Source organism: Rhodococcus sp. IEGM 1318, assembly GCF_033142465.1.
Taxonomy (GTDB): domain Bacteria; phylum Actinomycetota; class Actinomycetes; order Mycobacteriales; family Mycobacteriaceae; genus Rhodococcus_F; species Rhodococcus_F qingshengii_B.
Genome location: NZ_JAWLSC010000019.1, coordinates 1 through 57,671, shown reverse-complemented (window position 1 = coordinate 57,671; position 57,671 = coordinate 1). Strand labels below are relative to the sequence as shown.

At 62.9% G+C, this 57,671-nt stretch carries 52 protein-coding genes and 4 tRNA genes (1 of these 56 running past the window's edge); 22 read left to right on the top strand and 34 right to left on the bottom strand.

Annotated features, from left to right (window positions below):
• The 3 genes in view from R4P65_RS30090 to R4P65_RS30080 are tightly spaced (at most 9 nt apart) and all read right to left on the bottom strand, a layout consistent with a single transcriptional unit that may run on beyond the window.
• A protein-coding gene (locus R4P65_RS30090; RefSeq protein ID WP_230814084.1) for an ATP-dependent DNA helicase crosses the window boundary here: on the bottom strand, positions 1–675 show its 5' end (the start). The gene continues 1,374 nt to the left of window position 1, outside the view; the window shows 675 of its 2,049 coding nt (coding positions 1–675); it begins with the start codon at positions 673–675; its stop codon lies off the left edge, out of view.
• 9 nt (positions 676–684) lie between these two features.
• A complete protein-coding gene (locus tag R4P65_RS30085; protein WP_317829210.1) occupies positions 685–1,332 on the bottom strand; it encodes an isochorismatase family protein in 648 nt (215 codons plus the stop codon).
• A complete protein-coding gene (locus tag R4P65_RS30080; protein ID WP_317829215.1) occupies positions 1,329–2,663 on the bottom strand; it encodes a nicotinate phosphoribosyltransferase in 1,335 nt (444 codons plus the stop codon). The genes R4P65_RS30085 and R4P65_RS30080 overlap by 4 nt, the downstream gene beginning before the upstream one ends.
• Positions 2,664–2,790: 127 nt before the next feature.
• On the opposite strand from R4P65_RS30080, the gene clpS reads away from it, so the two are divergent.
• The 7 genes from clpS (at position 2,791) to rdgB (ending at position 7,868) form a co-directional block, all read left to right on the top strand.
• A complete protein-coding gene (gene clpS, locus R4P65_RS30075; RefSeq protein WP_029255695.1) occupies positions 2,791–3,102 on the top strand; it encodes an ATP-dependent Clp protease adapter ClpS in 312 nt (103 codons plus the stop codon).
• 54 nt (positions 3,103–3,156) lie between these two features.
• Positions 3,157–3,747 (top strand): DUF2017 domain-containing protein, encoded by a 591-nt coding sequence (locus tag R4P65_RS30070; RefSeq protein WP_317829209.1) that lies wholly within the window; start codon positions 3,157–3,159, stop codon positions 3,745–3,747.
• Positions 3,744–4,811 (top strand): P1 family peptidase, encoded by a 1,068-nt coding sequence (locus tag R4P65_RS30065; protein ID WP_317829208.1) that lies wholly within the window; start codon positions 3,744–3,746, stop codon positions 4,809–4,811. Before R4P65_RS30070 ends, R4P65_RS30065 begins: the two co-directional genes overlap by 4 nt.
• A 91-nt stretch (positions 4,812–4,902) precedes the next feature.
• Positions 4,903–5,562 (top strand): rhomboid family intramembrane serine protease, encoded by a 660-nt coding sequence (locus R4P65_RS30060; RefSeq protein WP_317829207.1) that lies wholly within the window; start codon positions 4,903–4,905, stop codon positions 5,560–5,562.
• A gap of 97 nt (positions 5,563–5,659) precedes the next feature.
• Positions 5,660–6,418, top strand: coding sequence for a cyclic nucleotide-degrading phosphodiesterase (locus tag R4P65_RS30055; RefSeq protein ID WP_007733274.1), 759 nt, complete (start codon positions 5,660–5,662; stop codon positions 6,416–6,418).
• A 52-nt stretch (positions 6,419–6,470) separates the two neighbouring features.
• Complete coding sequence (gene rph / locus R4P65_RS30050; RefSeq protein WP_003945332.1) at positions 6,471–7,256, top strand: ribonuclease PH; 786 nt, start codon at positions 6,471–6,473, stop codon at positions 7,254–7,256.
• Between the two features lie 3 nt (positions 7,257–7,259).
• A complete protein-coding gene (gene rdgB / locus R4P65_RS30045; protein ID WP_317829206.1) occupies positions 7,260–7,868 on the top strand; it encodes an RdgB/HAM1 family non-canonical purine NTP pyrophosphatase in 609 nt (202 codons plus the stop codon).
• Between the two features lie 62 nt (positions 7,869–7,930).
• On the opposite strand, the gene R4P65_RS30040 is transcribed toward rdgB, so the two are convergent.
• Complete coding sequence (locus tag R4P65_RS30040; protein ID WP_003945334.1) at positions 7,931–8,311, bottom strand: DUF3817 domain-containing protein; 381 nt, start codon at positions 8,309–8,311, stop codon at positions 7,931–7,933.
• A complete protein-coding gene (locus R4P65_RS30035) occupies positions 8,308–8,715 on the bottom strand; it encodes a hypothetical protein (protein WP_021333455.1) in 408 nt (135 codons plus the stop codon). Before R4P65_RS30035 ends, R4P65_RS30040 begins: the two co-directional genes overlap by 4 nt.
• A 207-nt stretch (positions 8,716–8,922) precedes the next feature.
• On the opposite strand from R4P65_RS30035, the gene R4P65_RS30030 reads away from it, so the two are divergent.
• Positions 8,923–9,642: an aspartate/glutamate racemase family protein gene (locus R4P65_RS30030; protein ID WP_317829205.1), complete on the top strand. Its 720-nt coding sequence runs from the start codon at positions 8,923–8,925 to the stop codon at positions 9,640–9,642.
• Between the two features lie 57 nt (positions 9,643–9,699).
• Here the strand turns inward: R4P65_RS30030 and R4P65_RS30025 are convergent.
• Together R4P65_RS30025 and R4P65_RS30020 are read right to left on the bottom strand one after the other, a co-directional pair.
• Positions 9,700–9,781 (bottom strand) — tRNA-Leu (locus R4P65_RS30025).
• A 73-nt stretch (positions 9,782–9,854) separates the two neighbouring features.
• Positions 9,855–10,571: a hypothetical protein gene (locus R4P65_RS30020; protein ID WP_317829204.1), complete on the bottom strand. Its 717-nt coding sequence runs from the start codon at positions 10,569–10,571 to the stop codon at positions 9,855–9,857.
• 419 nt (positions 10,572–10,990) lie between these two features.
• On the opposite strand from R4P65_RS30020, the gene R4P65_RS30015 reads away from it, so the two are divergent.
• On the top strand, positions 10,991–20,299 hold the full coding sequence (locus tag R4P65_RS30015) for a polyketide synthase (RefSeq protein WP_317829203.1): 9,309 nt from the start codon (positions 10,991–10,993) through the stop codon (positions 20,297–20,299).
• Between the two features lie 10 nt (positions 20,300–20,309).
• Positions 20,310–20,708: a holo-ACP synthase gene (locus R4P65_RS30010; protein ID WP_230814074.1), complete on the top strand. Its 399-nt coding sequence runs from the start codon at positions 20,310–20,312 to the stop codon at positions 20,706–20,708.
• A 58-nt stretch (positions 20,709–20,766) separates the two neighbouring features.
• Here the strand turns inward: R4P65_RS30010 and R4P65_RS30005 are convergent, their stop codons facing one another.
• Positions 20,767–21,468, bottom strand: coding sequence for a TetR family transcriptional regulator (locus R4P65_RS30005; RefSeq protein ID WP_230814073.1), 702 nt, complete (start codon positions 21,466–21,468; stop codon positions 20,767–20,769).
• Positions 21,469–21,758: 290 nt separating this feature from the next.
• Here R4P65_RS30005 and R4P65_RS30000 point away from each other — a divergent pair, with 290 nt between their 5' ends.
• Positions 21,759–23,108, top strand: coding sequence for a dipeptidase (locus R4P65_RS30000; RefSeq protein ID WP_317829202.1), 1,350 nt, complete (start codon positions 21,759–21,761; stop codon positions 23,106–23,108).
• On the opposite strand, the gene bcp is transcribed toward R4P65_RS30000, so the two are convergent.
• The gene (bcp, locus tag R4P65_RS29995; protein ID WP_007733290.1) at positions 23,105–23,578 is read right to left on the bottom strand and encodes a thioredoxin-dependent thiol peroxidase; all 474 of its coding nucleotides are present in this window, start codon (positions 23,576–23,578) and stop codon (positions 23,105–23,107) included. The genes R4P65_RS30000 and bcp overlap by 4 nt on opposite strands.
• Before the next feature lie 144 nt (positions 23,579–23,722).
• Here bcp and R4P65_RS29990 point away from each other — a divergent pair, with 144 nt between their 5' ends.
• Positions 23,723–23,944, top strand: coding sequence for a DUF3618 domain-containing protein (locus tag R4P65_RS29990; protein ID WP_003945299.1), 222 nt, complete (start codon positions 23,723–23,725; stop codon positions 23,942–23,944).
• Positions 23,945–24,010: 66 nt separating this feature from the next.
• Here R4P65_RS29990 and R4P65_RS29985 read toward each other — a convergent pair.
• The 3 genes from R4P65_RS29985 to R4P65_RS29975 all read right to left on the bottom strand — a co-directional run bounded on the left by R4P65_RS29985 (position 24,011) and on the right by R4P65_RS29975 (position 25,791).
• Positions 24,011–24,083 (bottom strand) — tRNA-Lys (locus R4P65_RS29985).
• Between the two features lie 93 nt (positions 24,084–24,176).
• Positions 24,177–25,607, bottom strand: coding sequence for an amidase (locus R4P65_RS29980; protein ID WP_317829201.1), 1,431 nt, complete (start codon positions 25,605–25,607; stop codon positions 24,177–24,179).
• 111 nt (positions 25,608–25,718) lie between these two features.
• Positions 25,719–25,791, bottom strand: a tRNA-Lys gene (locus tag R4P65_RS29975).
• A 368-nt stretch (positions 25,792–26,159) separates the two neighbouring features.
• Here R4P65_RS29975 and R4P65_RS29970 point away from each other — a divergent pair.
• The gene (locus tag R4P65_RS29970; protein WP_411742602.1) at positions 26,160–27,329 is read left to right on the top strand and encodes a L,D-transpeptidase; all 1,170 of its coding nucleotides are present in this window, start codon (positions 26,160–26,162) and stop codon (positions 27,327–27,329) included.
• A gap of 133 nt (positions 27,330–27,462) precedes the next feature.
• On the opposite strand, the gene R4P65_RS29965 is transcribed toward R4P65_RS29970, so the two are convergent.
• Complete coding sequence (locus tag R4P65_RS29965; protein WP_317829199.1) at positions 27,463–28,425, bottom strand: oxidoreductase; 963 nt, start codon at positions 28,423–28,425, stop codon at positions 27,463–27,465.
• 55 nt (positions 28,426–28,480) lie between these two features.
• Between R4P65_RS29965 and R4P65_RS29960 the strand changes: the two genes are divergently transcribed.
• Positions 28,481–28,891 carry a MerR family transcriptional regulator gene (locus tag R4P65_RS29960; RefSeq protein ID WP_317829198.1) on the top strand — a complete coding sequence of 137 codons (411 nt, stop codon included), beginning with the start codon at positions 28,481–28,483 and terminating at the stop codon, positions 28,889–28,891.
• A gap of 340 nt (positions 28,892–29,231) precedes the next feature.
• Here the strand turns inward: R4P65_RS29960 and R4P65_RS29955 are convergent.
• Positions 29,232–29,304, bottom strand: a tRNA-His gene (locus R4P65_RS29955).
• 84 nt (positions 29,305–29,388) lie between these two features.
• Entirely contained in the window at positions 29,389–29,988 is a 600-nt protein-coding gene (gene orn, locus R4P65_RS29950; RefSeq protein WP_024487359.1) for an oligoribonuclease, read from the bottom strand.
• Positions 29,989–30,109: 121 nt separating this feature from the next.
• Between orn and R4P65_RS29945 the strand changes: the two genes are divergently transcribed.
• The gene (locus R4P65_RS29945; RefSeq protein ID WP_317829197.1) at positions 30,110–31,849 is read left to right on the top strand and encodes a helicase HerA-like domain-containing protein; all 1,740 of its coding nucleotides are present in this window, start codon (positions 30,110–30,112) and stop codon (positions 31,847–31,849) included.
• A gap of 19 nt (positions 31,850–31,868) precedes the next feature.
• Here the strand turns inward: R4P65_RS29945 and lysA are convergent, their stop codons facing one another.
• The 5 genes from lysA to R4P65_RS29920 form a co-directional block, all read right to left on the bottom strand.
• Positions 31,869–33,212 (bottom strand): diaminopimelate decarboxylase, encoded by a 1,344-nt coding sequence (gene lysA / locus R4P65_RS29940; RefSeq protein WP_317829196.1) that lies wholly within the window; start codon positions 33,210–33,212, stop codon positions 31,869–31,871.
• 135 nt (positions 33,213–33,347) lie between these two features.
• Positions 33,348–33,785 carry a hypothetical protein gene (locus tag R4P65_RS29935; RefSeq protein WP_317829195.1) on the bottom strand — a complete coding sequence of 146 codons (438 nt, stop codon included), beginning with the start codon at positions 33,783–33,785 and terminating at the stop codon, positions 33,348–33,350.
• Between the two features lie 172 nt (positions 33,786–33,957).
• Positions 33,958–34,761 (bottom strand): mycolate reductase, encoded by an 804-nt coding sequence (cmrA, locus tag R4P65_RS29930; RefSeq protein WP_317829194.1) that lies wholly within the window; start codon positions 34,759–34,761, stop codon positions 33,958–33,960.
• Positions 34,762–34,780: 19 nt separating this feature from the next.
• Complete coding sequence (locus R4P65_RS29925) at positions 34,781–36,811, bottom strand: NADPH-dependent 2,4-dienoyl-CoA reductase (protein WP_317829193.1); 2,031 nt, start codon at positions 36,809–36,811, stop codon at positions 34,781–34,783.
• Positions 36,808–37,422 (bottom strand): PadR family transcriptional regulator, encoded by a 615-nt coding sequence (locus tag R4P65_RS29920; RefSeq protein WP_317829192.1) that lies wholly within the window; start codon positions 37,420–37,422, stop codon positions 36,808–36,810. The genes R4P65_RS29925 and R4P65_RS29920 overlap by 4 nt, the downstream gene beginning before the upstream one ends.
• A gap of 128 nt (positions 37,423–37,550) precedes the next feature.
• Here R4P65_RS29920 and R4P65_RS29915 point away from each other — a divergent pair, with 128 nt between their 5' ends.
• On the top strand, positions 37,551–38,912 hold the full coding sequence (locus R4P65_RS29915; RefSeq protein ID WP_230814062.1) for an MFS transporter: 1,362 nt from the start codon (positions 37,551–37,553) through the stop codon (positions 38,910–38,912).
• On the opposite strand, the gene R4P65_RS29910 is transcribed toward R4P65_RS29915, so the two are convergent.
• The 3 genes from R4P65_RS29910 to R4P65_RS29900 all read right to left on the bottom strand — a co-directional run bounded on the left by R4P65_RS29910 (position 38,902) and on the right by R4P65_RS29900 (position 41,369).
• Positions 38,902–39,723 carry a thioesterase family protein gene (locus R4P65_RS29910; protein WP_317829191.1) on the bottom strand — a complete coding sequence of 274 codons (822 nt, stop codon included), beginning with the start codon at positions 39,721–39,723 and terminating at the stop codon, positions 38,902–38,904. The two genes, R4P65_RS29915 and R4P65_RS29910, sit on opposite strands and share 11 nt — an antisense overlap.
• A gap of 75 nt (positions 39,724–39,798) precedes the next feature.
• Positions 39,799–40,638 (bottom strand): alpha/beta hydrolase, encoded by an 840-nt coding sequence (locus tag R4P65_RS29905; RefSeq protein ID WP_317829190.1) that lies wholly within the window; start codon positions 40,636–40,638, stop codon positions 39,799–39,801.
• 35 nt (positions 40,639–40,673) lie between these two features.
• Entirely contained in the window at positions 40,674–41,369 is a 696-nt protein-coding gene (locus tag R4P65_RS29900; protein ID WP_230814058.1) for a TetR family transcriptional regulator, read from the bottom strand.
• Positions 41,370–41,536: 167 nt separating this feature from the next.
• On the opposite strand from R4P65_RS29900, the gene R4P65_RS29895 reads away from it, so the two are divergent.
• The 3 genes from R4P65_RS29895 to R4P65_RS29885 are packed head-to-tail and all read left to right on the top strand — an operon-like array spanning position 41,537 to position 44,137.
• A complete protein-coding gene (locus tag R4P65_RS29895) occupies positions 41,537–42,670 on the top strand; it encodes a ferredoxin reductase (protein WP_317829189.1) in 1,134 nt (377 codons plus the stop codon).
• 35 nt (positions 42,671–42,705) lie between these two features.
• Entirely contained in the window at positions 42,706–43,878 is a 1,173-nt protein-coding gene (locus R4P65_RS29890; protein ID WP_317829188.1) for an acyl-CoA desaturase, read from the top strand.
• Between the two features lie 13 nt (positions 43,879–43,891).
• Entirely contained in the window at positions 43,892–44,137 is a 246-nt protein-coding gene (locus R4P65_RS29885; RefSeq protein WP_317829187.1) for a hypothetical protein, read from the top strand.
• A gap of 132 nt (positions 44,138–44,269) precedes the next feature.
• Here R4P65_RS29885 and R4P65_RS29880 read toward each other — a convergent pair whose 3' ends face one another.
• From R4P65_RS29880 to gdhA, 4 genes are all read right to left on the bottom strand, one after another.
• On the bottom strand, positions 44,270–44,437 hold the full coding sequence (locus R4P65_RS29880; RefSeq protein WP_003945367.1) for a hypothetical protein: 168 nt from the start codon (positions 44,435–44,437) through the stop codon (positions 44,270–44,272).
• 244 nt (positions 44,438–44,681) lie between these two features.
• Positions 44,682–44,822 carry a hypothetical protein gene (locus R4P65_RS29875; RefSeq protein ID WP_296555644.1) on the bottom strand — a complete coding sequence of 47 codons (141 nt, stop codon included), beginning with the start codon at positions 44,820–44,822 and terminating at the stop codon, positions 44,682–44,684.
• A 362-nt stretch (positions 44,823–45,184) separates the two neighbouring features.
• Entirely contained in the window at positions 45,185–46,444 is a 1,260-nt protein-coding gene (locus R4P65_RS29870; RefSeq protein WP_317829186.1) for a helix-turn-helix domain-containing protein, read from the bottom strand.
• A gap of 494 nt (positions 46,445–46,938) precedes the next feature.
• Positions 46,939–48,282, bottom strand: coding sequence for an NADP-specific glutamate dehydrogenase (gene gdhA, locus R4P65_RS29865; RefSeq protein ID WP_317556274.1), 1,344 nt, complete (start codon positions 48,280–48,282; stop codon positions 46,939–46,941).
• A gap of 270 nt (positions 48,283–48,552) precedes the next feature.
• On the opposite strand from gdhA, the gene R4P65_RS29860 reads away from it, so the two are divergent.
• Complete coding sequence (locus R4P65_RS29860; protein WP_007733338.1) at positions 48,553–49,887, top strand: DUF4185 domain-containing protein; 1,335 nt, start codon at positions 48,553–48,555, stop codon at positions 49,885–49,887.
• Positions 49,888–49,971: 84 nt separating this feature from the next.
• On the opposite strand, the gene R4P65_RS29855 is transcribed toward R4P65_RS29860, so the two are convergent.
• A complete protein-coding gene (locus tag R4P65_RS29855; protein ID WP_317829185.1) occupies positions 49,972–52,149 on the bottom strand; it encodes a glutamine synthetase III in 2,178 nt (725 codons plus the stop codon).
• Between the two features lie 225 nt (positions 52,150–52,374).
• On the opposite strand from R4P65_RS29855, the gene R4P65_RS29850 reads away from it, so the two are divergent.
• Positions 52,375–52,644: a putative quinol monooxygenase gene (locus tag R4P65_RS29850; protein ID WP_317829184.1), complete on the top strand. Its 270-nt coding sequence runs from the start codon at positions 52,375–52,377 to the stop codon at positions 52,642–52,644.
• Positions 52,645–52,670: 26 nt separating this feature from the next.
• On the opposite strand, the gene R4P65_RS29845 is transcribed toward R4P65_RS29850, so the two are convergent.
• Positions 52,671–53,402, bottom strand: coding sequence for a DUF6226 family protein (locus tag R4P65_RS29845; RefSeq protein WP_317829183.1), 732 nt, complete (start codon positions 53,400–53,402; stop codon positions 52,671–52,673).
• Positions 53,403–53,463: 61 nt separating this feature from the next.
• On the opposite strand from R4P65_RS29845, the gene R4P65_RS29840 reads away from it, so the two are divergent.
• A complete protein-coding gene (locus tag R4P65_RS29840) occupies positions 53,464–53,613 on the top strand; it encodes a hypothetical protein (protein WP_317829182.1) in 150 nt (49 codons plus the stop codon).
• Positions 53,614–53,688: 75 nt separating this feature from the next.
• On the opposite strand, the gene R4P65_RS29835 is transcribed toward R4P65_RS29840, so the two are convergent.
• The 5 genes from R4P65_RS29835 to R4P65_RS29815 all read right to left on the bottom strand — a co-directional run bounded on the left by R4P65_RS29835 (position 53,689) and on the right by R4P65_RS29815 (position 57,009).
• Complete coding sequence (locus R4P65_RS29835) at positions 53,689–53,925, bottom strand: hypothetical protein (RefSeq protein WP_317829181.1); 237 nt, start codon at positions 53,923–53,925, stop codon at positions 53,689–53,691.
• Positions 53,912–54,088 carry a hypothetical protein gene (locus tag R4P65_RS29830; RefSeq protein WP_317829180.1) on the bottom strand — a complete coding sequence of 59 codons (177 nt, stop codon included), beginning with the start codon at positions 54,086–54,088 and terminating at the stop codon, positions 53,912–53,914. Before R4P65_RS29830 ends, R4P65_RS29835 begins: the two co-directional genes overlap by 14 nt.
• 642 nt (positions 54,089–54,730) lie before the next feature.
• Entirely contained in the window at positions 54,731–55,081 is a 351-nt protein-coding gene (locus R4P65_RS29825; protein ID WP_317829179.1) for an excalibur calcium-binding domain-containing protein, read from the bottom strand.
• Positions 55,069–55,791, bottom strand: coding sequence for a hypothetical protein (locus R4P65_RS29820; protein WP_317829178.1), 723 nt, complete (start codon positions 55,789–55,791; stop codon positions 55,069–55,071). The genes R4P65_RS29825 and R4P65_RS29820 overlap by 13 nt, the downstream gene beginning before the upstream one ends.
• Positions 55,792–56,178: 387 nt before the next feature.
• Positions 56,179–57,009: a DUF3037 domain-containing protein gene (locus R4P65_RS29815; RefSeq protein WP_317829177.1), complete on the bottom strand. Its 831-nt coding sequence runs from the start codon at positions 57,007–57,009 to the stop codon at positions 56,179–56,181.
• Between the last annotated feature and the right edge of the window lie 662 nt (positions 57,010–57,671).

Below are 57,671 nucleotides of genomic sequence, written 5' to 3'. Positions count from 1 at the left end.
GATGGCGTCGATGGCGAGCAGTGCGTGGTTGGTGACGACTACGTCGGCCTTCGACGCCTCGACGCGGGCGCGCTCGGCGAAGCAGTCCTCACCGACCGGGCACTGGTTCTTGCCGATGCATTCGCGGGAGGTGACGCTGACCTGCCGCCACGCCTGATCGGACACGCCTGGCACCAATTCGTCACGATCACCGGTTTCGGTGTCGGAGGACCATTCGGTGAGACGGACAACTTCCCGGCCGAGACGCGAGACCGTGAACGGATCGAACAGCTCGTCCTCGGGTGGCTGCTCGGACGCACCCGTGTGAATCTTGTTCATGCACAGGTAGTTGTTGCGGCCCTTGAGGATTGCGAACTCTGCGCGTCGGCCGAGCGGCTTTTTCAGGGCGTCGGCGAGCCGTGGCAGGTCTCGATCGACGAGCTGACGCTGAAGCGCGATGGTGGCGGTGGACACGACGACGGTGCGCCCCGATTCGACCGCGTGGCGCAGGCTCGGAACGAGGTAGGCGAGTGACTTACCGGTACCGGTGCCGGCCTGAACGGCCAGATGCTCGCCCGTGTCGATCGAGTGCGCCACGGCCGATGCCATCGTCAGCTGGCTGGTTCGTTCGGCACCGCCGAGCGACCGCACCGCTGTCTGGAGCAGTTCGGGAACGTTCGGGAGTTGATCGGCCACCCACGAAGGTTAATGGATCCCTACGTCAGAAACGCCCACGGCTTGTGACCGGGACCCTTCGTTGGCGTCCACGCCTTCTTCCGACGAAGCTTCGTCGCGCCCGACCAGCAGTACACCCGCTTCACGCATCTGCACCAACGCTGTCTCGATCGTGGCGGTCGACACGCCGGCAGTGAAGGGGAGAAGGACTGTCGTGCCGAATCCTGCGCGCGCCGCATCGATGGCCGTGGCCTTGACGCAGTGATCGGTGGCAATGCCGATCACGTCGACGTCGGTGATCTCGTGGGCGCGGAGCCAGTCCTCGAGCGTCGTACCGTCCTCGGCTGCCCCTTCGAAACCGGAGTAGGCCGCGCTGTAGGCGCCCTTGGAAAAGATCGCCGAACCGGCGACGGAGGCGTCGAATGCCGGATGGAACTCGGCACCGGCCGTCCCGACGACGCAGTGAACCGGCCAACTGTCGACGAAGTCGGGAGTCTCGGAGAAATGCGCCCCAGGGTCGATGTGGAAATCGCGAGTCGCGACAACAGCGTCGTACTCATGCGAGTTCACGAAATCGTTGACGGCCGCCGCAACCGCAGCGCCGCCGTCGACTGCGAGAGCGCCACCTTCACAGAAATCGTTCTGAACGTCGACGACGATCAGTGCTTTAGCACTCACCGGTGCTCACCTCCGGAGAATCGAACGGGCACAGCCGAGTCTCCGCGTGAAAGCTTGAGCCCTTCCCACGGCAGGCTCACGAGCCCTGCTTTCAGAACTGCACGGCTCTCTTCGAGCGTCGGTGCACTCTCGACGACCTTGCCTTCACGAACCAACGGGATCAACAGCTCGGTCGCGCCGTCCGCCTCGGAAATCGGGGAAGGTGATCCGGCGGGGTAGATGACTTCTTCGACGATCGTTCCGGTCGGGCGCACTACGCGCAGTGCTTTCTTGGCGCCGCCGCGAGATGCCTTGTTGGTACTTCTCTTCTCGACCGCAATCCCGTCGACCTCGACAAGTTTGTAGACCATGCCTGCCGTGGGCGCGCCTGATCCGGTGACCAGTGAAGTACCGACCCCGTACGAGTCGACGGGTTCGGCGCGCAGAGCCGCGATGGCGTACTCGTCCAGGTCGCCGGAGACGACGATGCGCGTCTTGGTTGCCCCGAGGTCGTCGAGTTGTTGGCGTACCTGGCGAGCAAGGACGCCGAGGTCGCCGGAATCGATGCGCACTCCGCCCAGTTCGGGACCGGCAACGGCGACAGCCGTTTTCACACCCTCGGTGATGTCGTAGGTGTCGACCAACAACGTGGTGGACACGCCGAGAGCGGCGACCTGACCGCGGAATGCCGCCGCCTCGTCCGGACCGTCTTCGGTGGTGTGCAGCAGGGTGAAAGCGTGTGCACTCGTTCCCGCGCTGGGCACGTCGTGACGCCGCGCGGCTTCGAGGTTGGAGGTGGCGTCGAAACCGGCAATATACGCGGCACGTGAAGCGGCAACCGCTGCCTGTTCGTGTGTACGACGCGAGCCCATCTCGATCATTCGTCGACCGCCCGCTGCGCTGACCATGCGGGCTGCGGCCGAAGCGATCGCGCTGTCGTGGTTGAGGATCGAGAGAATCAAGGTTTCGAGGATGACGCACTCGGCGAACGTTCCGCGGACCGAGAGGATCGGTGATCCGGGGAAGTAGAAGTCGCCCTCACGGTAGCCGTCGATGTCGCCGGAGAATCGGTAGTTGCGCAGCCACTCGACGGTCGTGTCGTCGAGGAATTTCGCAACGATCGCCAGTTCCGGTTCACCGAATCGGAACTGCTCGAGCGCGTCGAGTAGGCGCTCGGTACCGGCAACGACGCCGTAGCGGCGGCCGTCGGGCAGTCGCCGTGCGAAGACCTCGAAACTGCAGTTGCGGAAGGCAGATCCGTCGGCGAGAGCCGCCGAGAGCATGGTGAGTTCGTACTGATCGGTGAGCAGTGCGGTGCTGGCACCGGCGTCGCGGATGTCGGAAATTTGCATAGGCACGCACACAACTCTAGGCGCGAGACGACGTGGGTGGGTGTTGTCGCCTCTCGCCGCGCCGTACCCTGGATACATGGTTTTCGGCGGCGCGACTGTGTCCGACACTTACTCGGCGAACGTAACGATGAGAGGCGCTACGGCTTCCTCTCCTCAAGCCACGCCCGAGCAGTCGGAGGCCGTGGCGACCATCGAAGCCGCCGACCGGCCCTGGGTGACCATCGTCTGGGACGACCCGGTCAATCTCATGCACTACGTGACTTACGTGTTCCAGAAGCTGTTCGGCTACAGCAAAGCCAAGGCCACCGATCTGATGATGCAAGTCCATTCGGAGGGCAAGGCCGTGGTCTCGAGCGGTTCGCGAGACAAGATGGAGGCCGATGTGCGTCGCCTCCATGCGGCCGGTCTCTGGGCCACCATGCAACGCGACGACACCTGAGAACCATTATTTCGATCGAATTGTTCGCCCAACTCGTAGACGGGAGTCCGACGCGTGCGGACGTGGAGTAGGAAGAGTTCACTCGGCGGAGTGAAGTTCAAGTCCGAGATGGACGGTCACGAAGCGGCGGTTCTACGCTCCCTCGTGGAGTCGGTGACCGGGCTTCTCGACGAGCGTGCGTCTTCGGCGCCGCAAGACGAACTCGCCGCGCTGACCGGCCTTCGGACCGGTAATTCCGAGACACCCGACAATCCGGTGTTGGCGCGGCTGCTTCCCGACTTCCAGCGCAACGACCCGGACAAGGTCACCCCGAACAGTGACGATCTCGACGACGCGGGTGCCAATGTCAATGGTGCCCTGCGCAGTTTGCACGAGCCCGAGATCATCGACGCCAAACGCGAGTCCGCCCGTACGTTATTGGCTTCGCTTCCCGAGGCCGGCGGCAAGGTCGTTCTCACGCAGGAACAGGCCGATGCCTGGTTGTCCTCGCTCAACGACGTCCGTCTCGCGCTCGGAACCAATCTCGGCATCGACGCCGACACCCCGGAGAGCCTCGAACCCGACGACCCGCGCGCCCCGCATCTCGACGTCTATCACTGGTTGACGTGGATGCAGGACTCCCTCGTCCAGGCGCTCATGCCATGACTACGACGCGGACCGGGCCCACTGATTCACTGACAGATGTCGCCGGCCTCGCAGTCGGTCATCACCACAAACTCGACGAGGGCGTCACCCTCGGAAGCGGCGCAGCCACCGGCTGCACAGTCGTGCTCGCATCGGCCGGTGTGGTTGCCGGAGTCGATGTCCGCGGCGGCGGGCCTGGTACCCGCGAGACCGACCTTCTCGACCCGAGCCATTCGGTTCAGCAGGTCAACGCGGTGCTGTTGACCGGCGGCAGTGCATACGGATTGGCCGCGGCCGACGGCGTGATGCGCTGGCTCGAGGAACACGATCACGGGATCGCGATGGGGGCTCCCGGTCAGGTCGTACCGATCGTCCCCGGCGCCGTGATCTTCGATCTGCCCGTGGGGGACTGGACCGTTCGTCCGACCGGAGACTTCGGATTCCTCGCTGCCGACACCGCTTCGTGCGAATTCGCCACGGGCACGGTCGGTGCCGGAGTAGGCGCGAGAGCCGGAGCGCTCAAGGGTGGGGTGGGAACGGCGAGCGTCGTGATAGCCGACGGCCCCGCCGAGGGTACGACGGTCTCCGCTTTGATCGTGGCGAACCCGGTGGGTTCGGTCTTCGACCCTCGAACAGGTTTGCCGTGGGGCGTCGGCTCGGACGGGGCGGAGTCGTTCGGCCTCAGGCTTCCCGACGCGTCCGAACTTGCGGCGGCCAATGCCGTCGCTGCCAAGGGCACCGTCCTCAACACCACGATCGGCGTCGTCGCCACCGACGCCGCCCTGACCAAAGCCGGGTGTCGACGCGTCGCCGTCGCGGGTCACGACGGTCTGGCTCGAGCGATTCGGCCCGCACATTCGCCGCTCGACGGCGACACGATCTTCGCGCTCGCTACCGGTGATCACACCCCGAATTCGGAGATCGCGGTTCCGGCCGCTTTCTCGAACGATCTGCCGCTACTTGACGCGGTGTGCGCGGCTTCGGCACAGGTGGTCGAACGGGCGATCGTGAAGGCCATTCTGGACGCCACGTCGGTAGCCGGAATCCCGAGCTACCGCGAACTCTTCCCGTCTGCATTTCTCTAGGCAGCGCTCCTGGAATCGGCGGTAACCTCGAATTGAGACTGGTTGCAAGCGACCGATCAGAAAACCGGATCGACGGTGGAGGACGCACACGATGACGATGGATTTCAACAATCCGGATTTCGGCACACGAACGCCGGCACCGAAATCCGGTCCGCCTTCGGTGTGGAAGCAGTCGGCCGTGTTGGTGGGCGGCTTCGCGATCATGCTCTACGTGATCGAGATCGTGGATGTCATTTCCGGTCAGAACGTCCAGAACGCCGGCGTCACCCCGCGCACGCTCGACGGCCTGTGGGGAATCCTGTTCGCCCCGGTGCTGCACGACGACTGGGGTCATCTGATCGCCAACACCATTCCGGTGCTGATCCTCGGATACCTGGTGCTGGTGTCGGGAATCGCGCGCGGACTCGCGGCTACCGGCATCATCTGGGTGATCGGCGGTGTCGGAACTTGGTTATTCGCCGGTTCGAACTCGAATCACGTCGGTGCGTCCGTGCTGATCTTCGGCTGGGTGACCTACCTGTTGGTGCGCGGATTCTTCACGCGAAGTTTCACGCAAATCCTGATCGGTGTTGCTGTCTTCGTCGTGTACGGCGGAGTGCTGTGGGGCATTCTGCCGAGCGATCCACGGGTTTCCTGGCAGGGACACCTGTTCGGAGCGATCGGCGGCGTGGTGGCCGCGTGGGCACTGACGTCGGGGGAGAGGGCCAAGCGCGCAGGGTCGGCACCGGCCGTTCGACCACCCAGTTTCTGAACGGACGTGGGTCACACCCACACTGCGGTGTGACTTCGACGCGCCAAAACGACCAAGAGCTTTTTCCCAGACGGGTAGACGTGGCAGCATGACCGGTATGCGCATGACCGTCCTGGGGTGTTCCGGCAGCGTCACGGGTCCGGATTCACCGGCTTCGGGATACCTGCTCACGGCACCGGGAACTCCGCCGCTCGTGATCGACTTCGGCCCGGGCGTTCTGGGGGCGTTGCAGCGATACGCCGATCCGGGCGAGGTGACGATTCTTCTTTCGCACCTTCATGCGGACCACTGTCTCGACATGCCCGGCCTGCTCGTCTGGCGTCGCTATCACCCCAACCCGCCGGTTGGCCGCGCTCTGGTCTACGGTCCCACCGACACCGCTTGCCGCATCGGAGTGTCCTCCGCCGAGTGCGCCGGCGAGATGGACGACATCTCCGACACCATCGACGTCCGGCTCTGGGCCGAGAACGAGCCGGTGACGTTCGGAGAACTGAGCGTCGTCGCGCGCCGGATGAATCATCCTCCCGAGGCTTACGGTTTCCGGATCACCGGCGCCGACGGCCGCGTGCTCGTCTACACCGGAGACACTGGTATGTGCGACAACGTCGTCGAACTCGCCCGTGGAGCGGACGTGTTGCTCTCCGAAGCTTCCTGGACCGACAGTCCAGATCGCCCCGAGGGAGTTCACCTCTCCGGTAAGGAAGCCGGCCGTGTGGCCGCCCTCGCCGGCGTCAAGGAACTTCTCCTCACGCACATCCCGCCGTGGACCTCCCGTGAAGACGTGATCGCCGAAGCGAAATCCGAATTCTCCGGACCGGTCCATGCCGTCTCCGCAGGAAGCGTCTACGACATCTGATTCCCCTCACATTCGATGCAGTGCCGACCGGGCGACCGCTAGGCTCACGAAGGTGACTACACGAGAAGACGGTAGGGCGGACGACGAGCTCCGCACGGTCAAGATCACCCGCGGGTTCACCAGTCATCCGGCCGGATCCGTTCTGGTCGAGTTCGGGAACACACGCGTCATGTGCACGGCCAGCGTCGAAGAGGGTGTACCCCGCTGGCGCAAGGGCTCCGGCTTGGGTTGGCTGACAGCCGAATACGCGATGCTTCCCGCCGCCACGCACACACGCAGTGGCCGCGAATCGGTCAAGGGCAAGGTCGGCGGCCGTACACAAGAGATCAGTCGACTCATCGGCCGATCACTTCGGGCCTGCATCGATCTCGCTGCGATCGGCGAGAACACCATCGCCCTCGACTGTGATGTCCTCCAAGCCGACGGCGGCACCCGCACCGCGGCAGTGACGGGGGCGTACGTGGCCCTGGTCGACGCGGTGACGTACCTGCGCGCAGCCGACCTGCTCTCCGACCCTCAGCCCATCTCGTGTGGCATAGCGGCCGTCAGCGTTGGCGTCGTGGACGGACGAGTGCGTCTCGATCTTCCGTACGAAGAGGATTCGCGCGCTGAGGTCGACATGAATGTCGTGGCCACCGATACCGGCACGCTGGTGGAAATTCAAGGAACCGGTGAGGGAGCCACCTTCCCACGCTCGACGCTGGACAAGCTGCTCGACTCCGCTCTGGCGGGTTGTGAGCAACTTTTCGAGATACAGCGTCAGGCGTTGGCCGAGCCGTATCCCGGGGTGCTCCCCGAACCGAAGAATCCGGAACCCAAGAAGAAGTTCGGTGCCTGAGCTGTGAGCGTACGAGTATTGGTTGCCAGCCGAAATGCCAAGAAACTGAAGGAACTTCATCGAGTTCTCGACGCCGCCGGAGTGAACGGAATCGAACTGGTCGGGCTCGACGAGGTGCCGCCGTTCCCCGAAGCTCCCGAGACCGGGGCGACGTTCGAGGAGAATGCGCTCGCCAAGGCGCGTGACGGCGCGGCGGCAACCGGAATGGCTTGCATCGCAGATGATTCCGGTGTAGAGATCGATGCACTCAACGGTATGCCCGGCGTGCTGTCCGCGCGTTGGTCGGGCACTCACGGAAACGACGGCGCCAACACGGCTCTTGTCCTGGCTCAGCTGGGAGACGTGCCAGACGAGCGGCGCGGCGCGGCGTTCGTCTCCGCTTGTGCACTGGTGATCCCTGGCGGCGACGAGACTGTCGTGCGCGGCGAATGGCGCGGCGTGATCGGCCGAGAACCGGCCGGCGACGGAGGATTCGGATACGACCCCATCTTCCGTCCGGACGGCGACACCCGCTCGGCCGCAGAACTCACCCCGGCCGAAAAGGACGCGGCGTCACATCGAGGGAGAGCGCTCGTGCAGCTCGTTCCGGCATTGTCCGCACTGGCCGGCTGAACCGAATCCGAAAAGTAGAGCCCTGAACGCGTCTGCGTTCAGGGCTCTACTTTTCGAAACTCTCAGAGCTGATAAGCCTGCTTCACCTGGGCGGTTCGCTTGTGCTCGAACACGAACGACAGGAACGGGATCGTGCCGGCGAGCGCGGTGGCAACCGTTGTACCGGGCTTCCACCGGGCCTTGATCGCCAAGTCGATCGTGAACACGAGATAGAGCATGTAGAACAGGCCGTGGATCTGGCCGATGTAGAACAACCACGACGGTGCGTCCGCCGAATTGTCGAGAATCAGGTACTTGTAGACCATCTCACCGGTCAGGAACAGCAGCCAGAGGCCGGTGATCCAGGCGAGAACGCGGTATCGGACCAGCGCCGACGCAACCTTCTTCTGTTTTTCTGCGTTGACTGCGGGGGTAGCGATGCTCGCTTCCGAACCGGTACTCACGTCGTGCTCCTATCGGACTCGCGAGCGGCGAGCTGCGCAAGGTAGTCGTTGTATTCCAGCATTTGGCGGGCTTCAGGGTCGTCGACGTCGAGGTTCACATCGTCGAACTCGGCCTGCGGGCGTTGCGGCAAGAGGTCGGCGGGAATCTCACGCGGCTCCGCGGCGGCTTCCTCGGCTTCGGCCTCTTCGGGGTCCACGTCTTCGAGCTGAACGAACTTGCGATACGCGTACACCACGAACGCCGCGAACAGCGGCCACTGGAACGCGTAACCGAGATTCTGTCCGGACCCTCCGACGGCTTCGAAGCGCTCCCACTGCCACCAGCCGAGCGCGAGGCAGCCGGCGGCTGACACGATGACCAGCAGAATCAGCGCAGGTCGGCGTTTCGTAGCGTTCTTGGACACACTAAGACGGTACCTGAGAGCTATAGTGCCTCGCCCTGCGATCTCCGACACTGCGTCGTAGAGGCCGTGCCACGGCGTGTCGTAGAGGCCGTGCCACACCGCCTGTGCGCTGTGTCCATCCTCAACCGCAACACTAGGCATTGAACACATTCTCCCGGCTGAACTGCATCGATAACCTCGGGCGTATCCGACAACAGGGGAGCGTTCATGCACATCAGAGTGATTCGTCCGGTCATCGACACCACACTCACGCCTGCTGTGACCGCCGAGGTGGAGCACTGGGCAGCGCCCGGAACGAGGGTCGACGTCGTTTCGCTGCGTTCCGGAACGGCGAGCATCGAGAGTGAGTACGACGAGGCACTGGCCGGCCCCGGGATCGTGCAGAGGGTAGAAGAGGCGGCCGCTGACGGCGTCGACTGCGTGTTCATCACGTGCTTCGCCGATCCCGGAGTGCATGCCGCCCGAGAGATCATCGACGCACCGGTGGTCGGCGGCTTCGAGCCGTCATTTCTGACAGCGATGAGTCTGGGCGATCGCGTCGGTGTCGTGACCATCCTGCCGAATGTCGTGCCGATGCTCCGATCGCTGACTCGGCGGTATGGGCTCGATAGTCGGCTGGGCAGTATTAGAGTCGTGGACATGCCGGTGCTGGGCCTCACCGATCGGGAGGAACTGATCGATCGACTGGCCGCTCAGGGGTCTACGGCAGTGGAGAACGGTGAGGCCGATTCCGTCGTTCTCGGTTGCACCGGGATGCTCGGTGTAACCAGTGCGGTCCGAGATGGACTGCATGGCAAAGGGATTCATGTTCCGGTTGTGGATCCGACGGCGTCGGCGATCACGTGGTTGGAGAGCTCGGTCCGTCTGGGGCTGACGCCGAGCCGGACGACGTACATGACCCCGCCGGTCAAGGCTCGAAAGCGCTGAGCCTGATCGAGAACTGAAAAAGCCCCGCCGGATCTGATCCGGCGGGGCTCTTCGTTGTGCGCGAGGGGGGACTTGAACCCCCACGTCCTGAGACACTGGAACCTAAATCCAGCGCGTCTGCCAATTCCGCCACTCGCGCGCGGAATTCAAAGGATACGCGAGTGGAATCGCTCGCGGGCACACCACCCTGGTCGGGATGTGCCCGGGCGCTCTCACGCCGTTGCGGCAAGTGGATCCGCTGCCGGCGGCGTAGCGGATTTCTTCGATCGGCGCGGTTGCTCAGCCGTGCGTTGATACCGCCACGCAGCGTGAGTGAGCGTTTGAACATCGACATCGAGATGTTCGGCAACCGCAACGAGCAACTCGGCTGCGTCGGTGCTCGACAACAATTTCTCGCTACTGCTTGCTTCGGTGGCGAACCGTGCAAGCAGGTCGATCGAAGTTGCCGTCAACTTCCCGGACAGGAACACCAGTGTCTCGAAGGTCCTTGGGCCCAGGCCCGGAACGGAGACGACTGCCGAGCGGAGGCTTTCGGTGTCTTCGACGTCGGCACTGGACCGGCAACCGGATTCGACGAGCGCCTTGGCTGCGTGAGCTACACCTTCGGCCTTGGTGGAGTAGTTGCCCGGCACGCGCTGGCGATTGCCGAGAATCGTTGCGAGCTCGTCGCCACGGTCGGTGAAGGCGGCGAGAGCGGACAAGCTGTCGAGGCGATCGTCGGCGGCTACCGAGCGGTGTGTGCGCCAACGGTCGACGACGGCGCGGACTCCGGTCTTCGGTGTTCCGTAGGCGGCGCGCGACGAGAAGATCGCGTCGAGCAGAGCGGCTTCGGACTCGCGCGGCCATCCCTGATTCCAATGCGGCCACGCCTCGCGCGGAAGCTCGGCGCCGATGAATTCGACGGCCCTGACTACGTCTGTGTCTTTCATGATTTCTCCCCCCGAGAAGTTGTCCGGTGTGGACGCGCTGAACGTAGCGAGGGGGTCCGACAGATTGCGGCCCGGAACGCACGGGATCGACCGTCCGTCAAGGAGGTCACGAATTGGTAACAATAAATATGAGGGGTTCCTCAGGTTTCTGAAAATCCCGGTAACAGTCCCAGGCAGGGCGTTCGCGACCTACTCGCGAGTCACTTTCTCGAAGTCTGGTGAGGAAGATCACGGCCCCGAAAGTCGAGATTTCCGGGCCGCCGACAAACGTGAGGAAATCCTCATGATTCTGTGTAAACCTTGTCTTGCACGAACGCCCTGACTCCGTCGAATCTCTCGACGAATTCGCGAGCACTTCAGCCGGGCAGCACACCGCAAATCCCACCTCGCCGCAGAGGTGACCAGGAGAGGACGTACGCGTGACGATCGATGACACGACACCTACAGGAAACGGACGCGACTCGAAGGGTGGACGCCGTTTCGGCGTCGATGGGGGACAGTCCCGCACGACCAGCCAAGGTGCCCTCGTCGATTCGCTGAACAACGGCGTTTCCTACGCAATCGCTTTCGGTGGACAGGGCGCTCCCTGGCTCACCTCGCTCGAGGAGCTCAGCCGTGACAACGGCCTGGAGCCCGTTCTGACCGATCTGGTCAATGATGCAGCCGCACGCCTCGCACCCGTCGCACAGGATCTCCTCGTGGTTCGCCCGGTCGGATTCGATCCGATCGCATGGATGCTCGAAGCCGAGATCGTCGACGAAGAAGAAGGTGAGAAGTCGGCGGGACCTTCCGCTGCAGCGCTCACCGCAGCTCCGGTGTCGCTTCCCGGTGTCTTCCTCACGCAGCTTGCGGCGTTGCGTGCCCTCTCCGCTCAGGGTCTGGATGTGGCCGGCAACCCGCCTGCTGCCGTCATCGGCCACTCGCAGGGCCTTCTGGCCACGGCTGCCGTAGCCGCACAGGGCAACGACGACGGTGAGCTCCTCGCCGTCGCACAGCTCGTCGGTGCTGCTGCCAGCCTGGTCGGCCGTCGCCGCGGCGTCATCGCCGGCGCCTCCGCGAAGCCGATGGTTGCGGTCTCGGGCGTCGATCCCGAGCGCCTTGCTGCCATCGTCGCCGAGCTTGCCGAGGGTATTGCTCCCGAGCGTGCAGCTGTCCTCGCCATCCGCAACGGCCGTCGCCGTGTCGTCCTTGCCGGGCCGCCCGCTCAGTTGGCACGCGTGCAAGAGCGCTGTGAGCAGATCGAAGCCGAAGAGGCCCGCGAGCGTGAGGGTAAAAAGCGTGGCGGTTCCGTCTTCGCGCCGTCCTTCGATCCGCTCGACACCGAAATCGGCTTCCATCACCCCGCATTGGCCGAGGCCGTCGAACTCGTCGGCAGCTGGGCGACCCGTTGCGGTCTCGACGCGGACCGTGCGCGCGAACTTGCGCAGGGTGTCCTCGTTGATCCGGTCGACTGGGTCGAGGCTGTCGACGGCGCAATCTCCGCCGGCGCCAAGTGGATTCTCGATCTCGGACCCAGCGATCAGCTGACCCGTATGACGTCCTCTTCGCTGCGTGGACAGGGCATCGGCATCATTGCCGCAGCCACCCGCGGCGGACACCGCAATCTGCTCACTCCCGGTGCTGCGCCTGAGGTCTCACGTTCGTGGACCGAGTTCGCGCCGAAGCCCGTTGCGCTTCCCGGCGGCCGCATCGGCGTCGAGACCGCGTTCACGAAGCTGACCGGTCGTTCGCCCATCCTGCTCGCAGGCATGACGCCGACGACGGTCGACGCCAAGATCGTCGCCGCGGCAGCCAATGCCGGTCACTGGGCCGAGCTTGCCGGTGGTGGACAGGTCACCGAAGAGATCTTCGAAGACCGTGTCGCAGAGCTGAAGATGCTGCTCGAGCCGGGCCGCGCGGTCCAGTTCAACTCCCTGTTCCTCGACCCGTACCTGTGGAAGCTGCAGCTCGGTGGCAAGCGCCTCGTGCAGCATGCCCGTACTGCCGGTGCTCCCATCGACGGCGTCATAGTCACCGCCGGTATCCCGGAACTCGAAGAGGCCGTTGCCCTCATCGACGAGCTGTCCGAGATCGGCATCACCAACATTGCGTTCAAGCCCGGCACCGTGGCGCAGATCCGCTCCGTGATCCGTATCGCCAACGAGGTTCCGAACTTCCCGGTCATCGTCCACATCGAAGGCGGCCGCGCCGGCGGACACCACTCGTGGGAAGACCTCGACGATCTGCTCCTCGACACGTACGCCGAGCTGCGTACACGTCCGAACCTGGTCATCTGCGTCGGCGGCGGCATCGGAACACCCGAGCGCGCAGCTGATTACCTGACCGGCCGTTGGTCTGCCGCAGCCGGTTTCCCGGCCATGCCCGTCGACGGCATCCTGGTCGGCACTGCAGCCATGGCGACTCTCGAGGCCACCACCTCTCCCGAGGTCAAGCAGCTTCTCGTCGACACACCCGGTACGCCGGACTGGGTCGGTGCCGGTACTGCTGAAGGCGGAATGGCCTCGGGCCGTAGCCAGCTCGGTGCCGACATCCACGAGATCGACAACGCGGCTTCGCGCACCGGACGCCTCCTCGACGAGGTTGCCGGCGATTCCGAGGCAGTGGCCGAGCGCCGCGACGAGATCATCGCCGCCCTCGACGTCACCGCCAAGCCGTACTTCGGCGACGTCGAGACCATGACGTACGCACAGTGGCTGCGTCGCTACCTCGAGCTGACCGTCGGCATCGACGCCGCGAAGGAATTCGACTGCGGCGCAGATCTTCAGGATGCCATCGTCGAGGCGACCTCGAGCCCGTGGCTCGACATCACCTGGCGTGCTCGCTTCGGTGAGATGCTCCAGCGCACCGAGGCGCGTCTGCACCCGGTCGACCGCGGTCCCATCCCCACACTGTTCGGCGATGCCGAGACCCTCGAGCGTCCCGAGGCTGCGATCTGCGCACTGCAGGCGTCGTACCCGGACTACTCGACGACCGTTTTGCATCCCGCAGACGTCTCGTTCTTCATCTCGCTCTGCAAGACACCGGGCAAGCCGGTCAACTTCGTTCCCGTCGTCGACGGTGACGTGCGCCGTTGGTGGCGCAGCGACTCCCTGTGGCAGGCACACGATCCCCGCTACACCGCAGATCAGGTCTGTGTCATCCCCGGCACCGTTGCCGTCGCCGGCATCACCCGTGTCGACGAGCCGGTCGGTGACCTGCTCGATCGTTTCGAGAAGGCCACCTACGACGAATTGGTTGCTGCCGGAACCACTCCGGTTGCACTTGCGAGCCGTCGCCACCAGGATTCCGCACCCGGACTTCTCGACGCCGTCCTCTCGGCTCCTGACCTCCAGTGGGCCGGCCGCCTGACCCAGAACCCCGTCCGTCGTCTCGGCGACCTCGAGGAGTGGAGTGCAGAGTCTGCCGACAAGGCAGTACACGGCACCACCGGGTCCAGCCTGACCGTCGTCGATTCCTCGCACGTGCTGCTCTCGGTTCCGTTGGTGGCAGACAAGTCCGTCGACATCATGATCACCATCCCCGAGTCCGTCATCGACGGCGGCGCTCCGGTTGTCACCGAGGACGACGCCGAAGGTGCGATGTCCGCACTCCTGGCCGTTGCTGCCGGGCAGGAATTGCCGGCAGTCAAGAACGGCAAGGCTCGCCTCAGCGTCGCGTGGGTTCCCGATCGCATCGCCGATCATGCCGGTGTCACCGGTTCCGGTCTGCCCACCACACTCAGTGTCAGCGGCAAGGCTGTTCCGGACGTCGTCGTCGGAGCATGCTGGCCCGCGGTCTTCGCGGTCCTCGGCGCAGCCAAGCTCGACAGTCTTTCCGTCATCGAAGGCATGCTCGACCTGGTCCACCTCGACCACACCGTCGACTTCGTCGGTGAGCTGCCCTCCGAGACAAGCATTCTCGTCGTCAATGCCGAGGTCGCCTCGGTTCTCGACACCGACCTCGGTCGCGTCGTCGAGGTCAAGGTCGAGGTCGGTGCCATGCTCGGCGAGGGCCTCGACGCCCCCGCAGTCGTCACCATGACCGAGCGTTTCGCCATCCGCGGACGCACGGGCGCAGGCGAACTCGTCGACCCGGCTCGCGCCGGTGGATCGATCAGCGACGCGGCTGTCGACACCTCGCGTCGTCGTCGCCGTGACGCGAAGATCCTCGCGCCGGTCAGCATGGGCGCATTCGCTCAGGTCTCCGGTGACCACAACCCGATTCACACGTCCGACAATGCCGCGCTGCTGGCCGGCCTCGGAACCCCGATCGTGCACGGCATGTGGCTCTCCGCCGCAGCGCAGCAGGTTGTCACCGCAGTCGACCCGGCCGAAACCCGCGTTCCGCCGCGCCGCCTGACCGCCTGGACCGCCCGCTTCCTCGGGATGGTTCGCCCCGGCGCCGAGATCGACGTCCGCGTCGACCGTGTCGGCATCGACCAGGGCGCAGAAATCGTCGAGGTCGGCTGCCGCATCGACGGTGAACTGGTCATGGTCGCCACCGGCCGCACCGCCGCGCCGAAGACCGTCTACGCCTTCCCCGGCCAGGGCATCCAGCGCCCGGGCATGGGCCTCGACGCCCGCGCCCGGTCCAAGGCTGCGCGCGACGTCTGGGAGCGCGCCGACAAGCACACCCGCAAGGCGCTCGGATTCTCGATCCTCGCTGTCGTGCGCGACAACCCGGTGACCGTCAAGGCCCGTGGTGTCGAGCACAAGCATCCCGACGGTGTCCTGCACCTGACACAGTTCACCCAGGTGGCCATGGCCGTTCTCGGTGTTGCTCAGGTTGCCGAGCTGCGCGAGTCCGGAACCTTCATCGAGGATTCGCTTCTGGCCGGTCACTCGGTCGGTGAGTACAACGCACTCGCCGCTGTTGCCGAGGTCTTCCCGCTCGAAGCACTTCTCGAGGTCGTCTTCCAGCGTGGCTCCGCGATGCACCAGCTCGTTCCCCGTGACGAAGCCGGACGCTCCGACTACCGCATGGCCGCGATTCGCCCGTCGCAGATCGGTGTCTCCGACGACGACGTGCAGGGCTTCGTTGCCGGTGTCGCCGAGGCTTCCGGTGAGTTCCTCGAAATCGTCAACCTGAACCTGCGTGGCAGCCAGTACGCCATTGCCGGTTCGGTAGCCGGTCTCGACGCACTCGAGATCGAAATCGACCGTCGCCGCGCAGAATTCGGTGGCAAGCGGGCATACATCCAGGTCCCCGGCATCGACGTGCCGTTCCACTCCACCGTCCTTCGCGGCGGCGTGGCGGACTTCCGCGTATGCCTGCAGGACTTGCTCCCGCACGACATCGACCCGGACATCCTGATCGGCCGCTACATCCCGAACCTGGTTCCGAAGCCGTTCTCGCTGCGTCGTGACTTCGTTCAGGAAATCGCCGACTTGGTGCCGTCCGAGCCGCTGCAGGAGGTCCTCGCAGACTTCGACAGCTACGCAACGCGCACTCACGAGTTGTCCCGCATCATCCTGATCGAGCTGCTGGCTTGGCAGTTCGCCAGCCCGGTTCGCTGGATCGAGACGCAGGACCTGCTGTTCGGCGACGAGTCCGAAGGTGGACTCGGGGTCGAGCGCTTCGTCGAGATCGGTCTCGGCGCTGCCCCGACCGTCGCGAACCTGGCGTCGCAGACCCTCAAGCTACCGGGCCGCTTCGGCTACCCGGTCGAGGTTCTCAACGTCGAGCGTGAAGCTGCGATCGTCTACGGCACCGACGTCGATCCGGCCGTCGATGACGACGACGAGATCGAAGCCCCTGCCGCGCAGGCTGCTCCGGTCGCCGCAGCCGCCGCTCCGGTCGCTGCTGCTCCCGCTGCACCTTCGGGCGGACCGCGTCCGGACGACCTCACCTTCAAGGCGCCCGACGCCACGAAGGTCCTGATCAGCCTGTGGACCAAGCTCCGTCCCGATCAGGTCGGCCCCGCCGACACGATCGAGGCACTGTGCGACGGCGTCTCCTCGCGTCGTAACCAGCTCTTGGTCGACCTGGGCTCCGAGCTGTCTCTCGGCGCCATCGACGGTGCCGCAGACGCCGACATGGGCTCCTTGGGAGCAACCGTCGACAAGCTCGCCCGTACGTACAAGCCGTTCGGACCGGTGCTCTCCGATTCGATCAACGATCACCTGCGTAAGGTCTTCGGCCCCTCAGGCAAGCGTCCCGGCTACATCGCCGACCGCGTCAAGAAGGTCTGGGAACTGGGCGACGGCTGGGCACACCACGTCACCGCAGCAGTGGCTCTCGGTACCCGTGACGGCGCCAGCATCCGCGGCGGCGACCTCGGTGGCCTGAGCTCCGGCGCACTGGCCGACGCGGCAGCAGTGGACGCAGTCATCGACAGTGCAGTTGCCTCGGTCGGGTCTGCTCGCGGAGTCAGCGTCTCGTTGCCGGCTACCGGCGGCGGAAGCGGCGGAACCGTCGACGCAGCCGCACTGGGTGAGTTCACCGAGAACATCACCGGTCGCAACGGCGTTCTGGCCTCGGCCGCACGCCTGGTGCTCGAGCAGCTCGGACTTCACGAAGAAACAGCAGTCGCGACGGTCGAGGACACCGAACTGGTCGACCTGGTCTCTGCTGAACTCGGCTCCGACTGGCCGCGTTTGGTTGCTCCGGCTTTCGACGCGCAGAAGGCAGTGCTGCTCGACGACCGCTGGGCAAGTGCGCGTGAGGATCTTGCGCGTATCTGGCTGGGCAGTGAGATCCTCTCGGTCGAGAACTTCATCGGAGCCGGTTCCACCGTTGCCGCCCAGGCGAAGTGGTGGGCAACCCGTGCGACCGACGAAGGCCGCACGGCGCTCGCCGAGGTCTATACCCGCATCGCTGATGCGGCTGTGACGGCAGAGTCCGACGCACCCGAGTGGGCAGGCGAGGTCGCAGTCGTGACCGGCGCCAGCAAGGGCTCCATCGCGGCAGCGGTCACAGGCAAGCTCCTTGCTGGTGGCGCAACGGTATTCGTGACCACCTCGCGACTCGACGGTCAGCGTCTCGGCTTCTACCGCGACCTGTACCGTGAGAACGCTCGCGCCGGTGCCGCCCTCTGGGTGGTTCCCGCGAACATGGCGTCGTACACCGACGTCGACGCACTGATCGACTGGATCGGGAACGAGGCCACCGAGAACGCAGGCGGCGCAAAGAAGCTCATCAAGCCGGCCATGACGCCGACGATGCTCTTCCCGTTCGCAGCTCCCCGTGTCGGCGGCGAACTTTCCGACGCCGGCGCTCGCGCCGAAATGGAAATGCGCGTGTTGCTCTGGTCGGTGGAGCGCCTCATCGGCGGTCTGTCGAAGATCGGTTACGACAGCGACGTCGACACGCACCTGCACGTAGTGCTGCCCGGTTCGCCGAACCGCGGAACATTTGGCGGCGACGGTGCTTACGGCGAGGCCAAGGCTTCGTTGATCGCCGTGGTCAACCGTTGGAAGGCCGAGCGCAACTGGGCCGAGCGGGTCACATTGGCACACGCGGTCATCGGTTGGGTTCGCGGAACCGGACTCATGGGTCACAACGATCCGATCGTCGACGCGGTCGAAGCTGCGGGCGTCCGCACCTGGTCCACCCAGGAGATGGCGACCCAACTGCTGAAGACGGCAACGCGTGAGTCGCGTCGCGCTGCTGCAGAGGCTCCGCTCGAAGTCGACCTGACCGGCGGACTGTCCGAGGCCAACCTGGATCTGGGTGCTTTGGCGAAGGAAGCTGCCGAGGTGGCCGAGATCGCCGAAGCTGTCGACGAGGCAGTGGACGAGTCCAGCATCCTGGCACTGCCCGCGCCGGCTCGGATCGACGACTCGGTCAAGGCTCCGAGCTGGCCCGAACTGGACGTCACCCCCGCGGACCTCGTGGTCATCGTGGGCGCCGGAGAGCTCGGACCCTACGGTTCCTCGCGTACCCGCTTCGAGATGGAGGTCGACGAGCAGCTCTCTGCCGCAGGCGTTCTCGAATTGGCGTGGAACACCGGACTCATCGTCTGGGAGAACGACCCCAAGCCGGGTTGGTACGACGTCGAATCCGGTGACCTGGTACCCGAGGCGGAAATCGCCGACAAGTACCACGACGCAGTTGTCGAGCGTTGCGGCATCCGTCGCTACGTCGACGAGGGCGCGATGATCGACAACACGGCTCCGCTGCTCACCTCCGTGTTCCTGGACAAGGATCTGAGCTTCGTGGTCGGCAGTGAGGCCGAGGCTCTGGCCTTCGTCGAATCCGATCCGGAGAACACGACGGCGACGGTTTCCGCCGAGTCCGGCGACTGGACGGTCACTCGCCGCGCAGGCACCGAGATCCGCGTCCCGCGCAAGATGAAACTGACTCGTAGTGTCGGCGGCCAGATCCCGACCAACTTCGACGTCACCAAGTGGGGCATCCCCGCGGACATGGCAGATTCGGTCGACCGCGTCGGTCTCTGGAACATCGTCGCGACGGTGGACGCCTTCCTCACGGGCGGCTTCACTCCGAGCGAACTGCTCCGCTGGGTACACCCGAGCCTGGTCGCCAACACGCAGGGCACCGGCATGGGCGGTATGACCTCCATGAGGAGCCTGTACATCGACACGCTGCTCGGCGAGAACCGCCCGAACGACATCCTGCAGGAAGCGCTGCCGAACGTCATTGCAGCGCACGTCGTTCAGTCGTACGTCGGCGGTTACGGCGCGATGGTTCACCCCGTCGCCGCCTGCGCCACGGCGGCGGTATCCGTCGAAGAAGGCGTCGACAAGATCCGACTCGGCAAGGCGCAGTTGGTTGTTGCCGGTGGGTTCGACGATCTGAGCACGGAAGGCATCATCGGCTTCGGTGACATGTCGGCCACTGCCAAGACCGAGGACATGCACGCCAAGGGCATCGAAGATCGCCGCTTCTCGCGGGCAAACGATCGTCGCCGCGGCGGATTCGTCGAGTCGGCCGGTGGCGGAACGATTCTGCTCGCTCGCGGTGACCTGGCACTCGAGATGGGTCTGCCCGTCCTCGGTGTGGTCGCCTGGGCGGGATCGTTCGCCGACGGTGTCCACACCTCGATCCCGGCACCGGGACTCGGAGCACTGGGTGCCGGACGTGGGGGAGCCGATTCACAGCTCGCACTCTCGCTCAACGCTCTCGGAGTGAGCGCCGACGACATCGCCGTGATCTCCAAGCACGACACCTCCACTGCCGCCAACGATCCCAACGAGGCAGAGCTGCACGAGCGCCTCGCCGGGGCATTGGGACGCAGTGAAGGCGCGCCGATGTTCGTGGTCTCGCAGAAGAGCCTGACCGGTCACGCCAAGGGTGGTGCCGCAGCCTTCCAGCTGATCGGACTCTGCCAGGTACTGAGCCAGGGCATCGTCCCGCCGAACCGCAGCCTCGACTGCGTCGACGACAAGATGGCCGAGTTCGAGCACCTCGTGTGGGCACGTCAGCCGCTCAAGTTCGGTGAGCAGCTTCCGCTGCGCGCCGGCCTGTTGACCAGCCTCGGCTTCGGTCACGTTTCCGGACTGATCGCAGTCGTGCACCCGCAGGCATTCGTCGAGTCGGTTCCGGCCGACAAGCGCGCGGATTATGTTGCGACGGCGCAGCAGCGGACGATCGACGGACAGCGTCGCCTCACCAAGGCGATGTGCGGCGGCGACAGCCTCTACGAGCGTCCGGCGGATCGTCGCCTCGGCGCCGACGGAACGCCGGCCAAGGCGTCGCGTCAGCTCGAAGCGGACATGCTGCTGAGCGAGGACGCACGACTCGGCGCAGATCAGGTGTACCGCTCGAATCTGCCCGGCTGCAAGTAATAATCACGGTATGGGAGTTCTGGGTATCGGCTTCGACCTCGTGACGGTGTCGGAGTTCGCCGAGCAATTGAACAGGCCGGGAACGGCAATGCTCGACAACTTCACACCGGGCGAGCGTCGAGACGCCGCTACCCGGAGCTCCGAACCGGCACGACACTTCGCTGCGCGGTGGGCAGCGAAGGAAGCAGTGATCAAGGCTTGGTCGACTGCTCTCTTCGCGAGCCCGCCGGTGCTGGGGGAGATGATCCACAATCAGATCGAAGTCGTCTCGGACGCCTGGGGTCGCCCCGGCATCCGGCTTCGCGGTGACGTGGCCAAACACCTCACCGGAGTGAAGATTCATATTTCACTCACTCACGACGGGGACATGGCCGGAGCTTTCGCGGTGATCGAATCCGAACCGGAGTAACACCGCCGGACACGAAAGAGCCGGTCTCCCAAAGGGAGACCGGCTCTTTGCCGTTCGACTAGTCCTTCGTGCGCGATTCCTTCTCGGCAACAAGGAGATACGCGATCATCAGCCTCTTCAGTTCGGTGACGGCGTCGGCATGCGACTGACCGTCCTGAACCGAGAAATTGAGCATCGAATACACCACGTGGACAAGGACTTCCGCCATCATCAGGCGACGATCTCGCCGCGTACGCGGCGTCAACGGACCCAGCATTTTCGCGACAGTCTCGGCGAACTGCTTCTCGTGAATGACGCCGGTGGCCCGCGTGGACGGTGTCGACTGCATCGCCAGCCAGACTTCGCGGCGCGACGGATCAGACGTCCACAGCCCGGCCATGTGATCGACGAAACTGTTCAAGAACCGCAGCCAGTCGAGCGAGGGCACTTCGCCACCGAACTGAGCAAGCTCATGCTGGACCCCGACGAGGTCCTGGCGGTTCAACTCACAGACGATGACGTACTTGTTCGCGAAGAACTGGTAGAGCGTCCCAATCGGGACGTCAGCACGTGCCGCGACTTCTTCACAGGTGAACGATTCGAATCCGACGTCGGTGAGGAGTTCACGTGACGCCGCCAGGAGGGCGTCGAATTTACGCTGGCTGCGCTCCTGCGTCGGACGCTTGCGCGGCAGCAGTTCCTGTGGTTCTTCGAGGCTTTGTGGGTTTTCCAGTGCAGGGTCGACTCGGCGCCGCGCGCGGTGACGAGTCGTGGGCTGCACATTTTCCAGGCTATCGGTGTTTTCTGTCGAATTTGGGACTTGTGCGTTATCCGGTGTCATCGGCCACCTACTTCGGCGGTCGTGATCGGTCGAAACGCACCGCGCAGGTGCGCGCACACGAGTCCCGATGCTGTAGCCACAACTCGATACTAGGTGACCACCTGTCCAGTAGCCGAAGAGGTTGCTGCGCGGTGTGGCGCAGCGGCGATCCTGCCGACTCCATTCATCTGATTCGGGCAGACTGAGATTCTTCGGGCACACCGAGATTCGATGCCGAGGAGAGGGAGACGATGACGGAAGAACTGCGAACCGCGGTACGTGAACTCATGCCGCGTGCCCGTGAAGATCTGAGTGCACTTGTGGCGATGAAGTCCGTCGCCGATGCACGGCAGTACCCGCCGGAAGAATGCGCGGCCGCGGCACATTGGGTGCTGGAGGCCTTCCGTGATCAGGGTTTCACCGATATCGAAGCGATCGAGACCTCCGACGGTTCGGCCGCGGTCGTCGGCCGTCGACCAGGTCTGGCCGGTGCCCCGACCGTTCTGCTGTACTGCCACTACGACGTTCAGCCGCCGGGAAACGAAGAGCTCTGGGGCTCGCCGCCTTTCGCGCTCACCGAGCGCGACGGACGGTGGTACGGACGCGGTGCTTCCGACTGCAAGGGCAACGTCGTCATGCATTTGACGGCGCTGCGAGCGCTTGCCGCTGCCGGTGTGGATCCGAGCGCGCATCTGACGATCGTCGCCGAGGGTTCGGAGGAGATGGGCACCGGCGGTCTCGAGGATCTGGTGCGCGAGCGGCCGGAACTCTTCGCGGCAGACATGATCCTGATCGCCGATACCGGCAACACGGAGGTCGGGGAGCCGACGATCACGACGTCACTACGCGGGATCGCCAACGTGGTGGTCCACGTGTCGACGCTCGAGGGTGAGATTCACTCCGGTGTCTTCGGTGGGCCGGCGCCCGATGCGATCACCGCGCTGGTGCACATTCTGTCGACGTTGCACGACAGCGCCGGAAACACCACAGTCGAAGGCTTGACCAACGACCAGGAATGGGCCGGGGTCAGCTACGACGACGATCAGTTCCGCTCCGATGCGGGAGTACTCGACGGTGTGCAGCTGACCGGTTCCGGTTCGGTCGCCGAGCAGGTGTGGGCTCGGCCGGCGCTGACCATTCTGGGTATCGACTGCTCGCCGGTCGTGGGCTCGGCGGCGGCGATCACGCCACGCGCGTCCGCACGCCTGAATCTTCGCGTCCCGCCCGGCACGGATCCGGCGCAGGCGCAGAAGTTGTTGACCGACCACCTCCTGGCAGCGGCGCCGTGGGGCGTCCACATCGAGGTCGTACCGGAATCGACGGGATCGCCGTTCTCGTCCTCGACGGAGGGGGCAGGTTTCGCGCAGCTGAAGTCCGCGCTCACCGATGCCTACGGCCGCGAAGTGGGATTTGCCGGCCAAGGCGGATCGATACCGCTGTGCAGTGCACTGGCCGAGCAGTTCCCCGACGCCGAGATCGCATTGATCGGCGTCGAGGAACCGCAGTGCCGCATTCATGCACCTGACGAAAGCGTCGACCCGTCGGAGATCGAGAATCTCGCTTTCGCGGAAGCGCTGTTCTTGACCAGGTACGGGAGTTAGACCGACAGATCGCGTCGTAGCTTGGCGACGTGGCCGGTGGCCCGGACGTTGTACTGGGCCACCTCGATCTTGCCTTCCTCGTCGACGAGGAACGTCGAGCGGATGACGCCCTGGACCGTCTTGCCGTACATCTTCTTCTCACCGAACGCGCCCCAGGCTTCGAGCGTCGCCTTCTCGGGATCGGAGAGAAGCGGGAAGGTCAGCTCTTCGGTATCGCGGAACTTCGCGAGTTTGGCGGGCTTGTCCGGTGAGATTCCGATGACCTCGAGGCCGGCGCCGTTCAGTTCGGCGAGGCTGTCGCGGAAGTCGCAAGCCTGCTTGGTGCATCCCGGGGTGCTGGCCGCGGGGTAGAAGTACACGATGACCTTGCGGCCGCGGTAATCGTGGAGCGAAACCTCGTTGCCGTCGGCGTCGGGGAGCGTGAAATCCGGCGCGACGTCGCCGGCGGACAATCTACTGTTCTCGGTCACGGGAATCGAGGTTAGTCGACAAATTGCGCGGCAGGTGGGCGCGAGGGCATTCTGCTCCTCTACGGTAGAGCGAAGTGTCGGCGCGCTGCGTCCACACAGCAGACCGCACACAGAGCAGCAGAACACAGACAAGTTGGAGGACACGTGCCCAGGGACACCGAGAGCATCGAGCGCGAGATCGAGAAGGCGCGTAACCAGCTCGCGAGCACACTCGACGAACTGACGGTCCGCACCAACCCGAAACGGCTGGTCGAGAACACCAAAAAGACGGTGCTCGCCAAGCTCAACGAGCCGGCAGTGAAGTACGCGCTGATCGCAGTCGGTTCGGTGGTGGGGCTACTCGTGGTTCGGAAGATCATTCGCTGACCCGAGTTTTCGAAGACAGAACATGAAGAAGGCCCCCACCTCGTGAGGTGGGGGCCTTCTTGCAAGTGCGCCCACAGGGACTCGAACCCCGGACCCAGTGATTAAGAGTCACTTGCTCTACCAACTGAGCTATAGGCGCTCGCTCTTGCGAGACAGAACATTAGCCGACAGGCTCAGGAGTTTGCAAAACGCGTGTTCATCGTGGTGACGATGGTTACATCGCTTCTGCAATTCACGAGTATGGCGGGCGCGAATCCGGCCAGCGGACGGTGCGTTCCAACTGCTGTGCGACGGCGAGAATCGTCGATTCGCCACCGCTGCGCGCAACCAGTTGGACGCTCAGGGGGAGTCCGCGTTCGGAGAATCCGGCGGGCACGGCGGCCGCCGGATTGCCGCAGACATTCCAGATCGAACAATAGGCGGCGATCGGCAACGCCTTACGGACTGCGGACAGAAGGCCGGTTCCTTCTAACTGTCCGATCGGGCGCGGCAAGGCGGGCGTCGTCGGCATCAGGACCAGGTCGAAGGTGTCGAAGACCTGGTTGACCGTCGCTGCAATTCGCTCACCTTTGCGGTATGCGAATTTTCCGACGCGCGCAGGGGCGGCTATCCGGCCGATGGACGCGAGTGCGCGCGTGCGCTTCTCGAGGAGCGCCGGATGATCGACGCGCAGTGCCTCGTCGCGGACGCCGCCGAGTACCTGGGGGAGAAATGCCGCAGTTGCATCCGGGTACTCGGGGTCGTGTTCTTCGACGTGATGTCCCAACGCGCTCAACATCTCTGCGGCTGAGTGGACCGCGGCAACGACCTCCGCGGACGGGCGTACTCCCCGGACCGGACTCCGGGTGGACACCGCGATGCGAAGCGGCCCGGGAGCCGTCGCGGCCGAGGCGGTAAAGCCGGTTCGGAGCGGTTCGGCTGTGTAGTCGTCGGTCCCGGTGGTGCCGGTGATCGCGTCGTACACGAGTGCGCTGTCCTCCACGGAACGAGTGAGAGGGCCGAGCGTGCCGAGTCCGCGCCAGAGGTTTCGGTTCGGAGCGGTGCTCACCCGGCCACGCTGCGGTTTCAGTCCGAACAGGCCGCAGAAAGCCGAAGGCAATCGAATGGAACCGCCGCCGTCGCCGCCTATCGCCGCCGCGACCATTCCCGAGGCGACGGCCGACGCAGATCCTCCGCTCGATCCGCCGGTGGATACGCCAGTGTCCCAAGGGTTTCTGGTGTAGCCGTTTGCGGCGGTCTCGGTGAAGGGCCAGATGCCGAACTCGGGCATCGTCGTCTTGCCGACGATCACCGCGCCGGCCTCGCGCAAACGGCGAACGACCTCCGAGTCAGTGGAGGCGATGCGAGTTGCTGCCGCACCGCCGTACGTCGTCGGCGTTCCGGCGACGTCGTTCTCGTCTTTGATCGCGATCGGTACTCCGTGCAGTGGGCCCAGGCTGTGGCCGTCGGCCTGGCGCTGATCGAGCCGTGTCGCCTCGTCGAGCGCTTCGTCTGCGAGAACTCGCACAAAAGCATTGAGCGTCGTATCGAGGCGTTCGATCCGACGAAGCGTGTTCTCGGTGAGCTCGCGGGCCGACAAGTCTCCGGACCGGATCAGAGCGGCCTGACCCGCCACCCCGGCAAATGCCAGCTCGCTGCCAGATGTGGTTTCGCGCTCGGTCATCAGTCCTCCAGGCCGTGGTTCCGATAACTGTGAAGTCTATTCACCACAACCTGTTCGCCACGACACAAAGAAAAATCCCCACCTTCCGAAGAAGGTGGGGACCTTTGCAAGTGCGCCCACAGGGACTCGAACCCCGGACCCAGTGATTAAGAGTCACTTGCTCTACCAACTGAGCTATAGGCGCTCGCTCTTGCGAGACAGAACATTAGCCGAATCGCCGGTTCGGGAGCAAATCGCCAGGTGGAGGCTTCACTGCCGTAGTCCGATCGGAGGAAATCCGCCACAAGCAGTAACAAAACGGACGGTTCGGAGCGATTGATACTTGAACGTTACTGACGGCGTGGCCCTTCATGACCGTTGGTAACGAGCGCGCCTGGCATCATTGATGTAGCGCAGTCATACCGCAAGTCCCACTTGCCTTCCGGTAAGTGGGATTCGCATGTGACGCGGAAGTTAGTCGGAGAAATTGTGAAGCGGAGTCGAACGATGAGTCGTCAAAGGTGGGGTCTGTCCGTGCGCGGGGGGAACGGTCGAGCGTCGAAGGGCGCGGCGATGATCGCGGTGTCACTCGGTGCGCTCGTTCTGATGACCGCGTGCACGTCGGGTGGCAATGACGTCAGCACAGAGGGATCGGCGCCGATCGATTCCAATCCGCTCACCGAACTCATCAAGCCGAAGCTCACCTCGACCGCCGCAGACGGGGCTGTCGGCTTCTCACCGGGTGACCCGGTCAAGATCAACGTCGCCGACGGTGCCCTGTCCGACGTGACGATGGTCAATCAGGACGGCAAGGCAGTTGCCGGCGCTATCACCGCCGACGGTGCGTCGTGGACGACCACCGAGCCGCTCGGATACAACCGCAAGTACAAGATCGAGGCCCGCGCGTACGGATTGGGCGGCGCAAGTACGACGGTCACGTCCTTCACCACCAGCGCGCCCGGCAACGTCACCAAGCCGTACGTCTTGCCGAACGAGGGCGACGTGGTCGGCATCGGTCAGCCAATCGCCGTGCAGTTCGACGAGAACATCCCGGATCGCAAGGCTGCCGAGGCCGCGATCACCGTCACCACGACTCCCGCCGTCGAAGGTGCGTTCTACTGGGTCAACAATCGTGAGGTCCGTTGGCGTCCGGAGAACTACTGGGCACCGGGCACCAAGGTCGACGTGAACGTCAACGTGTACGGGCGCAATCTCGGAAAGGGAGTCTTCGGGCAGGAAGACGCGAAGAGTTCCTTCACCATCGGTGACGCCGTCATCGCCACGGCGGACGACAACACCAAGCAGGTCACGTTCCAGGTCAATGGCGAAACTGTCATGACCATGCCCACCTCCATGGGCAAGGACAGCACTCCCACCGACAACGGCGTCTACATCATCGGCGACCGCTTCGCGAACATGATCATGGACTCGTCCACGTACGGCGTCCCGGTCACCTCCGCTCAGGGTTACAAGACCCCCGTCGACTGGGCGACCCGAATGTCCTACAGCGGCATCTTCTTCCACTCGGCACCGTGGTCGGTCGGGCAGCAGGGCTACTCCAACACCAGCCATGGCTGCCTCAACCTGAGCCCGTCCAACGCCAAGTGGGTCTACGACAACACCAAGCGCGGGGACATCGTCGTGGTCAAGAACACCGTCGGCGGCACGCTCTCCGGCACCGACGGCCTCGGTGACTGGAACATCCCGTGGAGTGTCTGGAAGACCGGCAACGCGGACGTCTGAGCGCGTCCCTGAAGCACTGAACGTCAGAATGCCCCCGACCGTCCGGTTGGGGGCATTCTGCATCTGCACTCCTTTTGCGAGCGAAAGTGCCTCTCGGTCTATCTGAGGCGACGAGAGGTACGTTCGCTCGGTGTCAGCGTCGATCGAAGGCGTCCACTCCGGTCATCTCAGCGGACAGCGCCCACAATCTGAGTGCGTCGTCGGGATCGGTGGCCCAAGGCTTCACGCCGCCGACGCTCATGTCATCGGTCTGCGCGACGTCCGCGATGTTGCAGTCCTGGAGGTACGCGCCGGCGTGATCGACGAGTATCGGTGCCGTCGCCGCCCACACTGTTGTAGCGGCGCCCTGGGCGGGAGTCTTGAATCCCGGCACGGCGTCGCCATTCGGCGTCGTCCATCCGAGATCGTGTTTCTCCGATGCGGAGAAGTGACGTTGAAGGGGAGTGAGGATGCTCCCGGGATGGACGGAGAAAGCAGTAATTCCGCGTGAAGCACCGGCGCTCGCGAGCTGTACAGCGAAGAGAGCATTTGCAGTCTTGGCCTGACCATACGCAAGCCAGCGGTCGTAACCCTTGCGGAAATGTATGTCATCCCAACGCACCCCCGACAGAAAGTGTCCCGCCGACGAGACCGAGACCACGCGAGAACCGTTTGTAGGCAAGCCAGGTGCAAGCAGGTTCACCAGTACAAAGTGCCCGAGGTGATTGATCGCGAACTGTGATTCCCAGTCGGACCCGACTCGGACCTCCGGGCAGGCCATGATTCCCGCATTGCAGATTATGATGGCCGGACTGATCCGGGATTCGAGCATTTCTCGCGCACACGATCTGACACTGCTCGGGTCCGACAGGTCGCACGCTCGTACTTCGATGCCCGGAAAGTCGGCCACGGCACCCCGGGCCTGTTCTGGTCGGCGGGCAAGAACTACAACTCGCACGCCGACCGAAGCAAGTGACCGCGAAATCTCGAATCCGAGCCCGGAGTACCCACCAGTGACCAGTGCGGTGGTGCCGGTCAGATCTAATCCGGAAAGTACGTCGTCGGCGGTGGAGGTTCGGGCAAATCCGGTGTTGATTTTGCGCTGGATGGAATTCATGACCGCGAACGTAAAATCTGGAGGGCACTCCAGGTCAAGGAAAGGTAACCGGGCAATGCGCGAACTTTTGATCGGTGATGTAGCCGTCGAGACCGGTATCAGCATCGATTCTCTCCGCTACTTCGAGCGTGAAGAGTTGCTCGTTCACGAGGTTGCGCGCTCGGCTGGTGGGCGTCGGGTGTACTCCGAAAGCGATGTCTCTTGGTTGAAGTTGTGCAATCGCTTCCGAGACTCGGGTATGCCGATCGCCACTATCCGCGAATTCGCCGCACTCGTCAGGTCCGGGCCAGGAAACGAGAAGGAGCGGCTTTCGCTTTTGCAGTCGCATGAGGAGTTGATTCGATCCAGGATCGCTGCGATGCAGGACAACCTGAACGTCATTCACGACAAGGTTTCGGTATACGAGCGACACGTGCGTGAGGGGACCGTCGCAGGTGTCTGGGAGCCGCAACTGTCGCCCGAGTGATCGACGGCTGGGCCATTTGCGGCGATTTCCAGCTACCCCGATGAGAGCGAAAGTGGCTTTCGGTCTATCTGAGGAGACGAGAGGTACGTTCGCTCGGCCCGGGCACGGGTTGCTCGGGTGCGCGTAGCTGGGCGCGTCCGATTCGTGGCATGAGTAGTAGTGCGCCCCGCGCGCGATTTGTCGCTGTCGCCACCCCACCCACTTCGGGTGAACGTATCGCTTCCCCTGTCAGAGAAGGGGAGCGATACGTTCACCCGGCTGGGGAAGGGGAATTGGGGGTGGGACACAAACCAAAAGAACCCCCGAAAATGTCTTCCGACATTCTCGGGGGTTCCGCTTGGGTGAGCGACGGGACTCGAACCCGCGACAGCCAGGATCACAACCTGGTGCTCTACCAACTGAACTACGCCCACCATTGCCTCGGCCACCGGTTTGACCCGGCTGCTTTGACGAAAGAGATACTAGCGCGAAAGTCGGTCAGTATGCCAATCGGCAGGTCAGGCGGGACCCAAGCCCTCTACGACGGCTGCGATCTCCGCGCTCGACGGTCCGGGCGCCGCGACAAATGCAGTGCCGCGGTAGTACTTGAGTTCGCGGATGGATTCCTTGATGTCGGCGAGCGCTCGGTGGGCGAGACCTTTTTCGGGCTGGCCGAAGTAGATTCGCGGGTACCAGCGACGGGAAAGTTCCTTGATGGAGCTGACATCGATCATCCGGTAGTGCAGGTAGGTGTCCAACGCCGTCATGTCGCGTGAGATGAACCCGCGGTCGGTGGCGATGGAATTACCTGCCAAGGGCGCCGTACCGGCGACGGGAACGTGCTTGCGGATGTACGCGAGCACTTCTTTCTCCGCCTCGGCCAGGGTGACTGTCGACTTTCGGACCTCTTCGGTCAGTCCCGACTTTGCATGCATCTTCTTCACGACGTCGGGCATGGCAGCCAACGCGTCGTCGTCGGCGTGGATGACGATGTCCACACCTTCGCCCAAGATGTTCAAGTCGCTGTCGGTCACCAGAGCCGCAATCTCGATGAGTTTGTCCGACTCGAGTCGCAGCCCGGTCATTTCACAATCGATCCATACCAATTTGTCCTGCACCAGGAACACAGTAGTGCGCGCGGGCGCGGGATAAGGTCTGCGGTGGAAACTCGGGTGCGTGCAGGACGGCGCTCGGGTGATGACAAGAACTTCGCCGCATTGCAACGAGGAGGGCTTTTCGATGACCGTGGATCCGAAGGACGGAGCCGCGCCGCTGACGCCGGCGGAGAAGGCGAAAGCTGCAAAGGCCGCCGCTGCCGAAGCCGCTCGGATTGCCGCTGAAGCTGCTGCAGCAGCTGAGGAAGCAGAGAAGGAAGCCGCTGTCGCTGAGGCCGAAGCATCCGCAGGAGCCACCCCCGGCGCCGCGACGCCCTCGGGTGCTGCAGCTGAAATCGCGGCGGGCTACTCATCCGAGGGGCGGGCACTCGAGCTCGGCTCGGTGGTGATCGACGGAGTGGCAGATCCCACCGCGCGGGTGCGGATTCCGTTGGCGACGATCAACCGTCACGGTCTGATCGCCGGTGCGACGGGTACCGGCAAGACCAAGACGTTGCAGGGCATCGCCGAGCAGCTGTCCTCCGCGGGTGTGCCAGTGGTGATGGCCGACGTCAAGGGCGATCTCTCGGGTCTGTCGAAGGCGGGAGATCCGAGCGAAAAGATGAAGTCTCGCGCAGTCGAGACGGGAGACGATTCGTGGACTCCCGCGGGGATGCCAGTCGAGTTCTTGTCGTTGGGTACCGACGGAATCGGTATCCCGGTGCGCGCGACCATCACCAGTTTCGGGCCGATTCTGCTCAGTAAAGTGTTGGGCCTCAACGAGACCCAGGAGTCGACTCTCGGACTGATCTTCCACTGGGCCGACACTCAGGGCCTGGCCCTGCTGGACCTCAAGGATCTGCGTTCGGTCATCGCCCACCTGACGAGCGCTGAGGGCAAGGCGGATCTGAAGGGTATCGGCGGAGTTTCCTCGGCGACGGCGGGAGTTATTCTGCGTGCGTTGGTCAACCTCGAAGCCGACGGCGGTGATACCTTCTTCGGCGAACCGGAACTCGAAACCGAGGACCTTCTGCGGGTCGTCGGCGGTGCCGGTGTGATCACGCTGTTCGAACTCGGTGCCCAGGCGGCGCGTCCGGCGATGTTCTCCACCTTCCTGATGTGGGTGCTCGCGGATCTGTTCCAGACGCTGCCCGAAGAGGGAGATCTGGACAAGCCGAAATTGGTGTTCATCTTCGACGAGGCGCACCTTCTGTTCGCGGACGCGTCGAAGGCATTCCTGCAGCAGGTCGAACAGACTGTCAAGCTGATTCGCTCGAAGGGCGTCGGTGTGTTCTTCTGCACGCAGCTTCCGACCGATGTTCCCAATTCGGTTCTGTCGCAGTTGGGTGCGCGCGTCCAGCACGCTCTGCGTGCGTTCACGCCCGACGACCAGAAGGCGCTCAACAAGACTGTCCGCACCTACCCGAAAACCGAGCACTACGACCTGGAAAAGGCGCTGACTTCACTCGGCATCGGTGAAGCCATCGTGACCGTGCTCTCGGAAAAGGGTGCGCCGACACCGGTGGCTTGGACCAAGATTCGGCCTCCCCGGTCGCTGATGGACACCATCGGTAACGACGCGATCAAGGCGGCCGCGTCGTCGAGTCCGCTGAATCGGAAGTACGGCCAGACCATCGACCGCGAGTCGGCGTACGAGAAGTTGACGGCGAAGGTTGCCGGTGCGCCGACGGCGGATCAGTCCCTGGATCTTCCGTCGCTGCCCGATCTGCCGCCACCGCCGCCGGCCGAACCTGAGGGCCCCAACATCGCCGAGCAGATCTTGGGTAACTCCGCCGTCAAGAGTTTCCTACGGTCCGCAGCTTCGGCTGCGGGACGGGAGATTTCGCGAAATATCTTCGGTACCGGTAGCCGTCGCAAGCGCTGAGGCTTAGGCGCCCGCGAGGTCAGATGCCGACCTCGCGGGCCAGCAGGTCGTTGATCGATTCGCGCCTGATCAACGGCCGCGCAATCCCGCCCAGCACAGCGACGACCGGTGGCCTGCCGACGCTGTTGTAAGTGGAGGCCATGCTGTGGTGGTATGCGCCCGTGCACGGCACTGCCAACAGGTCACCTTCATGTAGGTCGGCGGGAAGCCTTGCTCCGACGGCGATTTCGTCGCCCGATTCGCAGTGCCGCCCGGCGACGGTGACTTCCTGGAGCGGTGCGCTCGAATGCCGATTCACCAATTCGACGTCGTAGTGGCTGTCGTACAACGACACCCGAGGGTTGTCGCTCATCCCACCGTCGACGGAAACGAAGGTTCGACCGCCGCTGATCGTCTTGATGTTCTGTACGCGATAGAGCGTGACTCCGGCGCGCGCGGCGATCGCTCGGCCAGGCTCGAGCACGATTTCGGGTCGAGGGAAGCGGTTTCGGGTGCACGCGTCGTCGAGAGTTTCGTCGATGACGTGAGCGAGGCGGGTCAGATCCAATTGGGCATCTCCCGGCACGTATGCGATCCCATGGCCACCGCCGAGATCGAGTTCGGTGAGGATGATTCGATGCGTGCGTCGTATGTCGTCCATCTGTGCGATCATCGTCTCGATCGCGGGGCGGAAGAGTTCGGGATCGGTGATCTGGGAGCCGAGATGGCAATGCAGGCCGATGAGTTGCAGGTGCGTCGCGTTGGCGACGACGGATACCGTATGTTCCAGTTCTTCGGAAAACGCTGGTAGGCCGAACTTTTGGTCCAAGATGCCCGTGGACACTGCCTTGTGTCCGTGTATGTCGATGCCGGGTGTGACTCTGACCAACACCTTCTGCGGGTGGGTGCATACCGACGCAAGACGTACCGCTTCGCTGGGGGAGTCGAGGACGATCCGGCCGACACCCGCGTTGACCGCCGCCCTCAGTTCGGAAACCGATTTGGCATTGCCGTGCAGGATGATTCGGTGGGGGTCCACGCCCGCGGCAAGCGCGACGGCGAGTTCACCGGCGGAACAGACATCCACCCCGAGTCCCTCGTCGGAGACCCAGGTAGCCATCGCTCGAATCATCAGTGCCTTGCCGGCGTACACGATCTCCGAGTCGGGGAAGATCTCTCGATACGTGCGGCAGCGGTGCCGCACGTCCGCCTCGTCGACGACGTACGTCGGTGTGCCGTACTGGTCCGCGATCTCTTCGAGGGAGACGTCGCCGATGCAGACACGCCCGCTGTGGTCGTGGCGAGTACTGATGGGCCACAACGCAGGATCCATACGCGGTGTCATTGCGCCGCGTAGGGAGGGGAAGATTTCGAGTAGCGTCACGTCGATCTCCTGAAGGTGACCCGCCGTGTTGCGGGCTACCTTCAGATCTACTCCCGAAGATCACCGGTGGGGCGGATCTTGACGCTTACTTGACGCGCCGCCGAACGAGGTTGACGCGGCCCTGACGTCCTCGACTTACTGTGCTCGCCGGCGCTTCCATCCGAACCAACCGAGCACCGCGAGCAATGCCACCGCGGCGCCTCCGCCGACGACCGTCGATCTGTCGGCGGACACACCAACGGACGGAGTTCCGCCGGCACTCGGGGCGTAACCGGCGCCGTACACGGACTCGACCGCCGCTTGGATGTCGAACCCGGTTTCGGTAGCCGGCCCGCAGCTGTGCCCCTCGTGCTCGGCGTCGACGTCGTACGGCGCAGAAACGAACATCAGCTGCTCGGTGCCGAGCACGTAGCTTGTGCCACAACCGTTCCCGTTCGCGAGTGTCCCCACCGACGTCACCGATGCCAGATCGCCTTTGTAGACCCGGCTGACGTCGAACAGGTAGGTGTCCTCGAACCCGTCCGAAGTTTTCTCCGTCGGAGTCCCGAGGAAAACGGTGCTGGAGACACTCACGGCTTCTTCCGGGGTAGCCGATGATGCGCACGAACATGCATTCGCTGCCGTGGGCAGCAGTAAGGGCAACCCTCCGGTCAAAAGAAGGATTGCCCCGACTGCCAGTGTTCTTCGCATCGCCATTAACCGACTATATGGTCTTTTATGGCCTGCTCTGAGAAGTTTGCGTGAATCAGCCGCCGAGCTTCTTGTAGAACGTGCCCACGATGGGCGCAACGACGGCACGCGGGCTGTAGCCGCCCGCGACGGACATCGCCTTGCTCAAGATGCCCGGCACGACGCGCATCTTGTTCTCGGCCAGGCCGTCGAGCGAGACCTTGGCGGTGTACTCGCTCGAGATCCAGAAGAAGTCCGGGACGAGCTTGTCGACGATCGACGCTTCGGCCGGGTCCGGGGTTTCGGTGCGTACGGGGCCCGGAGCGAGGAGGGTGACGTTCACTCCGGTGCCCTTGAGTTCACCTCGCAACGATTCTGCGAAGGTGTTCACGAACGCCTTCGTGGCGGCGTACGTCGCGTTGTTGGGGATCGGCATGTTTCCGGCCGCGGAACCGACCATCAGGATGGCTCCGGACTTGCGGGCGAGCATGCCGGGCAGCACGGCCAGGGTGAGGTCGTGCACCGCGACGGCGTTGAGCTCGACCTGGTCGCGCTCGTACGCCGGGTCCAGCTCGGCGACCGGGCCGAAGGTGGCGATGCCGGCGTTGTTGCACAGGATGCTGATGTCGCGCCCACCGAGCTCCTCGACGAGAACGGCGCGCGCCGCGCTGTCGGAGAGGTCCGATGCACGGACTTCCACTTCGACGCCGTGCGCGGCACGAAGCTTCTCGGCGAGGACCTCCATGATCTCGCCGCGACGGGCAACGAGGATCAGGGAGTGTCCGCGTGATGCCAGATCAGCGGCCAGTGCCTCTCCGATGCCGGAGGAGGCGCCGGTCACGACGGCGCGGGCTGTGGTTGTGGGTGTCGGCAGGCTCACGATCAGTCAGCGTAGCCGGTCAGATCTTCGCGGCCAGTCGTGTGCCCTGTTCGATGGCACGCTTGGCGTCGAGTTCTCCAGCGACATCCGCGCCGCCGATGATGTGGGTCACCACACCCGCGACGGTTAATTCGTCCACGAGGTCGCGAACCGACTCCTGCCCGGCGCAGATGACGATGGTGTCGACCTCGAGGAGTCGGGGCTTCTCGTGCTTCTCACCGAACGTGATGTGCAGTCCGGCGTCGTCGATGCGCTCGTAGTTGACGCCCGAGAGTTCGTGCACGCCCTTGTTCTTGAGGGCCGCCCGGTGTACCCAGCCGGTGGTCTTCGCGAGGCCGGCGCCGATGCGTCCTGGCTTGCGTTGGAGCAGGTAGACCTCACGTTCGGAGAGCTCCGGTACCGGAGTGGTGAGAGCGCCTGGGGCCATTTCGGGTTCGGTGACGCCCCATTCCTGCTTCCACTCCTTCAGATGAAGAGTGGGGGAGGTCGGGTGGGTGAGGAATTCACTGACGTCGACGCCGATGCCGCCGGCACCGATGACGGCGACGGACTTACCGACCGGCTTGCCCTCTCGGACGACCTCGGCGTAAGTCAGCACCTTCGGGTTCTCGATGCCGGGGATCTTGGGAACGCGCGGTGTCACTCCGGTGGCAACCACCACTTCGTCGAAGGAGCCGATGAGATCTGCTGGTGCAACGCGGGTTTCGAGCTTGACCGTCACTCCGGCCACGTCCAGCATGCGCGTGTAGTAGCGAATGGTTTCGGCGAACTCTTCTTTGCCGGGAATGAGCTGTGCGATCCCGAATTGTCCGCCGATCTTGTCCGAAGCCTCGAACAACGTGACCGAATGACCACGCTGAGCAAGGTTGAGTGCTGCGGAAAGTCCGGCGGGGCCGGCACCGACGACGGCGAGGTTCTTGGTCCGCCGGGTGGGGGAGAGGATCAGCGTGGTCTCGCGGCCCGCGCGCGGGTTGAGCAGGCAGGAGACCTGCTTGTGTACGAAGGCGTGGTCGAGGCAGGCTTGGTTGCAGGCGATACACGTGTTGATCTCGTCGGACGCTCCGCGCTCGGCCTTGTTGACCCAGTCGGGATCGGCGAGCATCGGCCTTGCCATCGAAATCAACTGTGCGTCACCTCGGTTGAGGATTTCTTCGGCGGTCTCAGGCATGTTGATCCGATTCGAGGCGGCAACGGGAATGTCGACGTGCTTCTCGAGCTTGCTTGTGATGTCCACGAAGGCCGCTCGGGGGACCGAGGTGACGATGGTGGGCACCCGTGACTCGTGCCACCCGATATCGGTGTTGATGATCGTGGCGCCGGCGGCTTCGACTTCCTTTGCCAGTGAGACGATTTCATCCCAGGTCTGACCGCCCTCGACCAGGTCTGCCATCGACAGCCGGAACACGATGATGAAGTTCGGGCCGACGGCCTTGCGTGTGCGTCGCACGATCTCGACTGCGATGCGTCGACGGTTCTCGGAGCTGCCACCCCACTGGTCGGTGCGCTTGTTCGTGCGCTCGCAGAGGAACTGGTTGATGAAGTAGCCCTCACCGCCCATGATTTCGACGCCGTCGTAACCGGCGGACTTGGCCAGACGCGCGCAGCGAACGTAGTTGCGGATCTGCCAACGCACGCCGCGGCCGGTCAGCTTGCGCGGACGGAACGGGTTGATGGGCGCCTTGATCGACGACGCGGACACACTGAACGGCTGATAACTGTAGCGACCCGCGTGCAGGATCTGCATGGCGATCTTTCCACCCGCGTCGTGAACCGCCTTGGTGATCCGGCGGTGACGGCGTGCTTCGACGCGATTGGTCAGCTTGGCACCGAAGGGCAAGAGCCAACCGGTGCGGTTCGGCGCGTAGCCGCCGGTGATGATCAAGCCGACACCGCCACGTGCTCGTTCGGCGAAGTACTCGGCCAAGCGATCGGTGTCCTTCGCGCGATCCTCGAGGCCGGTGTGGATCGACCCCATGACGACGCGGTTCTTCAGCGTCGTGAATCCGAGGTCGAGCGGCTCGAGCAGGCGGGGGAACTGTGTATCCGTCATGACGGGGGATGTCCTTCCGTGGCGGGCTCGCCAGTGGCTTCGGTGGCGGGCTCGCCAGTGGCTTCGGTGGCGGGCTCGCCAGTGGGCAATGCGTCCAGAACTTCTTGGCACCAGTCGGTGAAGCCTTCTTCGACGCGGATGCCGCCGCGAAGTACGAGGTACTGGTGCAGCGAAGAGCCGGAAAGTGCTGCTGGATCGGGGAAGTCACGCTTCTCGATGAGCCGGTAGACGTCGAGGCGGGCGGCGTGGCCGTCGCGGTGGCGAGCGACTTCGCGTCGTAGAGCGGGAAGATCGGCGTGCGCTGCGGCCCTGATCTTGATGGCCAACTCGTTGCGCAGGTGGTTCGGTTCGGACGGCTCGGCGATCCATCGGGTCAGTTCGGCGCGGCCGGCGTCGCTGACGCGGTACATCTTCTTGTCCGGTCGGCCGTCCTGCGCAATGGCCTCCACCTCGACCCAGTCGGCCTCGTCCATTCGCTTGAGGACTCGGTAGATCTGCTGGTGCGTCGCGCTGTGGAAGAAGCCGATCGACTTGTCGAACCGGCGTGTGAGGTCGTATCCCGACGCATCCTGTTCGGAAAGGGAGACGAGCAACGCATGTTCGAGTGCCATGTTAAAAGTATCTATGCACTCAGGTGCGTATGCAACTACGTGCGTACTAACTCGGGTGCATAGAACGTCCTTCATGTCGACCTCGGAGAGAGGCGCCGAGTCGCCTGCGCACAGTTAGGCTTCGCCGTATGAGCGCCGAGTCCACGAGTACCCAGGCCGAGCCACCCGCAGGCATCGGTGGTGCGGCCACGAAGAGTCAAGTGTTCGCGTGGGGGCTGTGGGATTGGGGATCGGCCGCATTCAACGCTGTGATCCTCACGTTCGTCTTCTCGGTCTATCTCACCGACGCGGTCGGCGACGACCTGCCCGGCACGATTTCGGCAACTACGTGGCTCAGTTGGGCTCTCGGAATTGCCGGCTTCTTCATCGCGGTACTCGCCCCGATCACCGGACAGCGCTTCGATGCGTCGGGTAAACGCAAACTCTCGCTCGCGATACTTACCGGCATCACCGTGCTCTCGATGGCGGGCCTCTACTTAGTCGAAGACAACTACCGCTACCTGTGGCTCGGATTGGTTCTGCTCGCAATCGGTTCGGTGATCTTCGAGCTTGCCGGCGTTCCGTACAACGCCATGATGCGGCAGGTGTCGACACCGGAGAATCTGGGTAGAGTTTCCGGCTTCGGCTGGGCCATGGGATATTTCGGCGGGATCGTGCTGCTGTTGCTGTGTTACTTCGGGTTCATCGTCGGCGACGGCGACACTCGGGGATTCCTGGGATTGACCACCGATGGCGGCATGAACATCCGGATGGTGGCACTGTTGGCCGCAGTATGGTTCGCGGTTTTTGCGATCCCGGTGTTCTTCAAGGTTCCCGAGTTGCCCAGTCCCGCGGTCGATCCGGGAGCGTCGAAGGCCGGGTTCCTCGACTCCTATCGGGTGTTGTGGCGCGATCTGCGCGAACTCTGGACCGTCGACAGGCGCACGATCTGGTACCTGATCGCGAGCGCACTCTTTCGTGACGGTCTGGCGGGCGTGTTCACCTTCGGAGCCGTGCTGGCTGTCAACGTCTACGGAATCAGTGCTGCCGACGTCCTGCTGTTCGGTGTTGCCGCCAACGTGATTTCCGCAATCGGCGCCTTGGTGGCCGGACGCTTCGACGATCGGATCGGACCCAAACAGGTCATCACTGTCTCGCTGGCGTCGATGATCGTGGTCGGCTCGATACTAATCGTGGTGTCAGGGCCGGTGATGTTCTGGATCTTCGGTCTCGCGCTCTGCCTGTTCGTCGGGCCCGCTCAGTCTTCGGCACGAACGTTCTTGGCGCGCATCACCCCGCCGGGGCGTGAAGGTCAGATGTTCGGCCTGTATGCGACCACAGGCCGAGCAGTGTCGTTCTTGGCGCCGACACTGTTCGGCCTGTTCGCATGGATCTTCGGCGCCGACCGCGCCGGCATCATCGGACTGCTGGTGGTTCTCGGCGTCGGCCTTGCCGCATTGTCGATGGTGAAGGCGCCGGAAGGGGACAGTGCGCTGCCCGTCAATCCTTGAAGTAGACCAACTGGTGTGTCGTAGCAAGCAATGCGCCGTCGCTGCCCCAAATTTCGGCCGACTGATCGAAGTACCCGTTGCCGAACCGCTGAGTCCGCGCGGTTCCCAGGACGGAATTGTCTGCCTGTTCGGTCAGCGTCGGAGCGTCGGCGTGGAAGTAGATGGTCATCGAGACCGTTCCGGCCGGTGCCATCTTGCCTCGGCGCAAGAAAACTCGCGGGAAGAAGACATCGCACAGTGCGGTCAGCGACGTGAAGTCGAGAGCGCGAGCCGGCTGATCCCGCACCCAGAGCGTCGTAGTCGAGTCGGGGTGCTCGCCCGACTCCAGGTCGGGGATCGCACCTTCGACAAACCGCATCTCGTAGTTCTGTGCCCAGGCGATGAACTCGGGGAACGGCAGTAACGCAACGTCTTCGGCCGACGGAACCTCCGGCATCGTGATCTCGGTCGACGACCAGGTTTCACGCCTGGTGCCGAACACTGCCGTCGCGGTGGTGGCGACGGTTCCGTCCTGCGACAGTTCGATCGACCAGTGCTGCGTCGAGCGGTTGGTGCGCACCGGGCGGGCGGAGATCTCGAACGCACCCTCGGCGATCGGACCGGCAAAGTTGACGGTCAACGACAGCGGATCGCCGAGGCGTTCGGGGTGCTTCAGTACGGATTCGAGCAACGTGGCAGCGGTGACGCCGCCGAACGGCCCGACCATGTTGTTGTACGCCGCATTGGTTTCACCGGTCGACAAACCGGCGGTGAGCGACGCCAAGCCGACAGCAGCGTCAAAAGGATGGGGTGGTGCAACGGTCTCGGTCATCGCAGAACTCCTGGTGGTGGAATCAATTCGGCTCTATGTATGACAACATACATAGAGCCGAATTCTTCGCGACGGTCAGGATCCCGCACGTGCGAGGATGGCCTCGGCCAACTCTTCGGCTCGCTCTTCCGGGACCCAGTGGCTTCCGCCTTCGAGCACGACGAACTCGTAGGGCGCGTCCACGAATTCACCGCAGCGCTCTGCGCCTGCCCGGCCGAGCGCCGAATCGCCGGTGCTCCAGACGTACGTGGTCGGCACCGTGGTGCGATCGATGTCGCCGAAATCGCGCGTCATCGCGCGGTACCAGTTCAAGGCGCCGGTCAGTGCGCCCTCGCCGCTCAGGACACGAATGTGCTCGTCGGCGAATTCAGGATCGACCTGGCCGTCGAACATGGCGCGCAGCCGGCGGAAGTTGTCCTCCGACAACACTTCCTCGGCCTTTCCCTCCTGTCGGAGAAGGCCGATGTACGACGAGCGTTGCTTCTGGTCCTCGTCCTCGCGTAGTGCCCAGCCGAAAGCTGTGGGGTGGGGGACCGAGATCGCGGTCAGGCTGCGGATCCGGTTCGGATGGCGGCCGGCGACCTGCCAGGCGACCGCCGAACCCCAATCGTGGCCGACAAGATGTGCGTCTGGCAGACCGAGTGCGTCGAGCAATCCGACGACGTCGGCTACCAGGTGCTCAATGCGGTAGGCATCCACACCTTCCGGGCGTGCGCCGGCGGAGTATCCGCGCTGATTCGGTGCGATCACGCGGTATCCCGCAGCGGTCAGTAGGGGCGTGACCTTTCCCCAGGATGCGGCGCTCTCCGGGAATCCGTGCAGCGCGACCAGTGGAATACCGTCGTCCGGGCCTGAGATCAGTACGTCGAAGGTGAGGTCGCCGACGGGGATTTCGAATGTACTCGTGGAAGACATGACTCTCACCGTACGTCGAAAAGGTGAACCCGAGGTCAGTTTCGAGGTGGATTCCAGTTGGCCATTCCGAGCATGATGATTCGCAGCTGCTTCTTTGCTCGTGTGATGACGGCGGCTTCGTCGCGATGTCCGGCAGTTCCGGCGTCCAAGAGTTCGACGACGGCACCGAACATCGTCGAGACGATCAGATCGGCGGCCATTTCCAGATCGTGAGACGACCAGCTTTCGAGTCCGGTAGTTCTGGACAGATCGAGGGTCAATTCGCTGACGAACAACCGCATTTCGGTGGCTATCGCGCGTCGCACCTCGCTGACGCCGCTGTAGCGTTCACGGCAGAGGAACCGAAACTGTCGTTCGTGCGTATGTACCTGTCGCACAAGGATGCCCAGTGACGTAGTGGCGTCCTTGGTGCTGGGGTTGCGCCTGGCGTCGCGCAGCATCTGACGCAACATGCGCATGCTTTCCTCGACGAGGACAACGCCGAGATCTTCCAGGGAAGCGAAGTGGCGATAGAACGCGGTCGGAACGATTCCGGCTTCCCTGGCGACCTCTCGCAAGCTGATTCCGGCGAAGCCTCGGTCGGCCGAGAGATCCATCGCCGTGTCCAAGAGGGATTGGCGCGTGCGCTCCTTTTTGGCGGCACGGCTTTCCGGTTCCTTGTTGTCGGGTTCCCTGTTCTCTGGGTTCACCGGTCCGGCCTTCGTCACGACGTCGAGTGTAGGTACAGGCATCCCGGCTCCTTTCGGCAACTCATGTAACCCGGGTCACATTCTTGTTGACATGTACTTGTGTGCACCTGTCACACTATCTTCGGTGAACATTTGTACACTGAATTCACGCAGTCGGGGAAGCCAGCCCGGCAAACGATTTACCCGGCAATCGAAACACGAGGAGGGTCATGACAATCGCATCTGCTCCTGAGAACACGACACCGAAGCCCACAGCTCGGCGCGGACTGTCCTTGGTGGGACTGATCGAAGCCATGGCTGCTCCACATCAGATCGACCGGTACCTCGAGTTGGTCAACCCGATGGCGACCGTTCGTGACATCCGCGCGCAGGTTGTCGCCGTCGACCATCCGACCGCTGACTCCGTCACTCTGACGCTGCGTCCGACTCGCCAGTGGCGGGGTTTTCAGGCGGGCCAGTTCGTGCAGTTGGGCGTGGTGATCGACGGTGTTCGTCACACTCGCTGCTACTCGCCGGCCGGGGGCGCGACTACGCGAAACGGGCTGATCGAGTTGACCGTGAAGGCTCATCCGGGTGGATTGGTGTCGCAGTATCTGTACGCCAACGCTGTGCCGGGACTTGTAGTCAGTCTTTCGCAGGCAGACGGGGTGTTCTCCCTCCCGGTCGACCGCCCGCGTCGAGTGTTGTTGATCAGTGGTGGCAGTGGAATCACCCCGGTGATGTCGATGCTGCGGACGCTCGTGGACGAGGAGCATTCGGGCGAGATCGTGTTCGTGCACTACGCGAACACCGATGCCGACGTGGCGTACACGCGCGCCCTGAAAACCATCGCCGAACAGAACTCGAACGTGAAACTGGTACTCGTGTACACCGAAAGCGGTGGAGGTGATCTCGAAGGTTTCTTCGACCGTGGTCACCTCGACGCGGTGGCCCCGTGGATCGCTGATCCGGAAACGGTCGATGCCCAGGCTTATCTCTGTGGGCCTCCCGGACTGATGCGAGGAGTGCGCGAGGTTTTCCGTGAGGTCGACGTCGAGCACTTGCTCAATACCGAGGAATTCGCACCCGCGGTGGCCGAGCCAGGTGAGGCCGGCGGCGAGGTGTCATTCACCAAAAGTGGAGTGGCGTCCGAGAACTCCGGCGAAACACTGCTCGAACAAGCGGAAGCTGCGGGCCTTAATCCCGAATACGGATGCCGGATGGGAATCTGCTTCTCCTGCACCTCCGTCAAGAAGGCGGGTCGTACCCGCAACGTGCGCACCGGTGAGACCGACGACGAGCCGGACAAGAAGATCCAACTGTGCGTCAGCGCTCCCGTCGGCGACGTCACCGTCGACATCTGAAGTCCCATTTCCCTCACGACTGTCTGGAGACCGACATGTTTGGACTTTCACTTCCCACGCTCCCTTTCCTCGGCAACGGTTCCGATGCGAAGAACGACGCTCCTGTTGTCCTGACGTACGAGCAGGTCGAGGAGATCGGCCGCGAGTTGGACGCACTGCGTGATCGCACCGTCGCCTCACTCGGTGCTGAGGATCGAGAGTACATCTACAAAATCATCAAGGCGCAGCGTGGTTTCGAGGTCGCGGGTCGCGGCTTGATGTACCTCGGCTTCCTACCTCCGGTGTGGCTCGCGGCGGTCGGTGCATTGAGCGTGTCCAAGATCCTCGACAACATGGAGATCGGCCACAACGTCATGCACGGTCAATACGACTGGATGCGTGAGCCCGGGCTCAATTCCGAAGTCTTCGAATGGGATACGGTGTGCCCGGCCGACCAGTGGCGCCACTCGCACAACTACATGCACCACACGTACACCAACATTCTCGGCAAAGACCGCGACATCGGATACGGCATCCTGCGTATCGACGACGCGCAGAAGTGGAACCCCTATTACCTCGGTAATCCGGTCTGGGCTTTTGCGTTGATGATGCTGTTCGAGTGGGGGGTGATGATGCACGACCTCGAGATCGAGAACGTCATCCAAGGTAAACGCAAGTGGCACGACGTCAAGCCGCTACTCAAGGGTTGGTGGAACAAGGCCGGCAAGCAGGTCCTCAAGGACTACGTCATCTTCCCGGTTCTCACGGGGCCGCTGTTCGTGACCACTCTCGCGGGGAACGTCACCGCCAATCTGGTCCGGAACGTGTGGACCTACTCGATCATCTTCTGTGGCCATTTCCCCACCGGCGTCCAGAGCTTCACCGAGGACGAGACGGCGGACGAGACTCGCGGTCAGTGGTATGTGCGGCAGATGCTCGGCAGTGCCAACATCGAGGGAAGCCCGCTCTTCCACATCATGTCCGGCAACCTCTCGCACCAGATCGAGCACCACCTGTTCCCGGACCTGCCTGCGCATCGTTATCCGGAACTCGCTCCCCAGGTGAAAGAATTGTGTGGGAAGTACGGTTTGCCGTACAACACCGGTGGGTTCTTCAAGCAGATCGGTTCGGTGTGGGGCAAGATCTTCAAGCTCGCTCTTCCGCCCGGTTTGGTCAAGTCGAAGACCCCTCCCGGTGTTATCGTCGAGCGCCAGCGAACAGCAGCCTGAGAGGCACACACTGATGGTCGGGAAATTCGAACGCCGCAAGGACACGGTCCAGGAACTGACCGAAAGTGCAGCCAACCACGTGGGCTCCATCGCGATGATCATCGCCGGGGCAGTTCGAGACGTGACGCGCGAGATCGGTGACTGGGTGTCCGACGGTATCGAGATGCGTGAAGCGGCGAAAAAGGCTGCGGCTGACGATCGTTCGGAAGCTGTGACTATCGAACACGACGACACTGATCCGCCTGAAGACTGGCGTTGATGCGACTGCGCCGTACCCGTTCGGCATGACCGACGACGTTGCCCTCCGTCCTTTGTGGCGGAGGGCAACGTCGGTTTCATGGACCGCATACCGATCAATGGCGGTGAATTAGCGACTGATCAGTGGGAGATGCTAAGCAGCGCTCCCGAGACTTGCCGAGTCGAAGCTGCCGAGCCCGGTGCTACCGAGACCGCTGCTGCCGACCCCGCCCAAAGCGAGCGCGTTGCTGCTGCCCGCGCTCAGTAGCTGGACGATGATGTTGATGACGATGGGGTCGCCGGTGAGCGGGATTGTAGGCACAGGGAGACCTGCTTTCTGTTTCGAGATGTGGTGAGAATGTGAGCGGCGACGGGATCGTCGACGTAGTCAGGACGGCTGTTTCAGGCACTTCCGGTGCTGCCGAGCGACACGATCGAGCCGTTGCCGAAGCCGAGTGCCCTGGAGAGTGAGCCGAAGTCGATAACCAGGCTGCCCTGGGTGTGCGGGTTTATCACGGTGATTCCTGTCTGCGCCGCGACGTTTGTGGTGCGAGCGGGTAAGTCGATCAGGGAGCAGGCGTCGTGGGAGTTTCGCCGCCGCCGATCGGAGAGTTGTCGGTGTAGAGGAAGCTGCTGCCCGCGTTGAACATCTGAAGGACGGTGTTCAAGACAACGGCCAAAGCGCCTGTGGTTGGTGCGGCGATCATGTGCTGGCTCCTGGTTTCAGCGGTGGCGACATGGTGGTCACCGTGGTCACCGCCCTCACAGTGTCAGGCGGCTTGGAGCGGGCCCCGTGCGAGAGAATCTCGCCCAGGGCCCGCGATTCGTCCTAGGAGACGCCGCCGCCATCCGTCGAGCCCGTGCCGGTGCTGCCCGCGTTGAAGAGCTGCAGGATGGTGTCGAAGAAGGCACCGAGGAGAGCGTTGTCCTGGCCGTTGATCATGTGGTTCCCCTTAATTGTTACTGGTTTGCGCGGTGATTCGCACCACACTTTTATAGCCCGGCTCGGTGCGGAAAAGTGGGGTCGAGGCCACCATTCGTGGAGAGCTAATAGCGAGGGTGTGAGTGTTCACACTTTCGCTGGACGGTTGTCCACATCAGTGCTGGCGAAAGAAAGCGAGATCATCGCAGCGCGCAGTTTGAGCAGCTCAGAGGGTAGGGCTGGATCCAATCCGGTCAGGGCGGCGATGCGCTTGATCCGGTTGTCGACGGTGTTCGTGTGCAGGCCCAGTGCCGACGCGGTGCGCTGGCGGTGCTGGCCGTTTGCGAGATGTATGGACAGCGTCTGCAGCAGTTCCGGATTGCCGTGGAGTGGCTTGAGTAGGTTGATCAAGCTGTCGCGGCCTGCGCCGCTCCGCGTCAGTTGGTACTCGAGCGCGAGGTCCTCCATCCGGTATGACCGCGCCGGCAGTCTCAGGCGCCGCACGAGTTGCGCCAATTCATGTGTTGTTGCCTGGGCGGCGGCAATGTCTCCGACGGCGGCACTCTCGCCGATGGCCGTGATCTCCACCCCGACCGTCGCACGCGCACTTTGGATGATCTCGCACACTGATTTCCAGTCGGGTGTGCCCTCGATCAGGACCAGACCGCGCTGCGGTGCAGGCGCTTCGAGCAGTGTCGAGCCGAAGTGCGCCGCGATCTTCGCCTGAACGACCGTGAGATCGCGATAGGCCTGTATGCGCTGGTGCGTGCCGTTTCGGGCTCCAGTTCGAGCAGGCGGAAGGTTGACCATCAGCCGCAGAACGAGATAGCGGGGTGCGAGCTCGATGCCCATCTGTAGTGCGAGTTGGGTGGGGTCGTCCCCGTCCAGCATGGCTTTCACGAGGGCGCCGGCGGAGTATTCGCCGAGCTGGGAACCGGCTGGAAGAGCCGCGAGATAGCTGATCGAGATGAATGAGTGAAGCCGCTGCGCCAGTGCAAACAAGAACTCGTTGAGATCTCCGAGATTGGCGGAGTCCCCGGCGTCGGCCCGACTGAGGATGAGGGTGCGGAAAGTGCTGATGCCCTCGTTCGTCAAGCTGAGAATTGCGCTGAGTGGCACGCCTTTCAGTGCTTGTTGGACGGTCATGGTGTGAATGCCGTCCAGGTCTTGGTCGGTGGGGAGTTTGCGGTGATCCAATAGCTGGATCCCTACTTGAAGCCCCTGCACGATTACCGCGATCAGCTCCCGACGTACTGCCTCCGTTTGGAGGGAAGCCAGCGTCGGGTTGGCGCGGGACAAGTGATCTACGAGATCACTTGCCAGTGGGATGACGTCATTGACCGCTGTGGAGGCGGGCTTGCCTCCCAACATGAGCGGTCCCGGGTTGTTCAGCAGCGCTGGGGACATGGGTGGCCTCCTCTAGACAGGTGCGTCGCCTGGCACAGGCACCCGGAGGCTCGGCGCGTTACGAAGCGGGGTACACGCTGAGACCTTGTTCGGGGGCATACTCGCCGCTGAAATTTGCGGATCGAATTGCGCCAGGCGTTGTGATTTCTACCACATGAACGATCGTCCAACTGTGAAATGGACAAATGTGAAGATAAGTCCATATGCCCCACGCGCTGCGGACCTAAACAATCGTCCACTTACGGTGTTTTTCGACGTCAGAGCGGAAAACGGATTCGGAGGACACCACGAGTTCCGTCTGGGATCATCGCCGTCGCCTACGGGGTGCGTCGCGGGCGATTTGCTCAGATCATGCTCGAGGGCCCTGGGTCCGACGCTGTCGCGGGACCCAGGGCCCTCGAGGCCTAGGTGTTGATTCGACCAGTCCGACGTACGGGGACCGGTTCAGGGTGGAGGCACCCTTTTCTGTGCTGCCGTCTGTGTTGCGAAAACCTCTAGATGACGCCCAGCGAAATCATGGCGTCGGCGACCTTCACGAAGCCTGCGATATTGGCGCCGTGAACGTAGTCGCCCGGCTTGCCGTACTCGGCAGCGGTGTTGATGGTGCGCTTGTGGATTCCGCGCATGATTCCGGCAAGGCGCTCGTCGGTGTACTCGAAGCTCCAGGAATCACGCGAAGCGTTCTGCTGCATTTCGAGAGCAGAGGTTGCAACGCCACCGGCGTTGGCTGCCTTGCCGGGGGCGAAGGCCACGTTCGCGTCACGGAAGAGCTGGATGCCGCCGGGGGTGGTGGGCATGTTCGCGCCTTCGGCAACGGCCTGAACGCCGTTGGCGATCAAAGTCTTTGCGGCATCTTCGTCGAGTTCGTTCTGAGTCGCGCAGGGGAGTGCGACGTCGCAGGGCACGTCCCAGATGGAACCGTCGGCGATGAACTCGGCATGCGGAACTGCGTCTGCGTACTCGCTGATGCGGCCGCGGCGAACTTCCTTGATCTCCTTGAGGAGGTCGAGATCGATGCCCTTCTTGTCCACGATGTATCCCGAGGAATCCGAGCAGGCGATCGCGACGCCGCCGAGCTGGTGGATCTTCTGGATGGCGTAGATGGCGACATTGCCGGATCCGGAGATCACGACGTTCTTGCCTTCGAGGCCTTCGCCCTTCGCCTTGAGCATTTCGGCGACGAAGTACGCGACGCCGTAGCCGGTGGCCTCTGTGCGAACCTGCGATCCGCCCCAGGTGATGCCCTTGCCGGTGAGGACGCCCGACTCGTACGTGTTGGTCAGCCGCTTGTACTGGCCGAACAGGTAGCCGATCTCGCGGCCGCCGACTCCGATGTCGCCGGCCGGTACGTCTGTGTATTCACCGATGTGCCGCTGCAGTTCGGTCATGAAGGACTGACAGAAGCGCATGACCTCTGCGTCCGAGCACCCCTTGGGATCGAAGTCCGAGCCACCCTTGCCGCCGCCGATAGGCAGGCCGGTGAGTGAGTTCTTGAAGATCTGCTCGAAGCCGAGGAACTTCACGATGCCCAGGTTGACGCTGGGATGGAAGCGCAGGCCGCCCTTGTAGGGGCCGAGTGCACTGTTGTACTGCACGCGGAAGCCGCGGTTGACGTGAACGTTGCCCTGGTCGTCGGTCCACGGCACGCGGAAGATGATCTGGCGTTCCGGCTCGCAGAGCCGCTCGATGAGTCCGGCGTCGGCGTAGCGGGGGTGGCGTTCGAGCACTACGTGAAGAGACTCGAAGACCTCTGCGGCGGCCTGATGGAACTCGGGCTCTCCTGCATTGCGAACCAAAACCTGATCGTAAATCTGCGCTACGCGGTCACGTACGGACACCGCTCACCTACCTCATTGTGAGAACTCTTTTACATTTCCGTTACATACTAGGCGCCTTTATTGCTGTACCGGACAACTGTCCTGTGAAGGTGAAATCGAACACAGCTGTCACTTGTGTCAGTTGAACGGGCGATTTATAACAATTTGCTCAGCTTTCACTCTCTTAACACAGTCCAAATGGTTTGCTTCTGCGGTCGGGGATCACTGTGCCTGTGGTCCGAACGCGAGTCGAAATGATCAGAGGGGCTGCACGTGCGTAAAAAACACTCCATGTCGGCGATGTTGTCGATAGGCGTCGTCACGATTGCCGCGACGATTGCCGCAGCACCGTCTGCGTCGGCGATCGGTGGACCGTGTGGTTCGGGAGGAAGTGGCTCCGCCGGATCGATGACGGGTTCGCTCGGTTCGCTGACCGGATCACTCGGCAGTGGTTCCGCCGGTACCGGCTCCCTCGCCAACGCGTTGCCTTGGATCACCGGCGCGCCCAACGGCGCTCTGCCGGTGCTGACCGGCCGGACCAAAGCGATCGAAATGGTCACTGGTCCAGGCAGTCCCAACAACACTATCGAGCGGTTCAACGTGTCGGGAACCGACCTCGGAATCATGTGGGACAACGGTCTTTCGGGGCCGGATCACGACGTACTGATGGCATTCGGCGATACGGTTGGCGACTGCGACACCCCGGGCGACGACTGGCGCAGCAACGTGTTGTTTCGCAGCAACGACACCGCCATCGCCGATGGCATGAAGATCGACAGTTCTCCTTTGGACGGCCCCAATCATTCCAAGGAGATCATTCCGGGATTCGGCATTCCGGGCGAGTTCACCACCATCCCGACCGCTGGAATCTCTTACGGTGGTGTGCAGTACATCAGATTCATGTCCGTTCGGTCGTGGGACGAACCCGGAGCCTGGACCACCAACTATTCGGCTCTGGCTTTCTCGACGGACAACGGTGAGAACTGGGAGCTCGATCCGGCGACGGTTCGCGCGAATACAGAAGGACTCGGTATCCCGGGGATTCCGGCGGTATCACCGATCAATTCCAACTTCCAGCAGAGTGCCTTCCTCGACGGTCGGGACGGCTATATTTACGAATACGGAACTCCCTCAGGTCGTTTCGGTAAGGCGATCCTGGCGCGAGTGGCCGGAGCCGACATCAGAAACCTTGGTGCCTACGAGTACTGGGACGGCTCCGGTTGGAGTCCGCGAGATACCGATGCGGTACAGGTCATCAAAGCGCCGGTCAGTGAACTTGCCGTGCAGTGGAACGACTACCTGAACAAGTACGTTGCCATGTACACCAGTGCCGAGGGCAACCTCGTGATCCGTCAGGCCGACCAACCGCAAGGCCCGTGGAGTGGCACGCAAACTCTGTTGAGCGGAATCACGTTGCCCGCGTTGTACGGCGGATTCATGCACCCCTGGGCGAGCGGACAGTTCCTCGAATTCGTCGCCACCACGTGGGACCGTTACAACGTCATCTACATGCGGACCGATTTGAACGGACTCCAGATGGCGTCGTCGGATTCCCGCGATCGTCCGGACCCCGCGACCACCGGTGAGGCTCGCGTCCTCGAAGTCACGATGCCGGAAGACCGCTAGCCCGAACAACGCTCAACAACAGTGGCCTGCAACTCGATCGAGTTGCAGGCCACTGTTCTGTGGGCGTTGATATTCGGGTGATGCTCAGAGAATGAAGAGCATTTCCTGATACGTCGGGAGTGGCCAGTGATCGTCGGCGACGATGGTTTCAAGGTAGTCGGCTGCGGCGCGCACCTCGGCCATCGCGGGCAGGAGTGCGTCCTGTGCGTGCTTGGCCTGATCGAATGGTGACTCGCCGGCGTCGGCGTCGATGGCGGCGCGCAGGGTGGCGAGCGCAGTTCGCAGGGCCGCAACGGGCGCCGACACTTCTTCGAGTGGAGCAGAATCCGGTTCGAGACCGGCGGACTTCAGGGCGACGAAGTTTTGGGCAACCTCCGTCTGGTGACGCACTGCTGCCGGAAGGATAAGCGTCGTACCGATTTCGGCGGCCAGGCGTGCCTCGACGCCGATGCTCAGTGCGTACTGTTCGAGTCCGACCTCGTAGCGACTGTGCATCTCTCGGTGGTTGAACACCTTGTACTTCTCGAAGAGTTCCATCGAGGACTCGGTGATAAGTTCAGGCAGGGCGTCCAGCGTTGTCCGAAGGTTCGGCAGGCCGCGAGACTCGGCCTCGATCTGCCAGTTTTCCGAGTAACCGTCGCCGTTGAAAACAACCGCACCGTGGTTGGTGATGATTTCGGTGAGCAGATTCTGGACGGCGGTGTCGAAATCGGCGCCGTCGGCGACGGCCTCCTCCAGTTCGGTGGCCATGTAGTCGAGAGCCTCGGCCATGATCGTGTTGATGGTGACCATCGGACCGTTGACTGTTTGCAGCGATCCCGGCGCGCGGAACTCGAAACGATTGCCGGTGAAGGCAAATGGGCTGGTGCGGTTGCGGTCGCCCGGATCGGTCGGCAGGACAGGAAGGGTGTCGGCGCCGATCATCATGGTGCCCTTGTCCTTCGACGACGTCGCCGCACCCTTGGCGATCTGCTCGAAGACGTCGGCCAGTTGATCGCCGAGGAAGATCGAAATGATGGCCGGGGGAGCCTCGTTGGCGCCGAGGCGGTGATCGTTGGTGGCTGATGCGACGGACGCGCGCAGGAGGCCCGCGTATTTGTGGACGGCCCGGATGACTGCGGCGCAGAATACGAGGAACTGGGCATTGTCATGCGGATTGTCTCCCGGGACAAGCAAACTGCCGAGTTCGGAGTTGCCCAGAGAGAAGTTGACGTGCTTGCCGGAGCCGTTGACGCCTTCGAACGGTTTCTCGTGGAAGAGACATTCCATGCCGTGCTTCTTGGCGATGGTCTTGAAGGTTGTCATCAGCAACTGCTGGTGGTCGGCGGCGATGTTGCCTCGCTCGAACATCGGGGCGATCTCGAACTGGCCGGGCGCAACCTCGTTGTGCCGCGTCTTGGCGGGGATACCGAGTTTGAACAGTTCACGCTCGGTGTCCATCATGAACCCGAGCACACGTTCCGGGATCGCCCCGAAGTAGTGGTCGTCGAACTCCTGGCCCTTGGGCGGCTTTGCACCGAAGAGGGTTCGGCCGGCGTTGAGGAGGTCGGGGCGGGCGAGGAAGAAGTGGCGATCGATCAGGAAGTACTCCTGCTCGGGACCGCAGAACGACACGATGTGCTCGGGGTCGGTGTGGCCGAACAACTTCAGGATTCGCTCGGCGTGGTAACCCATGGCCTGCTGTGAGCGCAGCAAGGGGGTCTTGTGGTCGAGCGCTTCGCCGGTCATCGAAACGAACACGGTCGGGATACACAGTGTGTTGCCGTTGGGGTTTTCGAGAACGTAGGCCGGGCTCGTGACATCCCAGCCGGTGTAGCCGCGAGCCTCGAACGTGTTGCGCAGCCCGCCGTTCGGGAAACTCGAAGCGTCGGGTTCACCTTGGATCAAGGTCTTGCCGGCGAACTCCGCCAACGCACTGCCGTCACCGACCGGTTCGAGGAAGCTGTCGTGCTTCTCGGCCGTCAACCCGGTCAGCGGATAGAAGACGTGGGCGTAGTGGGTTGCGCCTTTCTCCAACGCCCAGTCCTTCATCGCGGACGCGACTGCGTCGGCGACCATGGGATCAAGCGGTTTGCCTTGCTCGATCGTCGCCATCACCGACTTGTAGACGAGCTTGGGCAGTCGCTTCTGCATGACCACCTTGTTGAAGACGTTGGCACCGAACACCTCGCCGGGTGTCTCGTCGGTTGTGAAACTGACCACTGGAGGTGTGTAGGCCTCGACGTCCTTGATCGCTTGCAAGCGAACTGCATTTCCACTCATGTGCTTACCCCTCGCCCGGGCCCAGGGCTGCGCTGCTGATTGCGAGCCCGACTTCGGCAAACCCTACGAACCTCCGGTATCGGGGGTGTTTCGTAGATATTGCGCCTGTCCGCAAACTTCGAGTCACAACGGAAATGTCGATCTGTCGGAGGTCTACGGGAGACTTCGAGCAGAGGGGTCAATGCTGGACAGTCGAATCGGAGGGTCTTCTTGATCAGGGTCTTGGTGCCAACCAGAGTGGAGCGGGGCGATCTCGCGGAAGTGCTTCGGTTGTACGACGAACTTGTCACCGAGACCCGAAAAGAGGACGGCTGCATCAATTACGAGTTATTGCAGCGCACCGACAATCCCTGCGAGCTCGTATTGGCCGAGGAGTGGGAATCGCAGGAGCACCTCGACGCACACACCCATACCGAGCACTTCGTCAGGTTGGTCGCGGCGCTGGACGAGCTCGAGACGGCAGCGCCGGCCCAGATCTTCACGAAGGTTGTGTAGCAGCGGGATCAGGGCTCAGTGCCTGCTCATCTTGTAGACCCGAGCGAGCGTGCCGTCCAATTCGGGGGCCACGGTGCCGCAGTGAAAGCCGTGGGTTCGTCGAGGTACTGGACCCCGTGCCTTCCGCCGTGAAAGGAAGTTTGAATCGAATAGCAGGCGGCTGTGACGTCGACAGCGAGAGAGCCGTCGACCACCGATAGCACCCACGTGTCGAATTCTTCGAGCAGTACAGCGGACCCCCTGTCGCATCCGTCGCAGGCACAGTCGGGACTTGATGCCAGCGCCACAGCTGGGTTGCCTGCGGCGATCGTGACATTGAATGGATGGGCGCTGTCGACCGGAGTGTGCGTCGTCAGCACGAGCGGAACCGCACCGTCACTTGAAGGCGCCAAAACGGTGTCGACCCCGCCGGATTCCAAGGGGCGGAGCGCCCACCGCACGGGCGGTGCTTCCCGTGCCCAGCCGCGATCGACGAGGACCTTTGTCCACGCTCGAGCTCGTGCTACCACGATCAGGAACTTCTCCGGATCGGTACAACGCTCGTACGAGTCCTTGCCGGGTTGAGTATCGCCGCTGTACGGGCTCAGCCACTCTGGTGTCTGCGCACCCGTGATGGCGAACGCGGCAGCGACGTCATCGAGTAGGTCGCACAGTTCTCGAGAGAGCGTGGAATCGTCTTCGCTCCAGCCATTTTCGCGGGCAGAGAGGTCGTTGTAGTTGTAAGTCTCCCACCAAGGCCTCGTCGGGTCCGTAATCATGACGGCAACGCTACTGGCAACACTGCTCCCATCCAGACATCCTTTCGAGAGAGCGGATCGCGTGAGCAATACATACCAGACTGGCCGGTTTGCAGGGTCGCCCGGTACGTACTGCTTCAACTATCTGGGAAGCGTCGGCAAGACCACCCTTCTGCCAGCCCTCGATGCAGTTACACCCGAACAGTCCACCCTGTTCGATGACCAGCAGTAACCCGACAAGAGTCGCGTGACCAGTTCGAAGTAGCCCTACCTGCCAAGAAACGCAGGTAGGGCTACTTCGAACCGGTCAACCCTTGTGCGCCGGCCGACCGCCATGCCCCGGCCGGTCCGCCTGCCATTCGTCGATCGTCTTCTCTGTCCATCCGACGAAGGTTCCGCGGGGCAGTGAACCGTCGTCGTTTACTGGACCGATCGTTACATCCGGCTCCGGAAGGTTGTACCCACTCAGTGTCGGATCCTTGGCGCCGATCCGCTCGGCGAACTGGCGCTTGGATAGGAAGCGGGCAGTCTTACGCTGTGCCATGTCGCCGCTTCCACGCCAGTCGACCATTGAGGCCGACGAACAGCACCAGCAGCGCGACGTAGATTCCGAGCTCGACGCCGCTGCGTCCGTTCACGATGCCAATCGCAAGCGCGATCGCCATGAGAACGACGGCGAGAATGCCGAGGCCTTCTGCTCTGGTCATGAGTTCATCCTTTCTCGTTTGCGTCGATGATGGGATACTGACCGGTGGAACCGGGGGTGTCTCTAGCACCCCCGGCTCCGATCAACTACCCATCCTTCCCCTTCCTCCGGTGCTTCCCCGGCGGGGTCTTGCGTTGCAAGTAGAGGCTGTACAGCCCTACGAGAAGCGCCACGATGGTGATTGACCGATCAAACCAGTCCACATCATCTCCACTCTGTAATTGTTTGCCTGGCCCCTGTGGTCTGACAAGAATTAATTTACCGTATCAAACGGACTATTGCAACCTTTGTGGACGGGTAATTATGAATCGATTGTCAAGTGGCGCAAAAGAATCGGCCCCACCCTTAAAGGGCAAGGCCGATTGGATCTTGTCTACGGCGGAGTCAGCAGCCGCCATTTGGGTCGGCGGGTGAATGCTTGATCACGATAGAGGTAGGCGTGGCATTGAGCACGGAAACGGAGAGCACTTCAGTCCCTGCTGCGGAAGTCTCGCCTCGCCAAGTCCACTCATGCATGTCGTCGTATTCATCAAGGCCGCACGGCTGCATCCCGCCTACCGCCGATTGCATGGGCAAGCTTGAGCCGACCAGCTTGGCCCCTCGAATGAGGTCTATTCCAGGAAGTTCGAAACTCACCTGATTGTCACTGACTCTGTTTACGATTCTCGGCGCTGGCAGGAACGAGAATTCCGTACATGCCGGAGTCTTGCGTTTCGGACACAGCGGTTGTCGTCACCTTCGCGCTGCCGTCAGTCTCGCAGGCAACTCCATCGCCGTCACGATCCCATTCGGCGCGGTAGCGCGGATCACCCTTAAGAAGAGGGGCGGCGCCGACTTCTCTGGCCTCCGCGCAACTGGCGAAGTTAGATGAATCGACAAGCGACGCTTGCTTCGACCCGTCTTGATCGTCATTGTCGCTTGACCACGACGAGAGAACGAGGGCGGCTGGGATCAGCATTGCCACCAGCGCCCGTTTCACGGTCAGCTCACGCATTGCTGGGTCCATCCCGTTGTTCCGTCTGTGAACATGGTCGTCCCCGTCTGGTACATCGGGTCAGTCATGCAATGGTCGATCACCTTGCCGGTCAACGGAGCGGGCGCGCCATTCGGTGCCCCCGTAAATCCAACGGGGGCTTCCGGAGTGCTCTCAACCTTCGGGACTGCAACCGTCGTCGGCACAGGCGGCACTTCGGTTCGCACCGGTTCGACCGGGGCTTCGGAGGTGACTCGCTGCGCTTCGACGATGGTCGACAGATCCGCCACCTGATAACTCGGTCCGCCGAGTGAATGCTGCGGACGGTAGATCAATTTGCTCTGCGGATCGGAAACGTCGAGCAGGACCCATCCCTCATATTTTGATGAGGGAGTGAACGGCTGCATGAATTTGTCGCGATCCGCGATGCAGGTGTCGTTGTCGATGCCGACATCCTTCGTGACGCCGGATGATGTCACCTCGGAGAAGTCTCTATCGGTCGTGCGCATGAAGGTTTGCTCGTCGTGAGTCGGCGTGGTTTCGACCCGCAATTGCACTGCCACTGCGGTGCCGTCCGGTTCGGTCGGCGTGCCGTAGCGGGTTGTGCATTCGGGATTCTTCTCAGCGGCCAGTACCGTCACAGTCCCGAGCGTGGCGCCAGCCCTGTCCTTGACCGTGAACGGCGTCCCCATCGATACGACTTCAAGAGCCGGCGCGGCTGCGGTCGTCACAGATGTAGCGGAGTCAACGGTGGGCGTCCCGTCTCCGCCTCCGCATGCAGTCAGGAGTAGGGCGCAGATCGCAGATGCAGCGAGAGCCGCTGAACGAGTCGTCTTCATGTTGGTATCAAACCAGACCGGTCTGTCGCATCCGCTGGAATCGTCGTGAGGTGCGTCGCGTTCAAGGGTATGGATGATGAGATCAAAGACCGTTGCGACGGACTCGACCCACACCGCGTCGACTACGTCTGGAAAACGCAGTGACCTCGGTGTGAACCTGAGTCCTTTCGCCCGCAATTCACTGTGAGGGAGCGCGTCCCCAGCCTCTCGACGTTGGGGACTCGCTCCCTCCAAAAACGGTGGGCAATCTTATTCTCAGCCAGCGGCGACGGCATTCAGTTAAGCCGCGACAAGTCGCCTGGCGTGCTCGATTGGAAATGCTCTCGCTTCAATTCTTTTCCACGCGTCTCTTGCGATGTCTAGCGACTCCAGGCCAGCGGCATTATTCGGTGGGACATATAAAATTCGGACTGGAACATCCTGATCTACATGGATCGTCTTCTCATTGGCGGCAGTCAGTTCGCCACCACTTTCCCGAAGTTGCTCGATCCGGAATCCCCAGGCTTGAACCTTCTCGACCTGTGTGGATGGGTCCTTTACATCGAAAGACCAGACGCGCGATAGGTGTTCGATTCGTCTGTTGGTCAAAACAAAATCGAAATCCATCGATTGTCTTCCGGAATTGACCTTCACACGCTTGAGTACGTTGTATTCATCCGAGATGTCGGAATACGCCTCCGTTAGTCGTGCCACCGCACGCGTGTGAGAGGTGCTTCGCACTGCGCGTGCGGGGTCGACGACCAGACGGGCGTAGAGCAAGTCCGCTCCCTCGTTGGCTGTTTGCGCCACAACGGGCATCGCTTCGCTCACCTGGATGGAGTTGTTGTGAAACTCACGCATTCGATCCAGCCACCCCTCGGTGGCAGCAAAGTCCTCGCCGGTATAGGCCAGGTGCGCCCGATGCGAATTCGCTTCGATGTCCTGGCGAAGGGAGTGTGCCCATCGCCTCGCGACCGACAGATCGCCACCGATCCGACTTGCTCGTTCGAAGTTTTCGATCGTTCGGATCGCCCAGTCTTGACCATCGCGACCAACTATTACGCCAATGTTGACGAACTCACCACGAACCGCATCAGGCAGGTATCGCAACGTCCAGTACAGGTATCGCACGTTCCCTCCTCTGCGTCATCGTGCTCGGCCTACGTTGACACGCAGTCTGTCAGCTACTCCGACTCTGCGTTGAAGCAGCATCTCAGTCAAGGCATCCAGATCATTCAGTGGCACGCCCCACTCGGCGGGAATCGAGTAGCAGGCGGCTTGGATCTGTGAACGCGCAATCTTGCTAATCAGATCGGCTACTCGGAGTATTTCATCCGAGTCAATGCCTTTCCACTCACCCCTCCATAACCACTCTCCGGTCGTGCCCCCGTTGCAGTGCTCGGCACCCCAGTTCCCCGAGTCCAGAAACCACATGTTGTGATCGAAGCTCCACATGCTCTTGTCCGCTTCGTGCTCGTACAACCACTGCTCGTCGGACCCGAAGCACCAGTCCCAAAGTGCGATCCACCGTGCCCATCGGCGCGCATTGTCGTCATTGCGCATGTATGCCTGGTCTCTCGACTCCTCCGAGCCGCTCAGCTCAAGCGAGGCATGTGCAACACACTTACGAAGCGAGAATCCGTCAGCGATCGGCCATCCATCCCAATCGGACGATATTTCGATCAGCGCAGTCTCTCGTACTGGCGCGTCTATCAGTCGGGTCTGTCTCGCTAACGGTGTTTCGGCCGGTTTCCATCAGTAAGTTTCCGATCCCGGCCAACGATCAGCGAAGG

Coding starts and splice junctions, on each gene's coding strand:
- R4P65_RS30080 (WP_317829215.1), bottom strand. CDS start 2,663: ATGCAAATTTCCGACATCCGCGACGCCGGTGCCAGCACCGCACTGCTC.
- clpS (WP_029255695.1), top strand. CDS start 2,791: ATGAGAGGCGCTACGGCTTCCTCTCCTCAAGCCACGCCCGAGCAGTCG.
- R4P65_RS30065 (WP_317829208.1), top strand. CDS start 3,744: ATGACTACGACGCGGACCGGGCCCACTGATTCACTGACAGATGTCGCC.
- R4P65_RS30060 (WP_317829207.1), top strand. CDS start 4,903: ATGACGATGGATTTCAACAATCCGGATTTCGGCACACGAACGCCGGCA.
- R4P65_RS30055 (WP_007733274.1), top strand. CDS start 5,660: ATGCGCATGACCGTCCTGGGGTGTTCCGGCAGCGTCACGGGTCCGGAT.
- R4P65_RS30030 (WP_317829205.1), top strand. CDS start 8,923: ATGCACATCAGAGTGATTCGTCCGGTCATCGACACCACACTCACGCCT.
- R4P65_RS30020 (WP_317829204.1), bottom strand. CDS start 10,571: ATGAAAGACACAGACGTAGTCAGGGCCGTCGAATTCATCGGCGCCGAG.
- R4P65_RS30010 (WP_230814074.1), top strand. CDS start 20,310: ATGGGAGTTCTGGGTATCGGCTTCGACCTCGTGACGGTGTCGGAGTTC.
- R4P65_RS30000 (WP_317829202.1), top strand. CDS start 21,759: ATGACGGAAGAACTGCGAACCGCGGTACGTGAACTCATGCCGCGTGCC.
- R4P65_RS29980 (WP_317829201.1), bottom strand. CDS start 25,607: ATGACCGAGCGCGAAACCACATCTGGCAGCGAGCTGGCATTTGCCGGG.
- R4P65_RS29970 (WP_411742602.1), top strand. CDS start 26,160: ATGATCGCGGTGTCACTCGGTGCGCTCGTTCTGATGACCGCGTGCACG.
- R4P65_RS29965 (WP_317829199.1), bottom strand. CDS start 28,425: ATGAATTCCATCCAGCGCAAAATCAACACCGGATTTGCCCGAACCTCC.
- R4P65_RS29960 (WP_317829198.1), top strand. CDS start 28,481: ATGCGCGAACTTTTGATCGGTGATGTAGCCGTCGAGACCGGTATCAGC.
- R4P65_RS29945 (WP_317829197.1), top strand. CDS start 30,110: ATGACCGTGGATCCGAAGGACGGAGCCGCGCCGCTGACGCCGGCGGAG.
- R4P65_RS29925 (WP_317829193.1), bottom strand. CDS start 36,811: ATGACGGATACACAGTTCCCCCGCCTGCTCGAGCCGCTCGACCTCGGA.
- R4P65_RS29920 (WP_317829192.1), bottom strand. CDS start 37,422: ATGGCACTCGAACATGCGTTGCTCGTCTCCCTTTCCGAACAGGATGCG.
- R4P65_RS29915 (WP_230814062.1), top strand. CDS start 37,551: ATGAGCGCCGAGTCCACGAGTACCCAGGCCGAGCCACCCGCAGGCATC.
- R4P65_RS29910 (WP_317829191.1), bottom strand. CDS start 39,723: ATGACCGAGACCGTTGCACCACCCCATCCTTTTGACGCTGCTGTCGGC.
- R4P65_RS29905 (WP_317829190.1), bottom strand. CDS start 40,638: ATGTCTTCCACGAGTACATTCGAAATCCCCGTCGGCGACCTCACCTTC.
- R4P65_RS29900 (WP_230814058.1), bottom strand. CDS start 41,369: ATGCCTGTACCTACACTCGACGTCGTGACGAAGGCCGGACCGGTGAAC.
- R4P65_RS29895 (WP_317829189.1), top strand. CDS start 41,537: ATGACAATCGCATCTGCTCCTGAGAACACGACACCGAAGCCCACAGCT.
- R4P65_RS29890 (WP_317829188.1), top strand. CDS start 42,706: ATGTTTGGACTTTCACTTCCCACGCTCCCTTTCCTCGGCAACGGTTCC.
- R4P65_RS29885 (WP_317829187.1), top strand. CDS start 43,892: ATGGTCGGGAAATTCGAACGCCGCAAGGACACGGTCCAGGAACTGACC.
- R4P65_RS29875 (WP_296555644.1), bottom strand. CDS start 44,822: ATGATCGCCGCACCAACCACAGGCGCTTTGGCCGTTGTCTTGAACACC.
- R4P65_RS29870 (WP_317829186.1), bottom strand. CDS start 46,444: ATGTCCCCAGCGCTGCTGAACAACCCGGGACCGCTCATGTTGGGAGGC.
- R4P65_RS29860 (WP_007733338.1), top strand. CDS start 48,553: ATGTCGGCGATGTTGTCGATAGGCGTCGTCACGATTGCCGCGACGATT.
- R4P65_RS29855 (WP_317829185.1), bottom strand. CDS start 52,149: ATGAGTGGAAATGCAGTTCGCTTGCAAGCGATCAAGGACGTCGAGGCC.
- R4P65_RS29845 (WP_317829183.1), bottom strand. CDS start 53,402: ATGATTACGGACCCGACGAGGCCTTGGTGGGAGACTTACAACTACAAC.
- R4P65_RS29835 (WP_317829181.1), bottom strand. CDS start 53,925: ATGGCACAGCGTAAGACTGCCCGCTTCCTATCCAAGCGCCAGTTCGCC.
- R4P65_RS29830 (WP_317829180.1), bottom strand. CDS start 54,088: ATGACCAGAGCAGAAGGCCTCGGCATTCTCGCCGTCGTTCTCATGGCG.
- R4P65_RS29825 (WP_317829179.1), bottom strand. CDS start 55,081: ATGCGTGAGCTGACCGTGAAACGGGCGCTGGTGGCAATGCTGATCCCA.